This is a genomic window from Stenotrophomonas sp. IS26, assembly GCF_054188265.1.
This window is the reverse complement of record NZ_JBSZJV010000021.1, coordinates 1-54,024: the sequence shown is the minus strand read 5'-3', so window position 1 is coordinate 54,024 and position 54,024 is coordinate 1. Positions and strand designations below refer to the sequence as shown.

Sequence of the window (54,024 nt, the reverse complement as noted above, 5' to 3'; positions counted from 1 at the left end):
TGGCCCAGCATCGCCTGGCCGGGCGCTGGAACCGCTTCGCCAACGTGGTCGCGCGGCATGGCGAACGCTTCTACGGCTTCAGCGGCCTGCGCCGTTTCAAGTCGAAGTTCGCCCCGGTCTGGCGCGCACGTTATCTGGCCGCGCCAGGCGGTGTGCACCTGCCCGCCGCCCTGCTTGATGCGACACGGCTGATCTCACTGGACCCGCGCCGGCACGATTGAGTCTGTGCCGGCAGAGACCGCAGGCGCTCAGCGCGCCGGCAGACGCTGGACGATGGTATCGGCGAGACGGTCGTAATCGCCCTTGAAGTGATGGTCGCCGGGGAGCTTGATGACCTGCGCATTGCCACCGGCCGGAAGCGACGGGCACAGCGCGTCGCCATCGTCTTCGCCGAAGACGCACAACGTTTTGCCGGCAGGCAGCTTGGCCACCTCCGGCGCGATCGGCAGGCCATCGCCACCGCCGCCGAGCCAGTTGCTGACATGGAACTCATAGTCGGCGGTCTTGCCCACCGAGAGCAGCGCGATCATCGAGACCGATTCCCGGGTAGCCGGTGACAGCTGATTGATTGCCGCCGGCAGCACATCGGCGCCCTGCGAGAAACCGACCAGCACCACGTTGCGGCGCTGCCACTGGCGGCTGTAGTGCGTGGCGATGCGCTCCAGATCGCGGGCGAAGCCCTCAGGCGTGCGTGCGGTCCAGAAGTAGCGCAGCGAATCCACCCCGACCACCGGCACCCCGGCCTCGCTCAGCGACGCGGCCACCTCCTTGTCCAGCCCGGCCCAGCCGCCATCGCCGGAGACGAAGATGGCGAAGGTGTCGCCCGGCTTGCTCGACGGCACATCGACCACCGGCAGGCCCTTGAGGTCATCCGGCGGCGGCGCCAGGCTGACGCCCTTCTGCGCGCCGATCACCTTGGCCGCGGCCAGCAGGCCGGGCAACGCGTCGCCCCGCGCGGTGCGCTCGAACTGGCGCCCCATGCCGACCTTGCGCACGAATGCGGCCGACTCGCCGGCCGGGCAATGCACATCGCCGGCAGCGTTCAACCACGGGAAATTCAGTTCCGCCGGCTGCAGGCGGCCGTGGCTGCTGCCGGCGCCGCAGACCTTGCGCTCGCGCACGCCCGAGGGGCAGAAGCCGGTGGTAAGCAGTCCAGCGAATACCTGGATATCGGCCTCTGCGGCCACCGCGTACGCCAGCGCCGCGCCCTCGCCATCGCCGCCGATCAGCGGCAGGTGGTAGCCCGGCACGTGCAGATAGGCCTGGAACCAGCGCGAGAAATTCTCCACATCGCCGGCACCGAACTCGCAATCACCGCTCTTCTCGCGGGCCAGCACCTGGCGCAGATGCGCGACATCGACCTGGGCAACCAGCGCGCCTTCGGCACGCAGCGCATCGATACGCTGCTGGCTGTCGGGGTGGCCGGCAGTGCCGTCGAACCACACCACCACCCGCTGCGGGTGACCGTCCGGGAGGTACACCGGCACGTTCTCGAAACGACCGTGACTGAGCGGCGGCGGCGCGGCCAGCGCCTGTCCGGACATCCCCGCCAGCACCACACCCAGCATCATCCCCCAACCGGCTCGCCGCATCGTCGCGCATCCCATGACTAGTGTGCCAACGATACGCCCCTGCCCTGCCAAGGGCATGTACACAGCGTGGCCGGACGCTCAGCGCGCGTCGCGACGCGCCTGCCGCCACAGCTGCCAGGCCACCGCGACCAGCCACACCAGCACCACGGCGATCACCAGCTTCTGCCCGGCGCCGCGCGGCGGGCCGCGCCACAGCACGTGCAGCCACAGCAGCACGAAGCACAGCCAGGCCCACCACCAGACCGGCCCGGCCCAGCCGCGCCAGCGCGGATCGGCACGTAGATACCAGCTCTGCAGCAGCATCGCCACACTCACGCACAGGAATGCGGTATTGGCCGACAGCCCGTGCACCAGCGGTGCCAGCAGCGGCGCGCGCTCGGGCAGCCAGCTGTCGCCGATCGCCACGCCCATCAGGCCCAGCGCGGCTACCCAGAACAGCAGGGGGGCCGCTGCACTGCGTCGCGGCGAGCGACTGTTGGCATGCAGGGAGACGGCCAGCAGCATGATCGCCAGCGCCAGCAGGCAGTAAGCGGTGCGCAATGCCAGCCCCCACGGGCCATGCAGGTACAGGCTCAGGGTGGCCTGCACCCAGTCCAGGTCATCGCGTGCCCATTGCGTCCACAGCGCGGTAGCGATGAACAGCCCCAGCGCCATCAGCGTGGTCAGGGCGGCACGTCCGTGATGCTGCGCGGGCCAGCGGGAAGGGCATGGCAGGGGACGCGACATCTCCAGCTCCTGGGGTCAGTCGGTGGACTCGGGGTGACGCTCCTTCCAGGCGGCCAGCGCGGCGCGATAGCGCTGCAGCTCATCGCTGTACAGATCCAGCACGCACAGCGGGCAGCCGCTGCCGCAGCACTCGTTGGGGCCGGGCTCTTCCGGCGGCTGCGGACGCGGATCGGGATCTGGAACGGACACGGACATGGCCACACACGTAGGGAAAACAGCGCGCACAGTGTAGCGGGCGTGGTTCAGCGCTCAACCCGCCGGCGCAGATTGTCGCGCGCGGCCGCATCCAGCCGCTGATGGAAGAAGTCGCTCAGGAAGATCCGCGGTTGCGCCAGTACCTGCTTGAGAAAGCGCCGGCGGTTGAGCCGGAACAGGAAGCCCGGCACGTGCCCGGCGTACTCCTCGGCGATGCCCCGGTCGTACGCATCGAACACCGCCGCCGGCGCCCCCAGAATGGCCATGTCGCAATCCAGGAACAGCGCCGCCTCCGGGTCGACGTCGCCGGGCGCGAGCTTGCTGTGGCGGGCGGTCAGTTCGATCAGCTCGACCACCCGCGTCGCATCGATCCCGGCCTCCGGCAGCCACCGTGCGATGGCCTGGCGTGCCATGTCGGCCGAGCGCGCTTCGTTGTCGCCCCGGCCCGCGTCGTAGATGGCGTCGTGGTAGAGCGCGGCCAACTGCACCTCACGCGGCCGGACCCAGCCCGGACCGGCCTCGGCAACCGTGCGGCAGTGCTGCAGGACGGCCTGGACGTGCGACCAGTTGTGATACGCCCGCGGCGGCAGGGCGTAGGCGGTTTCCAGCGCGGCAAGCTGCCCGGCGGGCAGCGGAATCGGTTCGACGTGCATGCACGCATGATTGGCCGTCGCAGCGACGCTGGCAAGCCGGGCGGTGCTTTTTTGACCACCTTCACAGAACCGTTGCCGCGCAGTGGGTGCGTCCGGTTATCCACATGTTTGTCGACCGCTGATCCACATCCCCTGTGGATGGCGCGATCGGCCGATGAACGGCATGCCGGCGCCCGACGACCCGCCTAGACTGGCGTGGACGGACCCCAACGCCTCGCGAGGTGACGGCGATGACCGCATGCAGACTCTTCCTGATCGCGTGGATGGCCGTGGCCGCCACGCCGGTCTGGGCGGCCGACACGGCGCCGCCGGCCGCAGCTGAGCCAAGCGCCACCGCACTGCCCACGCCGGCGCAGATCCTTGAGGTGCCCGCCCCGCTGCTCGCCCTGCTGCACGAACGGGTCATCGATCCGGGCTACGCGCGCGAGCGCCGCCTGCAGCGGCTGGTCGAGATGATCTTCGACGAACACGGGCTGCACCTGGCCTACGACCCCGACGCGACCCATACGATCGGTGAAACGTGGCAGACGCGGCGCGCCAACTGCCTCTCGTTCACCCTGCTGTTCGTCACCCTTGCCAACCTCGCCGGCATCGATGCGCATGTCCAGGAAGTGGCGCAGGTGGTGAGCTGGTACCAGGCCTCCGGGGTGATCTACAGCGTGGGCCACGTCAACGCGGGCATCGTGCTGGACGGGCGCAGCGGCACGGTCGATCTGGACCACAGCGTGCTGTATGACCGCCTCGGCCCGCAGCGCATCAACCGGCAACGCACGCTGGCGCATTTCTACAACAACCGCGGGGCCGACCGCATGGCCGCCGGCGATACCGGGGGCGCGCGCGCCTACTTCCGCGCCGCGCTGGGCATGGCGCCGGACTTCGTGGCCGCCTGGAACAACCTGGGCGTTCTGGATGCGCGCATGGGCAGGCTGGACCAGGCCCGCAGGGACTATGGAACCGCCCTGCGCCTGCAACCGCGGCATGGCGCCAGCCTGAGCAATGCCAGCACGCTGTACCGGCGCACGGGCGACACCCGGCAGGCCGGCCTGCTGGCCAGCCGGCTGGCGCGCGTACAGCGCGACGATCCCTTCGCCCAGTACATGTTCGGCGCCCAGGCCGAGCAGCGCCGGGACTACGCCGCGGCGGTGCGTTTCTACCGCCGGGCCGTCCGCCTCTACGAGACCGCCCATCCCTTCCACTTCGCGCTGGCCCGGAGTTACTTCCTGGCCGGCGATGCGCGCCGGGCCTCGATCGAAATGCAGCGCGCACGGGATCTGGCCGGCGAAAACGGCGACGCCCTCAGATCCCGCTACCAGGCCAAGCTGGACAGCCTGCAGCGCTGGCGCCAGCGCGGCACCAACGCCAACTGAGCCGGCTCAGGCCTTCTTGAGGAAGCAGGTCTTCAGGACCAGGCCCTTGATCTTTTCCGAGTTGCCTTCGATGTGCTCGGCATCGTCCTCGACCAGGCGGATATTGCGGATCACGGTGCCCTGCTTGAGCGGGATCGAGGAGCCCTTCACCTTCAGGTCCTTGATCACGGTCACGGTGTCGCCGGCGGCCAGCACGTTGCCGTTGCTGTCGCGTACCACCAGGGCCTCGCCGCCACCGTCACCGGCCGCCCACTCGTGGCCGCAATCCGCGCAGATGAACAGCGCGCCATCGGCATAGGTGTTTTCCAGGGTGCACTGCGGGCAGGCGGGAATGGCGGACATCGACAGCTCTTCGGTTACGAAACGGCCGTTAGTGTAACCGCCCGTTACCGGCTGCCCTTGCGTCGGCGGTCCCGTTGCCGCAAAGTGCGCGCCCCCTGACCACCGGCCCGGCCCCCGCATGAAACTCGGCATCGACTTTGGCACCAGCAACTCCGCCGCCGCCGTGGTGATCGACGGCAAGGTCGTGCCGATCCAGTTCGGCCAGGCCGAACAGTTCCGCACCACGGTGTATTTCCCCGAGGTGATGCGCGACCCGAACGACTTCGAACTGACCCCGGCGCTGGAACACGATCTGGCCCGGCTGGTCGACGCGGCCGCGCGCGATGCCCGCGCCGCCGGCCAGGAGCGTACCCCCGATGCACTGCGCCGCGAGGCCCTGCGCGTGGTGCGCCGGCAGTGGATGGAAGAGCAGATGCGCGCCCCGCTCAGCTCCACCACCCTGCTGCAGAACGCGGTCTACGGCGATGACGCGCTGGAGGCCTACTTCGAAGAGAACGAAGGCAACCTGGTGCAGAGCCCCAAGTCGATGCTCGGCTACAACCTGCACCCGCGTGCGCGCCAGACCATCGCCGGCATCGCCACGCACATCCTCGAGCACATCCGCCTGACCGCCTCGCGCCAGCTGGACACGCCGATCCGCACCGCCACGCTGGGCCGCCCGGTCCAGTTCCGCAGCTCGATCGGCGAGGCCGGCAACGCGCAGGCGCTGGAGATCCTGCACGGTGCGGCGATCGCAGCCGGCTTCGACAGCATCGATTTCCTCGAAGAGCCGGCGGCCGCCGCGATGCATTACCACGCCGAGAGCCCGCAGGAGCATGACGCGGTGGTGGTGGATATCGGCGGTGGTACCACCGATGTCGCCCATGCGCGCGTGGGCGGCGGCCAGGCCCCGACCATCCACCGCGCCTGGGGTATCGCCCGTGGCGGTACCGATATCGATCTGGCGCTGAGTCTGGGCGGCTACATGCCGTTGTTCGGCCGCGGCATCACCCGCGTGCCGGCGCACCACTATGTAGAAGCGGCGATGGTGCAGGACATGACCCGCCAGCGTGATTTCCGCCAGCACACCTACCGTGATGTGGACGCGCCGTTCGGCCCGCGCCTGACCGCCCTGCAGGACACCGGCAATACCGCGCGCCTGTATCGTGAAGTCGAGCGCTGCAAGATCGCCCTCAGCAGCGTGGCCAGCCACGACAGCGCGCTGGACTTCATCGAGCGCGGCCTGCAGATGCAGATCGATGCCTCGCGGCTGGAGACCGCCGCCGGCGGGTATCTGGGCGAGCTGACCGCCCTGCTGGAGCAGGTGCGCAGCGACATCGGCCACGACCCGGCAGCGGTGTTCCTGACCGGCGGCATGTCGCGCGCCGGCTACCTGCAGCAGGCCGTGGCCAACGCGTTCCCGGGCTCGACCCTGGTTCGCGGAAATCCGTCCTTCGGTGTGGTGCACGGGCTGGCATTGGCCGCCGCCAACTGATCCACCGGCAGCGCCAGGCCTTGCCCCGCAAGGCCTGAAGAGGCGTGAACGGCCTTATTAACAAAACGTTACGCCGAAAGCGCTATCATCTTTCGGCTTCAAAGCGCAATGCGCTTGACGCAACAAGCACCATCTTCCGGGCCTCCCAGGCCACCGTCCTCTTCGATGCTGCCACCGTCCGGACCTGTCCGCGGTGCCGGGATCGCTCATCGCTGTGATCCGGCTCGTTCACAGCCTGCTGCACCCCGAGCCGCCAAGAGACACTCAGATTGGGCGAACGCCTGGCTGCACTTCTTACATCGTCCGAGCCCGACCCCATCGATTGCCGTCGTTGCGACGCGGTGTGCTGTCGGCTCACCGTCACCGTCATGCCTGACGACAACGTGCCCGGTTACCTGCTGGACACCGATGCGCGTGGCGGCACGGTGATGGCACGCAACGAAGAAGGCTGGTGCGCTGCGATCGACCCGTATCACCTGCGCTGCACGATCTACTCGCAGCGACCCGCGATCTGCCGTCAGTTCGACATGGGCGGCGATGATTGCCGCCTCGTGCGGCAGGACTACCGTCGACAACAGCAGGATCTGTCGACGTTTTCTTCCACGCTTCATCCATAGCAGGAGCATCCATGGCTCGTACGCCAAAGACCTCCCCCAAGGCAAGCAACACCGTTCGCGTCGACCGCAAGCAAGGGTCCAACTCCGCCGTCAGCAGCCAGAGCATCGCTGCGGATCTGGCTGCCTTCCGTAAAGGTGGCGGCAAGATCGAAGTGCTGGGCAATACCCTGGCGCTGAAGAAAGCCGGCTGACGTTGCTGCCGACCGCACCGGCATTGGCCGGTGCGGTGGCCGCACTCAGCGGCCCAGGCTGACCCGCACGCTCCCGGAATGGGAGTTGATCGAAATATCCCCATCGCCCGACCCCAGACGCGCATCCAGGCTGCTGCCCGGGCCATAACGCGGCTTTTCCACCTGCCCGGCGTCGGACTGGATGCCACCGCTGAACGTCTTGACGTTCAACTGCGCCGAGACAGTGGCCGGCAGCTTCAGCGCGACCGAACCGCTGACCGTCTGCATCGTCACCTTGCCGCCCGGCGCCATGCCGGTCGCGCTCACGTCCAGGCTGCCCGAGACGGTTTCCACCGCCAGCCGCTGGATCCGCCCGGCATTGACGTTGACCCGGCCGGAAACCGATTCGGCCGCCACTTCCCCTGACGCCCCACCGCCGGCCAGCAACTGGCCACTGACCGTGCGCGCATCCAGGCGTGCGGTCTGCAGCTGCGAGCGGATGCCACCACTGACCGTGTTCAACGTGGTCTCGCCACTGCGCCCGGCCGCGGTGATGCTGCCGCTGACACTGTTGGCCTGCAGGCGGCGCACGTCGATGTCGGCGACGTCGATGTCGGCGCTGATGGTGCCCAGCTGCACTTCCACCGAACGCGGCACGCGCAGCTCCAGGGTCGCCCCGCCGTTGCTGCGGCCACGCGGGTACTCCACTTCCCAGCGCACCCGGTTGCTGCTCTTGTCCTGCTTGAGGGTGAGCCCATCGGCCATCGAACCGGTCAGCGCCACGTCGCTGCGGTCCCAGCCGCGCACGGTCACTTTGCCGGCGATGTTGCTGATCTCCACGCGGCCGCCGGCCCCCAGTGGGTGGCGCTCATTGACGTTGGTGGCGGCCTGGGCAACCAGCGGCAGGCACAGGGCCAGGGCGGCGATCAGGGACAGAGGAATGCGCATGGGGTTCTCCTTCAAGTGGGCAGGCCGGCGGACAGCACCGCCTGCTGGGTGAGTTCCAGCCGCAGCGCGTAGGTACGCTGCAGTTGCCCGAGCAGATAGCGCGAGCGGGGATTTTCAGCGATGGCCGCGCGGATGTTGTCCGCGCTGGCGTCGAGTTCATGCAGGGCCGGGCGCCACTCATCGGTGAGATCGGCACTGGGCAGAGCTGCAATGGCCTGCTGGTATTCACCGGCCATCGCATCGGCCTGGCGTTGCAGCAGCGATGGTGCCGGCGTGTGCGGGACCGGCGTCGGCACCACCATCAGCAGCGCCAGCGCGGCGGCCAGGCCGAGCCCGATGCGCAGCGGCCAGCGTTGCCGCCGGCGGCGTGTCGGCAGCGTTGCCACCGCAACCGCCGGGGCCGGGGCCGGGGCCTGGGCCTGGGCCTGGCCTGGCAGCTGCGCGGCAATGCCCTGCCACACCCGTGCCGGCGGGACGCGCTCGGTTGGCAGGGCGCGCAGGCGTGCACTCAGCTCGTCGTGAGCGGACAGTTCGTCGTGATCGGAATCATGGGGGGTCATGCGGTTTCTCCTAGGCGTGCACGCAGCAGGCCGCGCGCACGGTGCAGCTGTGCTTTGGAACTGCCGACGGCCATCTGCAGCTGGTCGGCGATTTCCTGGTGTTTCCACCCTTCGATGTCATGCAGGACCAGGACCGCGCGGGCCCGTGGCGGCAGTGTTTCCAACGCGCGCTCCAGGTCCATCGAGGTGCCGGCGCAGCGGTCCTGGGCGGGCAGCATGGCCAGCGACTCCCAGCCCTCCTCACCGGCATCGCGCGCATCGCCGGTGGCGTTGGCGCGCAGTTCCATCAGCGCTGCATTCACGCCCAGGCGGTGCAGCCAGGTGCCCAGGCTGCTTTCGAAACGGAAGCCCGGCAGGGCGCGCCATGCCTGCAGGAAGGCCTCCTGCAGGGCATCCTCGGCGCGGGCCGCGTGGCCGCCGCACAGCCGCCACAGCACGGCGTATACACGCGGCGAATGCCGTCGGTAGATGCGTTCGTACGCGGTCACGTCGCCGGCCGCCGCGGCACGCACCAGGGCGTGGTCATCGGCGGCGTCGGCCTGGGTCGTGGCGCTGGAGGCGGGCATGGTCGTGTCGAGCATATCCGTTGGATGCGGGGGGCATGGAAAAGGTTTAAGCCCGTTCTGACTTTCTTTTCAGGTGCCTCCGCTTGGGGCTGCTGCGAGCGTGAGGGCCCCGTAGCAACCGGCAGGCCCCTCGGCAAATGTCGCCCGGCCGCCGCCTTAAGGCGACGACCTCCTCCTTGATTTTGCCCAGGGGCCTACCGGCCGCTACGGGACTCGCGTGTGGCACGCGTGCGGCAAGGCGGATTATTTCTGCGGTCTTTAAACCTTCCTGGCCGGCGCTGCATCCAATCCCATGTCACTACCGGCCCCCGCCAAGGAGTATTCCCATGTCTTCCAGTTGCCTGGCCCTGCTGCTCTCGCTGGCCACCGGCTGCACGCTGCCGTGGAGCCCGCTGCAGATCCAGGTCACGTTGAGGTCTGAAGCACCCGATGTCTGTGTGCAGTACGCGCAGAACGCGCCGCTGTGTGCCTCGGCGATGATCGCTGTGTTCGATGTGTACGGCAGGAAGCCGGAGTAAGCCGGCACCACGATGCGGTGAGGCGCATCGGCATTACCATGGCGGGATCGGCACTAACGCTGCAAAGGAATTCCTCCCCCATGAAAGACCATCTGCCCGCCTGGACCCACGAATGGCTGCACTACGGGGTCCCTGCCCTGCAGATTCTGGTGACCCTGCTGGTGGCCTGGCTGCTGCGGCTGGTTGCCCGGCGGCTCATCCGCCGCGTCGGTGAGCACTACACACTCCCGCCGGAAATGATCATGGGCGCGCGCCGGGTGTTCACCTTCGTGGTGTATTTCACCGTGCTGCTGATCGTGCTCAACATCGTGGGCGTCTCGGCAACGGTACTTTGGACCGCCTTCACCGGGTTCGCCGCGGTCGGCGCGGTGGCGTTCTTCGCGGCGTGGAGCGTGCTGTCCAACATCTTCTGCACGCTGCTGATCTTCACCACGCGGCCGTTCCGCCTGCACGATTACATCGAGCTGCTGGAGAACGGTGAGAAGCCTGGACTCAAGGGCCGCGTGATCGACATCAACCTGATCTACACCACATTGCAGGAAACCGGCAGCGGGCATGAAGGCACGGTGCTGCAGATGCCCAACAACATGTTCTTCCAACGCACCGTGCGCCGTTGGCGCGATCCTTCGCAGGCGCCGGGCGGGATTCAAGGGGACGGCTGAGTCCCGCCGCCGTCGGCCAGGCAATGCCCGGGCGCAGGATCGATACCTAGCGCAGCTGGCTGTCCTTGCTGCCGCGGCGGTTGTAGCCGCTGCCCTCCTGCTGGGCGGCGTCCTCTTCTTCCTGGCAGCGCACGCACAGGCGTACGCCGGGTACGGCCTTCCGCCGCGCCTCGGGAATGGGCGCGTCGCAATGCTCGCAGTGGGTCAAACCGGGGCCGTCGCGCAGCTGCGCGCGTGCCCGCTGGATGGCTTCATCGACGGTGGCGTCGATCTGATCCTGGACGGCACCGTCGCCAGCCCAACCTGTCGCCATGATGTGTCTCCCATGCCGGTGTCAGGCCACCAGCATAGACCCCGTCCACCGCGCCCAGCCAACGTAGGGCTGAACGCCCGCGGCGCCGGGTGAACGCTTCAGACGTGGCTTACCAGACCAGGTCGTCCGGCACCTGGAACTGGGCGTAGTACGCATCGTCCTCGGCGTTGCCGGTGCTCGGTTCGCTGCCGGGCTGGGCGTTGTCGAGCACGATCACACTGGCATCGCGCTCGCGGACCTTCTCGGCCGCAGCCCGCGGCAGCAGTTCGAAACCGTCGCGATGGCGCACGATCACCAGGCTGCCCGAGGCCAGCTGGCGGCGCAGCACGTTGTTGACCAGCAGGGTGCGGATCACGGTGCCGTCGTTGAAGCGGTACTCGCTCTCGCCTTCACGCTTGACCTTGTGCGCCTCGACGATCTGGCGGACCTGGGCCTGCAGCTCCTGGGCGTGGCCCTTGGCCTTGCGCTCGGCTTCCAGCGCACGATCGCGTTCCGCCTTTTCCGCACGCAGGCGCTCGGCCTCGCGCTGGCTGTCGCTGGGCGCGACGGGGGCCTTGCCGTGACGGGCTTTCACCTGTTCACGGGCGGCCTGGGAGACCTGGGATTTCTTGACCAGCCCAGCCTTGAGCAGCTGCTCCTGCAGGGGATTTGCCTTCGCCATACGCCTAGCATCTGTTGTTGCGGGATTCCGGGGGCCATCATACTGGTCTGCCCGCCCCGCCCCAACCGCCCGCATGACCGCCCTGAAGTACCTCGCCGGCTATCCCGACGCCCTGCAGCAGCAGGTGCGCGAGCTGATCGCGGGCGACCGGCTGGGGCCGTGGCTGGAGCGCCGCTATGCCGAACTGCATACCGTCCGCAACGACCGCCAGCTCTACGACTACACCCAGGGCCTGAAAGAGCGCTACCTGCGCCAGTCCGCGCCGCTGTCCAAGGTGATCTACGACAGCAGGCTGCAGGTCCTCAAGCACGCGCTGGGCACGCACACCACGGTCTCGCGGGTGCAGGGCAGCCGGCTCAAGGCCAGCCGAGAGATCCGCATCGCCACGGTGTTCCGCGAGGCGCCGGCCCCGTTCCTGAAGATGATCGTGGTGCATGAACTGGCCCACCTGAAGGAATCGGACCACAACAAGGCCTTCTACCAGCTGTGTACCCACATGGAAGCGGACTACCACCAGCTGGAGTTCGATCTGCGCCTGTACCTGACCCACCTGGAACGCACGCCGGCCTGAGCCGCAGCGACCCTCATCGCGCAGCGCCGGGCCCCAGCCAGTACACTCCCCGCCCGCTTCCCGTTTTATGTTGCCTGCCCCATGACCGACCCGATCCGACTCGACAAACGCCTGACCAGCCTGATCGGCTGCTCCCGTGGCGACGCCCAGCGCTACATCGAGGGCGGCTGGGTGACCGTCAACGGCCAGGTGGTCGAACAGCCGCAGACGATGGTCACCGACGAGGACATCGTGCTGCGCGAGAACGCAGAGGCAACCCGCACCGAGACCGTGAGCATGCTGCTGCACAAGCCGGCCGGCATGCGCTCGGACGAACTGTGCGCCCTGGTGACCCCGGAAAGCCGCAGTGAACTCGACGCCACCGGTGTGACCCTGCTGCAGCGGCATTTCCACGCCCTGCAGCTGGTGATGCCGCTGTCCGATGACGAGAGCGGCCTGGTGGTGGTCAGTCAGGACGGGCGCGTGATCTCGCACCTGAAGGATCGCGGCGCAACGCTGGAGCAGGAATACCTGGTGGAAGTCAGTGGCGAGCTGGCGCCCTACGGCATGAAGCGCCTCGCGCACGGCCTGAGCTTCCGCAGCTGGCCGTTGCCACCGTGCAAGGTGAGCTGGCAGAACGAAACCCGCCTGCGCTTTGCGATCAAGCCGGTGCATCCGGGCCAGCTGCGCGACATGTGCGCCCAGGTCGGGCTGGAGGTCATCAGCATCCGCCGCCTGCGCATCGGCCGCGTGGCGATGGGCAAGCTGGTCCCGGGCCAGTGGCGTTACCTGGCGCCGGACGAGCGTTTCTAAACCGCGCCAGCACTCGCCCTGCACGCCCCGGCCGCTTACGATCGGGGCATGACCGAGAAAAAACCGTTCTGGCGCCGGCTGCTGCGCTGGCTGGGGATCGTTGTCGCCCTGCTGATCCTGCTGGTCCTCAGCGGCCTGCTGCTGGCCGATCACCTCACCCCGCAGGCCGTGGGCGAGCGTTCGACGGTGCTGCCCACGCAGGCCGACCAGACCCCGATCGATCGCGAGCTGGTCCGCCTGCAGGCCGAGCACCCCGGCCAGACCGGTGTGGCCTTCCTGTCCGACGGGCTGGACGCATACGCCGCACGCGCGGTGATCACCCAGCACGCCGGGCGCAGCCTGGACCTGCAGTACTACATCTGGCACGACGACCTCATCGGCCATCTCATGGCCAACGAGTTGTACCGCGCCGCCGAGCGCGGCGTGCGGGTACGCATCCTGCTCGATGACATGAACGCGCAGGACAAGGACGCGCTGATGATGGCGCTCGATGCGCACCCCAACATCGAGATCCGCCTGTACAACCCGTTCCGCAACCGCAGCGGGCTCTGGCGCCTGGTCGAGATGGTGCAGCGCGTTTTCAGCGTCAACCACCGGATGCACAACAAGTCATGGATCGCCGATGGGCGCGTGGCGATCGTCGGTGGCCGCAACATCGGCGAGGAGTATTTCAGCGCACGCCCGGATGTGAACTTCCGCGACCTGGACCTGCTGGTGGCCGGCGAAGCGGTGCAGCAGGCCAATACGATCTTCGACGAGTACTGGAACAGCGATACCGCCGTACCGATCCGTGCGCTGGCGTTCTACACCGAACCGCAGCTGCGCCTGCTGATCCGCGAAAGCGAGCACGAAGCGCGCCTGGACAGTGCCAAGCCCTATCTGGAACGCGTGGCGCGCTCGCAGGCGGAGAAATCGTATTACCGCGATGCGCTGGATCTGCACTGGTCAAACCACGTGGCCATCGCCTCGGACCCGCCGATGAAGCACCGCCGCGACGATCAGGCCGGCTGGCTGGTGACGCGCCTGGTGCAGGAGCTGCAGAGCACGCAGCACAAAGCCTTGCTGATCTCGCCCTACTTCGTGCCCGGCGAGGAGGGCGCCGAGGGGCTGGGCGCGATGGTGGCGCGTGGCGCGCAGGTCGGGGTGATCACCAACTCCCTGGCCGCCAATGACGTGGCCGCCGTGCACAGCGGTTACATGCACTACCGGGCACCGTTGCTGCGCAGTGGCGTGCAGCTGTACGAGCTCAAATCGCGCGGCAACGTTGATGGCGGCGGCCTGTTCGGCAGCAGTGGCGCCAGCCTGCATACCAAGGCCTTCATGATCGACGACCAGCGCGGCTTCGTCGGCTCGTTCAATCTGGACCCACGCTCGGCGTATCTGAACACCGAGATGGGCGTGCTGTTCAACGATCCGGTCCTGGCCGCGCAGCTGCGCGGGGAATACCTGCGCCTGGCCAGCCCACGCCAGAGCTACTGGGTGGCCCTGGGACCGGACGGCGACGTGCGTTGGCTGGAGCGTGATGCGCAGCCGCCGCATTGGCTGTACACCGAACCCGATGCCGGGTTCTGGCTGCGGGCCAGCGCGCGCGCGATCAGCTGGCTGCCGCTGGAGTCGCAGCTCTAGCTCAGCCGGCCTGGGCCACGTCCAGCTCGGCCTCTTCGCCCTCCAGCGTTTCCACGGCCCGCCCGTGCACGCGCCGCCAGATCCAGTGCAGTGCATGCGGCGGCGTGTCGTCCAGTTGCTCCAGCAACGCCAGCGCCTGGACCTGACCGATCTGGCCATGGCGGCACAGCAGGCTGGCCGCCGCCGCCGCACGCGCAAAGCGCAGGCTGGCCGCCAATCCACTGCCACTCTGGCGGATCAAGGCATCGTGCACGGCCTTGGGCAGCTCCCATGCCGCGGCGATGCGGCTGGCCACCGGCAGGGTCCAACTGTCGAGAAGATCGGCCGCCAGCGCGCGCGGCGGGGCGGCGAGCGCCTGTTGCGTGCAGGCATCGAGCAGATGGCGCATCACCAGCGCTGCGCCCAGGCCCTGGGTCAGGCCCAGCCACTGCGCGGCGAAGCCATCTTCATGGGTCACGGTGCGTGCGTGGTCGGCGGCAGCGCGCGAGGCCAGCAGCGCATGCTCCCAGATCACCGCGCTGAACTGCGGAAAGGCATCGCACTGCAGCTGCATCACCGGCTGCACCAGCACCGCGCTGATGATCTGGCGGATGCCATCGGTACCGACCAGGGTGACCGCACGTTGCAGGGTCTCCACCGGGCGTGCCTGCACCCGGTAGACCGGGCTGTTGGCGATGCGCAGCAGATTGCCGGTCAACACCGGGTCCTGGCTGATGATCGCGGCCATTGCGCGCGCCGAGGCGTCGCTGTCGTTGACGGTCTGGATCAGCTGCGGCAGCAGTTGCGGACGGCGGGGCAGGTGTTTGGCCGACCAGTCCCGCGCCAGCAGCGACGCGGTGACGGCATCACGCAGTTCAACGGTGCGCGGGGCCGCCGCGTCGGCGGCATCGCCACTGCGCGGCACCAGTGCCAGCGTATGCAGCCCGGCCTGCAGCACCCCCACCGGATCGGTACCCGGCGCTACCGGGGCGACCGGCAACGCCGCGGCCCGCCCGTGCGTGGCGGCGCCACGCGCCATCGACCGGGCCACCACGGCACGCCGGTGACCGAGCACAGCGGCCATGCCAAGCAGCGCCAGCACAGCGGCGCCGACAACCATCGCGCCGTTCATGCCCATGGCCCTGGACGCGCCGGGTCCCGCACTTGCCTTGTTGCGACTGCGCCCACGTGATCCTTCCTGCGATGACCGGCCATCCACACCGTTGCCACGGCATCGGCCTGCGCTTCAGCAACTTTAATGGCCGTGGTGCGCAAGACCCCTGACAACACCGTCCGTCGGAATGCACTAGAATGGCGCCGCGCGACCCGTCCGAGACCCGACGACGTCGCTTTTTTTGTTTTACAACCCACCTTTTGCTGGCGCGTTCGCCGCTGTTCGCCACCGTTCGCACCATCGGAGCCACCATGTTATTTGAAACCCTCGAAACCACCGGTCACGAACAAGTGGTGTTCTGCCACAGCCGCGACGCCGGTCTGAGGGCGATCATCGCCATCCACAACACCACCCTCGGCCCGGCCCTGGGCGGTGTGCGCATGCGTCCCTACGCCAGCACCGACGAGGCCTTGGCCGATGCGCTGCGCCTGAGCCGCACCATGACCTACAAGAACGCCCTGGCCGGCCTCAACGTGGGTGGTGGCAAGGCGGTGATCATCGGTGACCCCAAGCGCGACAAGACTGAAGTGCTGTTCCGCGCTTTTGGCCGTTATGTCGATTCGCTGGGTGGCCGCTACATCACCGCCGAGGACGTCGGCACCGATGTCAACGACATGGAAAATATCTACCTGGAGAGCGAGTACGTCACCGGCGTACACCAGGTGCACGGCGGCTCCGGCGACCCGGCACCGTTCACCGCGTACGGCGCGCTGCAGGCGCTGATGGCATCGATGCAGCACAAGCTGGGCCATGAGGAAGTGGGCAAGGCCAGCATCGCGGTGCAGGGCCTGGGCCATATCGGCATGGAACTGGTGAAGCTGCTGCGCGATCGTGGCGCCAAGCTGTACGTCAGCGACCTGGACAGCACGCGCGTGGACCGCGCTGTCACCGAATACGGTGCGGAGGCGGTCAAGCCGGAAGACATCTACGACGTCAACGCCGACATCTTCGCGCCCTGCGCGCTGGAAGGCGCGATCAATCCGGATACCCTGCCGCGCCTGAAGTGCAAGATCGTCTGTGGTACCGCCAACAACCAGCTCTCCAGCCTGGAGGTCGGCGACGAGCTGCACGCGCGCGGCATCCTCTACGCACCGGATTACGCGGTCAACGCCGGGGGCGTCATGAACGTCTCGCTGGAGATCGACGGCTACAACCGTGAGCGCGCGATGCGCCTGATCCGCAGCATCTACCACAACCTCGGCCGCATCTTCGCGCTGTCGCAGAGCGAGGGCATCGCCCCGCAGCGCGCCGCCGACCAGATCGCCGAATCGCGCATCCTGTCGATCGGCAAGCTGAAGATGCCGCTGGGCCGGAGCACGCCGCGCCGGGGCAGCCTGCGCGGCAACTGAGCCGTTGCGCTGACAAACCAAGAGGGCGCGATCATCGATCGCGCCCTCTTTTTTTTCGTGCGTCGCGGCCAGGCCCGCGTTTAGAACCCAGCCGAATAGCGCACCTGCACCTGACGCAGATCGCCGCGCGGCCCAAAGCGCTGGTCGTACCCGAACGCCAGTCGGCTGTTGCGGCTCAACCACGACTCCAGCGAGAGCCCGAACAACCCGCCCGAGCGGGCCGGCTGCAACCCTGCTACCGGCGCCCAGGCCTCGACGCCGACGAAGCTGGCGTCCAAGGCCAGGCCGTCGCTGGACAAATGCTGCTGCCATTCGGCATAGCCGCGCAGCGACCAGCCGCCCCAGCGCCGCTCGGCGCGCAGGCCGGCCAACGCCTGACTGCGCGTACTCACGGCATCGCGCGCGCGCAGCCCAAAGCCCATGCCGCCTGTTTCACTGAAACCATCGCTGTCCACCCGGGCGTACTCGGCGCCCAGGTAAGGCGTCAGCGAGGCAGTGGCACTGCCGAAACGGTAGCCCGACTCCACGCTGGCCGCGCTGAAGCTGCCGCCATAGCGCGTATTGACGCCGTACTGCCCGGCACCGAGCAGCAACTGGCGATCGATCTCACGGGTGAACTGGCCGGCGCCGATCTGGCCCATCGCATACGCGCGGCCCGTGCCCCAGCCGGCATACACCTGCGCCTGCGACTGACGGTCGCGACCACGGTCACTGCCCCACGCGCGGCTGCCGTAGCTGCGCGTTTCACCGAATGCGAAACCGAGCATGCCGTGGCTGCCCAATGCCATGTCCTGGCCCATCATCCAGCCGCGGGTCGCCACGCCGTTGCCGGCGAAACTGCCCTGGCCCGCCTCGCCCAGCGTGCTCTGCCAGGCACCGCGCAGGCGTGGCGCGGCCTGCACATCACCGACCCGTGCCGACAGCGCACGACGGTTCATGTCGATGCTGTCGAAGGTCGCTGCCGTGGCCAGGGCGTGGGCCTTGCCGGAGAGGCTGTCCAGGCTGGCCTGCAAGGCGCTGGCGCCATCCACCTGCTGCAGCTTCCCGGCCCCGTCGGCAAACCCATCCAGTGCCGCGCCGCTGCGATCCAGCACTTCAAACGCGGATTCGACCCGCGCTGCCGAGGCCAGCGCCGTGCCGCCCAGGCCGGCCTGGAGGCTGGCGCTGGTCACGCTGATGCGGTCGATGACCATGGTGACGTCGTTGTTGGCGTGCAGCAGGCTGGCCTGGAGCAGGCTGCCGGGTGTCAGCCCATTGGTGACGCTGGCGAAGGTGCCGGTCACCCCACCATCGGCATGCAGCAGTGGCTGCGTGCGTCCGTCACGGGGCACGTAACCGGCGATGATGCTGTCCACACGGACCGTGCCGGCCAGCGTGGCGGTGCCGTTCACCATGAGCGGGTTGGCCCCCAGTGCGACGACCAGTTGCGCGCCGGCACGCTGGATGTAGTTGCCTTCGATGACAGCATCGATATTGTCGCTGCGCAGCATCACGCTGGCGCCGTTGTCCACGTTGCCGCCCACCCGCGTGGTGCCGTTCATGAACTGCAGCGCCGCGGCGTTGGGATCACCTGCCTGCGGCACGATGAGCACGTTGGAACGCAGCGACGCACCGCCGCGCAACGCAAGGGTGCCGCGCTCGATGAACGTGTCACCGGTGTAGGTATTGGCGCCGGCCAGGGTCAACGCACCCGTACCCTGCTTGGTCAGTCCGCCACTGCCGCTGATGTCGTTGCTCCATACCGAATTCAGCCCCGGCGTGCTGACATTGACCGTCGTATCGCCCCAGTCCAGCCTGGCCGGTCCGTTGATCGCCTTGGCGATGTTGAGCAGGCCATAGCCGAAGGTGCTGTCCACGCCACCCGCGCCGAGATCGGTCGCCGTGCCGAGCAGGGTCTGACGCACCAGGTCGTTGGTGAAGTACGGGTACTTCTGCCACACCAGCGCGGCCGCGCCGGAGACCAGCGGCGCTGCATAGGACGTGCCCGAGCCGTAGTAGTACGTGGGCGTGCCGCCGGTGTTGGCCGGATCGACGTACGCCGCGGTGCCCGGGGCCGCAAGGCAATAGCGTGCTGCCACGCCGCACGCGTTGGCGTAGGAGGCCAGCTTGCTCGGGTCGGCGGTATCGACCGCGGTCACGCTGAGCCACCCGCGCTCCAGATCCGCTGCCGGCAGGCTGCCGCCGGTGCCCGGCTGGCTGGGCAGGGCCGCCATGCTGGAGGGATTGGCCTTGCTCTCGTTGCCGGTCGCGAACACCACCAGGCCGCCATTGCCGATGATGAAAGGACGGTACTCCTGGGCAATCGGCGCGGTGGCGGCCGGATTGGTCCAGTACAGGCCGCCCCACGAGTTGTTCATGATCTTGACACCGGCATTGATCAGATCCTGGTGCACGGGCGCCAGGCCCAGCGCACCGCTGACCTGGTTGCCGCTGCCGGACCCATCATCGACCGGGCTTTTGTCGGCGATGATCCGTGCCGACACGATCTGCGCATCCGTCGCCACACCGCCTGGCCAGCTTCCCACCCGGCGACCGGCAGCCAACTGGGACACCACGGTGCCATGCCCGACCACATCATCCACGTTGGGGTTGTTCACCCGCGGATCGACGTAGGTGTAACTGGCCACGACGCGCCCGTTGAGCGCCGGATGGCTGCGGTTGACGCCTGAATCGACTACGCCGATGCGCACGCCGGCGCCGGTCCAGCCGGCCGCCTGCGCGGGGCCGGCCTGGATGATGCTCAGGTGCGCATCGAAGGCCGGCTGTGCCGGCGGTGCCGTGGTCGGCGGTGGCGTCGGGGGCGTGGTGGGGGGCGGCGACGGCGGGGTGGTCGGGGGAGGCGACGGCTCCAGATCCCCGCGGACATTGCTGCCCCCGCCTCCGCAGGCACTGAGTGCCAACGCCAACGCCGCGGCCAGGGCCGACCTGCCGATCACAACCTGCTTCATCCCTGCTCCCCTTGTGAATGGACCTTCCCCACCTGCCTGCCCCCGGGCAGACACCGGCAGTCAATGCCGACCCTCTATACTGGACCGACCCCCACGCAGTCTGCCGGGAAATGCGTCGGCTTCCAACGCCCGCGTTCCCATTCCGCTCTTCGCTCACGCACCAAAGAGATTGCACATGTCCAACATCGTCATCGCCGCCGCCAAGCGCACCGCCATCGGCTCCTTCCTGGGCCAGTTCAACGGCGTGCCGTCCCCGACCCTGGGGTCCACCGTGATCGCCGCGGCCCTGGAGCAGTCCGGAGTACCGGCTGCGGACGTTTCCGAAGTGATCATGGGCTGCGTGCTGCCGGCCAACCTCGGCCAGGCGCCGGCCCGCCAGGCCGCGATCGCCGCCGGGATTCCGGTCTCCACCGGCGCCACCACCCTCAACAAGGTGTGCGGCTCGGGCATGAAGGCCATCATGCTGGGGCATGACCTGATCAAGGCCGGCTCGGCCAGCATCGTGGTCGCCGGCGGCATGGAGTCGATGTCCAACGCCCCGCACATGATCCCCAACTCGCGCACCGGCAACCGCTTCGGCAACTTCCAGGTGATCGACCACATGGCCCACGACGGCCTGGTCAATGCCTATGACGGCAAAGCCATGGGCGAGTTCGCCGAGTGCACGGTGGAGAAGTACCAGGTCAGCCGCGAGGACCAGGATGCCTTCGCCATCGAATCGGTGCGCCGTGCGCAGGCCGCCCAGGCCAACGGCGCTTTCGACGGTGAGATCGTCCCGGTGAAGGTCAGCACGCGCAAGGGTGAGGTGGAATACGCACAGGACGAGCAGCCGAGCCGCTCGGACATCGCCAAGATCCCGACCCTGCGCCCGGCGTTCAAGAAGGACGGCACCGTCACCGCCGCCAGTTCGTCGAGCATCTCCGACGGCGCTGCCGCCGTGGTGCTGCTGTCCGAAGAGGATGCCGCCGCCCGCGGCCTGCAGCCGCTGGCCCGCATCGTCGGCCATGCGACCCACTCCCAGGCGCCGGAATGGTTCACCACCGCCCCCATCGGTGCGATCCAGAAGCTGCTGGAAAAGACCGGCTGGACGCTGGACCAGGTGGACCTGTTCGAGATCAACGAAGCCTTCGCCGTGGTCGCGATGGCGCCGATCCGCGAACTGGGCATTCCGCACGACAAGGTCAATGTCAATGGCGGCGCCTGCGCATTGGGTCATCCCATCGGTGCGTCCGGTGCACGGCTGGTGGTCACGCTGGTGAACGCATTGCGCAAGCGTGACGCCAAGCGCGGAATTGCTACCCTGTGCATTGGCGGCGGCGAAGCCACGGCCATCGCTATCGAATTGATTTGATTTGATTTAACGCGCATTTCTCAAAACTGAATGCGCGATCGCTTGACAGCCAATCGTGGCTTGTCATCATGTTGCCGGGCGCGCAATAGCGCGTTGCCTAATCTAACGACGAGGATTCACAACAATGAGCATCAACAAGCTGCTGATCGCGATGGCCCTGGGCCTGGCTCTGACCGCCTGCTCGAAGCAGGAGCAGGCTGCTGACGCCGCCGCTTCGGCCAACGAAGCTGCCGCTGACGCCCAGGCCGCTGCTGACCAGGCCGCTGCTGCTGGCGCCCCGGCTGCTGACGCTGCCCAGGCTGCTGCTGACACCGCCACCACCGCTGCTGACGCTTCGGCTGATGCCGCTGCCCAGGCTGCCGGCGCTGCCACCGACGCTGCTGCCGACCAGGCTGCTGACGCTGCCAAGGCTGCCGAAGGCACCGCCGAGAAGGCCAAGGACGCTGCTGAAGAAGCCAAGAAGTAATAACTTCTTTCTTCAAGCACGTCTGAAGAAGCCGCTGGTTCGCCAGCGGCTTTTTCTTTGGGCGCGGGTTGTGCAGATCCTGCCACGCACCGGTTCTTCACAGACGCATGAATAGGCTGGCCTCCCATCCATCGCCGTTCTGGAGCGCCACATGAAGATCCGTCCGCTGACCACCTCCCTGCTGGCTGCTTCCCTGCTGCTCGGCCTGGCCGCGTGCAAGGGCCCGGAGGCCGAACAGGCCCGCCGTGATGCCGCCCAGGCTGCCGACAGCACCAATGCCGCCGCGCGCGAAGCCGTGGACAAGGCCGCTGCCGCCACCCGCACTGCCGCCGACGATGCCGCTGCCGCCTCCGAGCGCGCCGCCGCCGACACCCAGCAGGCGCTCGACCGCGCAGCCGCAGCGACCTCCGAGGCCGCTGGCGAAGCCAAGGTTGCCGCCAAGGATGCGGCCGCCCATGCCAGCGATTCAACCGCCGACGCCGCGCAGAAAGTCGCCGACAAGGCACGCGACGTTGCCGACGACGCCAAGAAGAACGCCAACGAAGCCAAGCGCTGAATCGGCTCCCTCACGCCGTCTTCGGGTGTGACCAACGCCCCCTCTCCGGAGGGGGCGTTTTCATTGGGGCGCGTTCACGGCAGAGCGCGGCTCAGCACGGCCGCGAAATCCACGTCGGCCGGCAACGTCCCGAAGGCCATCCCATGCTCGGCACCCAGCCGCGAGCGGACGAAGGCCGATGCGTTCGGGCTCTGCGCGCCCAGCAGGACCGCGGCCTGCAAGACCAGCGCCAGGCGTTCGGTGATACGGCGGGCCTGAGCTTCCTGTGGCGTTGCCGCGCGCTGCATGCGTAACGCCCGCAGTGCCGCGTCATAGATCGCATCCACACCGGCCACCGCATCCAGCTCGGCGTCCAGCGCCTGCAGCACCTGTGGTTCGCGCGACAGCGCACGCAGCACATCCAGGCACTGGATGTTGCCGCTGCCTTCCCAGATCGAATTCAACGGCGCTTGACGATACAGCCGCGGCAGCATCGACTCCTCCACATAGCCGGCACCGCCGAGGCACTCCTGCGCTTCATTGACGAACACGGCCGCGCGCTTGCACACCCAGTACTTGCCCACCGCCGTCGTGATGCGCGCGAATGCCGCCTGCTGCGGGTCCGTCCCGGCCTGATCCACCGCCCGCGCCACGCGCAGGGCAAACACCGTGGCCGCTTCGGATTCGATCGCCAGATCCGCCAGTACGTTGGCCATCAGCGGGTGCTCGCTCAGCTGCTTGCCGAAGCTGCTGCGATGCCGGGTGTGATGCAGCGCCTGCGCCAGGGCCATGCGCATCTCGGCGGCGGCACCGAGCATGCAGTCCAGCCGCGTCATCATGACCATGCCGATGATGGTCGCCACCCCGCGCCCTTCCTCGCCCACCCGCTGCGCCCAGGCCCCGCACAGCTCCACCTCGCTGGAGGCGTTGGACCAGTCGCCAAGCTTGTCTTTCAAGCGCATCAGACGGAACGCGTTGCGGTGGCCATCGGCCAGGCGCCGCGGCATGAGGAAACAGCTCAGGCCGCCCGGCGCCTGCGCCAGCACCAGGAAGCCATCGGACATCGGCGCGGAGAAGAACCACTTATGGCCCACCAACGCATAGCTGCCATCGGCCTGGGGCTCGGCCCGCGTGGTGTTGCTGCGTACGTCCGAGCCGCCCTGTTTCTCGGTCATGCCCATACCCAGGGTGATCCCGGCCTTGTCGGCAATCGGTACGTCACGCGGGTCGTAGTGAGGCGCTGCCGCCTTGTCCGCCCAGGCGGCGAGCGACGGATCCTGGCGCAACACGGCGACCGCAGCGTGGGTCATCGTCAGCGGACAACTGGTACCCGCCTCGGCCTGGTGATGCAGATAGCTCAACGCCGCGCGTGCCACGTGCGCACCGGGGCGACCATCGTGCCAGGACAGCCCGGCCACGCCATGCGTTTTCGCCGCCGTCATCAGCTGGTGGTATGCCGGATGGAACTCGACGGTATCGATGCGATGGCCCTGTGCATCGTGGGTGCGCAGACGCGGGCGATCGCGATTGGCATCGAAGCCGATCCGATAGAGCTCATCGCCGGCGAGACCGCCATAGCGCGCCAACTGGCCCGCGAACGCGGCGCCGCCTTCGCGCTGTACTGCCTCGGCCAGCGCGACATCGTCGGCCCACAGATTGCGCCCTCCGAACGGTGGCGGCTGGTTGCTCACCTGATGCGTTTCGAACGCGGGCAATGCAGACGTCATCACGGCGACCTCCTTGCAGACAGATGCACCGATTCTGCCGCATCCCCCTGCAGGCCGCCGTTCATGCGGATTCTCACCTCCTGCACGAGCGCGGCGGCACAGTGCAGACATGAACACCGATGCCGACAACGAAGACCTGGTGGTGCTCCGGCCCGAGGGGCTGTACTGCCCGGCCGGTGATTTCCACATCGACCCGTGGCGGCCGGTGCCGCGTGCGGTGATCACGCACGGCCATGGCGATCACGCGCGCAACGGCATGGGCCATTACCACTGCACCACGCAGACCCTGCCGATCCTGCGCTGGCGCCTGGGCGATGTGGACTGCACCGCGCACGCGTACGGCGAGCGCTTCCCCTTGGGCGACACCGAGGTCTCGCTGCATTCGGCCGGGCATGTGCTGGGCTCGGCCCAGGTGCGGATCGCGCACGCGGGACGGGTATGGGTGGCCTCGGGCGACTACAAGCGCCAGCCCGATCCGAGCTGCGACCCGTTCGAGGTGGTGCCCTGCGACACCTTCATCACCGAAGCGACCTTCGGCCTGCCGGTCTACCGCTGGCCGGACACCGCGCAGGTCGCCGCCGACATCGTGGCCTGGCGGCGCGAATGCGAAGCACGTGGCGAGGCGGCCGTACTGCTCTGCTACGCGCTCGGCAAGGCGCAGCGGATCCTGGCCGAACTGCTGCCACTGGATGACCAGCCTGCGTTGCTGCATGGCGCGATCGCCACCGGCGTGGCGGTCTACCGCGAGGCCGGCATTGCGATGCTGGCCACCGAACCGGTCAGCGAGCAGGCGCGCGGTGCCGAGTTCGCCGGCAAGCTGATTCTTGCCCCGCCCTCGGCCGCCGGAAGCGCGTGGATGCGCCGCTTCAAGCGTGCGCAGCTGGGCTTCGCCTCCGGCTGGATGCGGGTGCGTGGCAACCGCCGCCGGCGCAACTACGATCGCGGCTTTGTGGTCTCCGATCACGCCGACTGGCCCGACCTGCTGCGCACCATCGCCGAAACCGGCGCGCGACGCGTGATCGCCACCCACGGCAATACCGATGCGCTGATCCGGTTCCTGCGCGAGCGGGGTGTCGCCGCCGAAGCGTTCGCCACCGGCTACGGGGACGAAGAATGAAACGCTTCGCCGCGCTTTACAGCGAACTCGACCGCAGCACCGCGACCGGCGACAAGCGCGCCGCGCTGGTGCGCTACTTCCAGCAGGCGCCACCGCACGACGCGGCATGGGCCCTGTTCCTGCTGGCCGGCGGCAAGGTCACCAGTGCGCGGCAGAAGATCGCCGGCAACGCCGAACTGCGCGCGTGGGTCGCCGAGATGTCCGACACACCGGCGTGGCTGGTGGACGACAGCTATGACCAGGTCGGCGATCTGGCCGAGACCCTCACCCTGCTGATGGACGACCCGGTGCAGGCCGGGGCGGATATCGCGCTCGCCGACTGGATCGAGCAGAAGCTGCTGCCGGTCGCCAATCAACCCGAGCCGGTGCGCCACGCCGCGGTCACGCAGGCCTGGCAACACCTTGCCTTCGACGAGCGGCTGGTGTTCAACAAGCTGCTGACCGGCGCGCTGCGCGTGGGGGTATCGCAGCGGCTGGTGCAGCAGGCACTGGCCGAATGGTCGGGCCTTGATATCGCGCGCATCGCCCAGCGCATGCTCGGCAGCTGGGTGCCCACACCCGGGCTGCTGGCGGCGCTGCTGTCACCGGAAGAGCGGCCGGAAGATCGCCAGCAGCCCTACCCGTTCTTCCTGGCCTCACCGCTGGAGGCGGAGGTCGACACGCTCGGGCCGATCGAGGACTGGCTGCTGGAATGGAAATGGGATGGCATCCGCCTGCAGGTGCTGCGCCGCCAGGGCGAGGTCGCGCTGTGGTCGCGCGGCGAAGAACGTCTGGATGGGCGCTTCCCGGAGATTGAAGCGGCGGCGATGGCGCTGCCCGATGGCTGCGTGATCGATGGCGAACTGCTGGCCTGGGCCGACGGCGATGATCTACCGCTGCCCTTCACCGCGCTGCAGACGCGCATCCAGCGCCTCAAACCTGGCCCCAAGACGCTGCGCGATACGCCGGTGCGCGTGCTGGCCTACGATCTGCTCGAACTGGACGGTGACGACCTGCGCGCCTTGCCGCTCTCGCAACGGCGTGCGCGCTTGGCCGAGGTGCTCGCCACGCTGGCGGACCCGCGCCTGATGCTGTCGCCGGCGGTCCGCGTGGCGGATTGGAGCGCGGCGGCCGCGCAGCGCGATCTGGCCCGCGAGCGTGGCGTGGAAGGGCTGATGCTCAAACGCGGCGACTCGGTCTACCAGGCCGGGCGCCGACGCGGCGACTGGTGGAAATGGAAGATCGCCCCGCTGACCATCGATGCGGTGATGATCTACGCGCAGTCCGGCCACGGCCGGCGCAGCACGCTCTACACCGATTACACCTTCGGGGTGTGGGACGGCGAAACGCTGGTGCCGGTGGCCAAGGCGTACTCGGGCCTGGACGACAAGGAAATCCTGGCGCTGGACCGCTGGATCCGCGCGAACACGATCGAGCGCTTCGGGCCGGTACGCAGCGTGCGTGGCGAGCAGGTGTTCGAGCTCGGCTTCGAAGCGGTGAACCGCAGCAAGCGGCACAAGTCCGGCATCGCCGTACGCTTCCCGCGCATCCTGCGCTGGCGGCATGACAAACCCGCCAGCGAGGCCGACACCCTGGCCCAGCTGCAGGCACTGGCGCGGTGACCCGACGCGAGGCCATGGCCCGGCTGACGGCGTGGTTCGCCAGCCGGGGCTGGGCGCCACTGCCCTTCCAGAAAGCGATGTGGCGGCATTACCTGGCCGGCGCGTCCGGCCTGCTGCACACACCGACCGGCAGCGGCAAGACGCTGGCCATGTTCGGTGGCCCGTTGCTGCAGGCCCTCAACAACCCGCCCCCCCGAACCACCCGCGGCCGCGCGAAGACCCCCGTACCCGTCCTGCAGGTGCTGTGGATCACCCCGCTGCGCGCACTGGCCGCCGACACCGCGCGCGCGCTGCGTGAGCCACTGGATGCCCTCGGGTTGGACTGGCAGGTGGGCCTGCGTACCGGCGATGCCAGCGCGCGCGACAAGCGCCTGGCGCGTGAAGGGCGGCTGGATGTGCTGGTGACCACGCCCGAATCATTGGCGCTGCTGCTGAGCTATCCCGACACGATGGCGCGCCTGCAGCACCTGCGCTGCGTGGTGGTGGACGAGTGGCACGAACTGCTCGGCAACAAGCGCGGCGTGCTGCTGCAGTTGAATCTGCGCCGCCTGCGCGATGCCCTGCCCGCGCTGCAGGTGTGGGGACTGTCAGCGACGCTGGGCAATCTGGACGAAGCGCGCGAGGTGCTGTTGCCCGATGTGCCCGATGCCCCGCTGGTGGCCGGCGCGCGGCCGCGCCCGGTCAGTGTGGAGACGCTGCTGCCCGCGCAGGGCGAGCGCTTCCCGTGGGCAGGCCACCTGGGTCTGTCGCAGTTGCAGCGCGTGCTCGAAAAACTGCTGACGGTGCGTACCAGCCTGCTGTTCACCAACACCCGTGCGCACGCCGAGCTCTGGCATCAGGCGCTGTCGGCGGTGTGGCCGGAAGACCCGGCCACACTCGCCCTGCATCACGGCTCGCTCGACCCGGCGTTGCGCCGCGCGGCCGAAGAAGGCCTGCGCGAGGGCCGGCTGCGCTGCGTGGTCGCCACTTCCAGCCTGGATCTGGGTGTGGATTTCCCCAGTGTCGACCAGGTGCTGCAGATCGGCAGCCCCAAGGGTATCGCACGGTTGCTGCAGCGCGCGGGGCGCGCCAGGCATCGCCCCGGCGAATCCGGGCACATCGTGTGCGTCCCCTCGCACGCGCTGGAGCTGGTGGAATACGCGGCTGCGCGGCGCGCGCTGGCCCACGGCCACATCGAAGCGCGCCGGCCGCTGCGCTTGTCGCTGGATGTGTTGGCGCAGCATGCGGTGAGCTTCGCACTCGGCGGCGGCTTCGATCCGGACGTGCTGTTCGAGCAGGTGCGGCGCACGCACGCGTTCGCCGGTCTGGATCGCGCGCACTGGGAGGGCGTGCTGGAGTTCATCGTGCAGGGCGGCCGCGCGCTGTCGCAGTATCCGGATTTCCACAAGGTCGTGCGCGATGACGATGGCATTTACCGCGTGCACGACCGTCGCGTCGCGCTGCGGCACCGGTTGTCGATCGGCACCATCACCAGCGATGGCAGTGTCATGGTGCAGTTCCTGCGCGGCGGCCGGCTGGGTGCGGTGGAAGAACAGTTCCTCAGCCGGCTGCGGCCCGGTGATCGCTTCCAGTTCGCCGGCCGCCTGCTGGAACTGGTGCGGCTGGAGAACCTGACCGCCTACGTGCGCGTGGCACGCGGCGGCGATGGGGTGGTGCCGCGTTGGCAGGGCGGCCGGTTGCCGCTGTCGGACGCGCTAGGGCATGAAATGGAAACAGTGCTGGCCCACCCGCCCGAGAGCCCGGAGATGCAGTGGCTGGCGCCGCTGTTGGCGCTGCAGATGCGCCTGTCGGCCCTGCCTGGGCCTGAGCTGCTGCTGGTGGAGCATGTCCGCCGGCGCGAAGGCCAGTTCGTGTTCGTATATCCCTTCGCCGGCCGTCAGGTCAATGAAGGGCTGGCCGCGTTGATGGCGATGCGCTGGACGCGCCTGCAGACCAATACGTTCGGCTATGCGGCCAACGATTACGGTTTCGTACTCGCCCCGGCACGTGCGGTTGAGATCGATGCGGCACGCGTGCGCGCGTTGCTGGAACCACAGGGACTGCTTGCGGATCTGCGCGAGAGCCTCAATCTGGGCGAGCTTGCCCGACGCCAGTTCCGCGACATCGCGCGCGTCTCCGGCATGCTGGTACCCGCGCTGCCGGGGCGGACACCGCGCAGCCTGCGTCAGCTGCAGGCCTCCAGCGGATTGCTGTTCGACGTCCTGCGCCAACATGATCCGGATCACATCCTGCTGACGCTGGCCGAACACGAAGTGCTGCACGATCAACTCGATATTGAGCGTCTGGCCCGCGCCCTCACCCTCTGCCAGGCGCGGACGCTGAGCCTGCAGCATCCGGCCAGCCTGGGCCCACTGTCCTTCCCCCTCTGGGCCGAGCGGCTGCGCGGCCAACTCAGCAACGAAGACTGGAAGACCCGCGTCCTGCGCGCTGCACAGCAACTGGAGAAGCGCCATGGCACCTGAACTGCCGATCACCCTCGCCGGCGAAGCCGTCCACCTGCTCGGCGCGCGTGCGCTGCATTGGCCGGCGCGCAACGCGCTGTTGATCGCTGACCTGCATCTGGGCAAAGCGGACCTGTTCCGGCGGTCGGGCATCGGCCTGCCCAGCGGCGGTACGTCCGATGACCTGCAGCGGCTGGGCGCGATGGTGCAGCACCACGACGTGCGCCATCTGTGGATTCTCGGGGATGTGCTGCATGGCGCGGCGCATCGCGCGGCGTGGTACCGGCAGTGGCAGGGATGGCGCGAGCAGCATCCTCACCTGTGGATCGGCGCGCTGGAAGGCAATCACGACCGGGTGTTGCCCAAGGCCGACCTGGGCATCGAACTGCTCGGCGAGCGTGTGCAGGAGGGGCCCTTCCTGCTGCGCCATGCACCGCAGCGCCAGCCGGGCCTGCATGTGCTGTGCGGCCATCTGCACCCGCTGGCGCGCCTGCCCGGCATGCAGCGGCGGTGGCCGTCGTTCTGGATGCGCGAGGGAATGACGATCCTGCCGGCGTTTTCCGGATTCACCGCCGGCATCGCACCGGTGCTCGGTGCCGGCGAGCAGCTGGTGGCCTGTGTCGAAGACCAGGCCATCGCGTTGCCGGCGCGCTGATTCGGGCAGCGCGCGACGTCAGTGGCCCCAGCTACCTTGCCTGGATCAGGCAGCCGAGGCCAACAGGTCCGGCATCAACCGGATATCCGGTGCATTCGGATTGGGCCGTACGGGTTGCCGCTGGATCGCGGTCAGCATGTCATGGGCGGCGGCACGGATGCGCGGATGGTGCTCCGGCGCGGCGTGCGTAATGAGGCTGGTCACATGGAACTCGAACACGTCTTCCATCACGTCCGGCTGATCCTCATGCAGCATCTGCAGTAGTCCGCGCAGTTTGCGGATTTCACTTTCCAGAGTTTCGGCCGAGAACAGCATTTCAATCTCCTTGGGTTGCGATCGGTCCACCGGACCGTAGGTCGCAAACGCAGCATCACCGTACCACCCCGTCGTCGCGGGCCTCCAAGCGATCAGGAATCGGACGCGCATGGGCGGTGTCAGCAGGGCGCGCATGGACAAGCGCGAGCGCTGCGTTTGCCAGGGTGTTGTCCCATGCCAGCGGTGAGTCCACCGTCAATGAATGTTATTCACGCCTTCACATCGGCGTGCGCGCACCAATACACAGGGGTATCAGCGGATGCCATCCGTCGCTCGCGCGGCATGCATCGCCTGCACGAACGCGGGCGACAACGGCAGTCTGCCCAGCCAGCCACGTTGGGTTCCGCTGAGCACGCGGAGCATATGCCCGCGCCCACCCGGCACGCGGCCCATGGGTTGGAACAGCACATCGCGTGCGCGCGCCAGTCCATCGCGTTCGGACTGGAACAAGGGCGTCAGCCATCGACTCCAGTACTGGTAGGTCACCACGTGGGCGCGCCGCTGCACCTGGTAGGCGCGCAGCGCGACCTCGGCATCGGCGTGCGCGCGCAGTGCGTCGCGCAACGCCAGCGCGTCCATCAGCGCCATGTTCACGCCCTGCCCCAGCTGTGGACTCATCGCGTGCGCCGCATCGCCGACCAGCACCAGCCGCCCGCGATGCCAGCGCGAGAGCACGGCGTCGCGGTACCCGGCGCGGGCCAGTTGACCCGGTTCGGTCACGCCGGCGAGGCGCTCGTGCGCCTGCGGCCACAGCGTGGCGATCTCGTCGAGCCAGCGGGCCATGCCGTCACGCTCCCACTGTGCGAAGCGGTCACGCGGCAGGCTCCAGAAGAAACTCAGCTGCGGCGCATCGTTGCCCGGCCGGGTCCCAACCGGCAGCAGCCCGATCATCTTGCGCGCGGCCACATAGCGTTGCCGCAGTTCATCCACGTGCGGCCAGTCGCCGCGCGGCAGCAGGCACCACAGCGCGCCCCACGGGTATTCGCGGTCCAGCGTGGTGCCCTGCACCTGCGCGCGCAGCGAGGAGGCGGCACCATCGGCAGCAATCACCAGATCGTACGGCCCGTGCCAGCACCCGTCCGCATCACGCACGCGCCCCTGCGCGGTGGCCACCTCGACGATGGCGGTACCGGCCTGCAGGTTGCCCGGCTGTTCCCACGCAGCTGCCAGCAGCGAGAACAACGCGCCGCGCTGCATGCCCACGCCGTGCAGTGCGGCATCCAGATGGACGTACCGCATATCCATCACCGCGCGTCCGCACGGCGTCTCGCCGTACAGGCGGCGCACGGCAGCGCCGTGACGGAGCACCGCGGGCAGCAGCCCCATCTGCCAGAGCACGTCCAGACCGCTGGGCTGGAGCAGGAAGCCTGCACCGACGGGTCCCGGGGTTGCGGCACGCTCGAACACGTGCACATCGTGATGATCGCGTGAAAGCAGGATCGACAACGCCTGCCCGGCGGTGCCGTAGCCGACGATGGCGATGGTGCGAGGTGGAGACATGCGCGTACTCACTGATGAAAAAAAAACCCCGCCGAAGCGGGGTTTTCAATGCGCAGCTGAAAGAATCACTCAGCCGGCACGATGTTCGAGGCTTGGGCGCCCTTCGGGCCCTGGGTCACGTCATAGGTGACCTTCTGGCCTTCCTGCAGACTGCGGAAGCCCTTGGAGTTGATCGCGGAGAAGTGCGCGAAGACGTCGGCGCTGCCGTCCTCCGGCGAGATAAAGCCAAATCCCTTGGCGTCGTTGAACCACTTGACGGTACCGTTCGGCATGGTAATGCGAGACCTTCTTCTATGAATGGGTGGTGTACGCTCAACCAGCGCACTGGCGGAGTATGCAAACCTTGTACGGTAATGACAATCACCCCCGTGCCAATTCACCGATCAATTCGGGCAGACCGGAGGAGGCAGCCTCCACATTGGCCAGCACTTCAGCCATCGTGATTTCATCGCCATCGCCACAGCCGGCGGCCCAGTTGGCCACAATGGCCAGGCAGGCATAGTCCAGGCCGAGCTCGCGGGCCAGGCTCGCTTCGGGCATGCCGGTCATGCCGACCAGATCGCAGCCATCGCGGCGCATGCGCGCGATTTCCGCATTGGTTTCCAGCCGCGGGCCCTGGGTGGCGCCGTAGCAGCCACCGTCCTGCAGGCGCACGCCGGTCACTTTCGCCGCGGCCAGCACCTTGCTGCGCAGCATCGGGGTGTACGGATGGCCGAAGTCCACGTGCAGCACCTCGGTACCCGGCTCTTCGCACAGGGTGGAGATGCGGCCCCAGGTGTAATCGATCAACTGGTCCGGGCAAGCCAGCACGCGCGGGCCGAACTGTTCGGTGATGCCGCCAACCGTATTGAGCGCGAGCACGCGCTGCGCACCGATCTGCTGGAGCGCGGCGAGGTTGGCGCGGTAGTTGATCTTGTGCGGCGGCAGCGAGTGGCCTTCACCGTGGCGCGCCAGGAAGGCCACGCGCTGGCCCAGCAGCGTGCCGACGCGGATCGGACCGGACGGCGTGCCGTACCGGGTCTCGACCTGGTGGCTGCTCACGTCATCGAGCTGGGCCAGCGTGTAGACGCCGGTGCCGCCGATGACGGCAAGAGAAATGTGTTCCATCATTCCTTCATCGCGTAGATGGCCGGCACGCAGCGCAGCGTCTCGTTGACGTCCATGCCGAACCCGAACACATAGCGGTCCGGCAGGTCGATGCCGGCGTAGTCGGCCTTGACGTCCGGCAGCGCGCGGTCGTGCAGCTTGACCGTCAGCGCGGCGATGCGCACATCGGTGGCACCCTGCTCCAGGCACCAGGTGCGTACGCCCTGCAGCGTGTAGCCCTCATCGAGGATGTCATCGACCAACAGCACGCGGCGCCCGAACAGCGCGGTGGCCGGCTTGTGCTTCCAGACCAGATCGCCGCCGGTGGTTTCACCGCGGTAGCGGGTGGCGTGCAGGTAATCGAACTGCACGTCCTGGCCGCGTGCGCCCAGTTCCAGCGCAAGCTGGCCGGCGAACGGCAGTGCGCCGTGCATGATCGACAGGAACAGCGGGACCTCGCCCTTGTAATCGCGCGCGATGGCGTCGGCGATGCCAGCGATGGCCTTGTCGATGGTGGGACGGTCGACCAGCAGGTCGGCCTGGGCCAGGGCCTGGGAAATGGAGAGGTTGGGCATCAGACGGTTCTTCCAAGGGTGTCAAGCAAACGGGATTGGGTGGTGCCATGGCGGGAATCGGCCAACAGGCCGTCCCAGCCCAGCGCGCCGCGACCGATCAGGCCGAGCAGCGCAGCGGTGTTGAGGGTGCGGCCTTCGACCGCGCGCAGTGATTCTTCCACCAGTTCGGGGTGGCAGACCAGCACCACGTCGCAGCCGGCATCCAGATGCGCGTCCACGCGCGCCTTCACGCCACCGGCGGAGAACGAGGCGGCCATGCCGATATCATCGGAGAAGACCACGCCACGGAAGCCCATCTCCTCGCGCAGGATCTGCTGGATCCAGCGCGGCGAGTAGCCGGCCGGTTCCGGCGCGACCTGCGGGTAGACCACGTGGGCCATCATCACCGCATCGGCGCCGGCAGTGATGCCGGCCGCGAACGGGATCAGGTCCAACGCACGCAGTTCATCGAGCGAACGCGGGTCGCTGGCATCGTGGAAATGGGTGTCTTCCAGCACGGTGCCGTGCCCGGGGAAATGCTTGAGCGTAGCCGCCATGCCGACGCTGTGCATGCCGCGCACATAGGCGGCGGTGAATGCAGCCACGACCTGCGGGTCCGCGCTGAACGCGCGATCGCCGATGGCCAGGTTGCCACGGCCCAGATCGACCACCGGGGCGAAGCTGAGATTCACGCCGCTGGCGCGCACTTCGCTGGCCATCAGCCAGGCATGCTGTTCGGCCAATGCCAGCGCAGCCTCTGGATCGGTGGCGTACAGGGCATCGAAACCCTGCAGCGGCGGCAGCGCGCTGTAACCGTCACGGAAGCGCTGCACGCGCCCGCCTTCCTGGTCCACGCAGATCAGCTGCGGGCGCGGCGCAGCGGCGCGGATGGCCGCCGACAACTCGGCCACCTGCTCGCGCGAGGCGAAATTGCGCTTGAACAGGATCACGCCGGCCACGGCGTCGTGCTGCAGCCACTCGCGTTCCTGGGCGGTGAGTTCGGTCCCGGCAACGCCGATCACGAGCATGGGGGGTCTCCAATACGGGGCGCCACCATGGCGCACTGCCGCATTGTCGCAGAACCCGCGCGCAGCGTCAGACCTCGCAGCCGTCCGGGCCGCAGCCAGCGCCCTGCCCGGCAGCCCCTGCCGGTGGGGTTTCCGCCGCGATCTGGCGCAGCGCCTGGGCGAAAGCCTCCGGCGGCTGGGCCCCCTGGATGGCGTACGTATCGTCGATCACAAAGGTGGGCACCGACTGAATGCCAAACCGCTGCGCCTGCGCCAGTTGGGCCTGGATCTCCGCCAGCCCTTCGTCGCCGGCCAGCAGTGTGGTGATCCGTTCGGCGCTGAGGCCACCGGCAGCGCCGGCATCGATCAGGGTCTGCGGCTCGGCCAGGTTGCGGCCCTGCGCAAAATGCGCGCGGAACAGCGCCTCGCCGACCGCCGCCTGGACACCTTCACGCCCGGCCAGCCACATCAGGCGGTGCGCCGGCAGCGTGGTGACCCGGACCTGGCCCTGGTCGAAATCCATCGGCAGGCCTTCGGCGCGCGCCGCGGTCTGGGTCTGGGTCAGGATCTGCTCGGTGCGCTCGGCACTGCCGAACTTGGCCGCATATGCCTCGCGCAGCGGTACCGGGGTTGTGCCGGCGTCGGGATCCAGCAGGAAGGGGTGCCAGTGCACCTCCACCTCGGGGGCGTCATCACCCAACAGCGCCAGGCCCTGCTGGAACCGGTGCTTGCCGATCCAACACCAGGGGCACACCACATCCGACCAGATATCGATTTTCATCTCGCCAGATTGTGGGTGCTGCGGGGCGTTTACAAGGTCTGGCGGTCAGCCGCGTTCCGCGCTGGACCAGCGTGAAAACGGATGCGCGGCCAGCGCCAGATTGTAATAACGGACCTCGTCGGTGACTTCAGCGCCGGCCCAGTCGGGCAGCGTGATCGCCTGATCGGCATGCTCGAGCTCGACTTCGGCCACCACCAGCCCGGCGTTCTCGCCGAGGAACTCGTCCACTTCCCAGAGCAGCCCCTGGTGCTCGACCAGATGCCGACGCTTGTCGATCAGCCCGCCGACACACAGCGCCAGCAGCGCGCGTGCATCGTCCACCGGGATCGGGTAATCGAACTCCTGCCGGGTGTGCCCGATCTCGCGTGACTTCATGTTGAGGAAGGCCTGCTCGCCCTGGATCCGCACGCGCACCGAAGCTTTCTGTGCGCCGCTGTCCAGTGCGGCGGTGTCGTTGAGATAGCCCTGCGCCATCGGGATCACCGCGTGCGCGGCCGTGCGCCAGCCCTCGCCGGTGACGCGGTATTTACGTTCGATTTCAATGCCCATGCGCACAGTATGCGGCGATCACGATCATGCGGCCACGGCCTGCTCCTATACTGGCCGGCTGCCCTGCAAGGACGCCCGATGAAGCCGCTCTTCCCTACCCTGTTGCTGACGCTGCTGCCACTGCCCGGGGTCGCCGCGACGCCGCCCACGCCTGCGCAGATCGACGCAGCGATCATGGCCATGATCGAGGCCGAGAAGAAGCCGGCGGCCTCCGCGCAGGATCTGCTGCTGCAATCGATGTTCACCCCGCGCGGGTTCGAGCATGGCCCGTGCTTTGCCAGCACGACGGTCACCGGCGCCTACGAGTGCCTGATCGGCATGGAGATCGGGCTCAAGAACCGCTACCGGATGCTGCGCTTCGTTCCGCAGGGCATGGGCTGGGCGATGCAGCGGGCCGATGTCGATGCGCCGGTCCCCCCGCGCGAGCGGGTCCGCGAACTGCTCATCGAACAGCTCGATCATCGTGCCGCGTCCATCGACGATGCCGCCGCCCGCGACGCATTGCGTGCCTTCCAGCAGCGCCTGCAGATTCTTGCGGTCGACGACTGCGAACTGCGCAGCACGCAGTCGCCCGAGATCCGCTGCGATGTCACCGCGGGGGACGACACCGAGCGCGGCACCGACCCGCAGACCTATGTGTTCGATGCACAAGGCCAGTGGCAGAACGCCGCGCCGGATGACCGCCGCTGAGGTCGGACGCCGTCAGCGCTTTTCGAACACCGCGATGCTTTCCACGTGCGCGGTATGCGGGAACATGTCCATCGCGCCGGCCGAGACCAGAGTGAAGCCCTGCTCGTTGACCAGGTAGCCGGCGTCGCGCGCCAGCGAGCCGGGATGGCAGCTCACGTAGACGATCCGCTTGAACTGCCTGAGCGGCAGCTGCTGCAGCACTTCGATGGCGCCCGAGCGCGGCGGATCCAGCAGCAGCTTGTCGAAGCCCTGGCGCATCCACGGGGTCTGGCGCTGGTCCTGGGTCAGGTCCGCTGCGTAGAACTCGGCATTGTCCAGCCCGTTGCGCACGGCGTTCTCTTTCGCACGCGCCACCAGGCCGGCATCGCCTTCCACACCGACCACGTTGCGCACGGTGCGCGCCAGCGGCAGGGTGAAGTTGCCCAGCCCGCAGAACAGATCCAGCACGCGCTCGTCCGGGCCGGCATCGAGCAGCGCCAGTGCGTGGGCGATCATCTGCACGTTGAGCTTGGCGTTGACCTGGATGAAATCCAGCGGGCGGAACGCCAGTTCGACATCCCACGGTGCCAGCTTGAACGACAGCGGCACCTCGGCCGGCCACAGCGGGTGCACCGACTCCACGCCGCCGGGCTGCAGCGAGATCGCAAAACCATGTTCCTGCCCGAAAGCGGTCCATGCGGCGCGGTCAGCGTCGCTGAGCGGCTGCATATGGCGGATGGTCAGGACGATCGCGTCATCCCCGGCGATGAATTCGATCTGGGGGATATCGCGTTTGCCATCGAGCGTCTCGATGAACTCGGACAGCACGCCGACCTTCATGCCAATTTCCGGGATGACGGTCAGGCACTGGCTCAGGTCCGCGACGAAGCGCGGATCCAGCTCGCGGAAACCGACCAGGGTCTTGTCCTTCTTCTCCACGCGGCGCACCGAGAAGCGGCCCTTGCGGCGGTAACCCCAGCTGTCGCCGACCAGGGGCGGCAGCACAGTGCCCGGCGTGACGTGGCCGATCCGGGTCAGGTTGTCGATCAGCACGCGCTGCTTGGCCACGATCTGCTGCGACTCTTCCAGGTGCTGCAGCACACAGCCGGCGCAGACGCCGAAATGCGGGCAGCGCGGGGTCACCCGCTGCGGCGAGGCCTGTACGACCTCGATGGTCCGGGCTTCATCGAAATGGCGATTGCGCGCGGTCGGCTCGGCGGTCACCACCTCACCCGGCAGCGCGCCGGTGATGAAGGTGACCTTGCCACCCTCGCCGTCGCGGCGGGCAACGCCACGGCCGTCATGGCTGAGGTCGAGGATGTCGGTCTGGAAGGGGGTTCGGTCGAGGCGGGAGCGGGTTCGGGCCACGTGGCAACAGGCTGCGGGCAAAAAGGGTGCGTATTGTCGCAGATACCAACTGCAAGCTGAGCCGGTATGCAGCCGGGAGGCTTGCGGCGGGCCACTTCACGTTTAAGATGGGCGCAGCTGACATGGAGGCAGCCCAAATGCAGATGACCCCGAGGGATCCCATGCCCCGATTCCTGCTCGTCGAGGATGACACCATCAGCCGCGGCTTCTTCAAGGCCGCGCTGGAAACCCTGCCGGCCCAGGTCGATACCGCCGATTCACTGGCCACGGCCATGGACCGCGCCCGCGGCAGCCAACACGATCTGTGGCTGATCGATGTGAACCTGCCCGACGGCAATGGCACCCAACTGCTGCAGGAGCTGCGCCGCTCGCGTCCGGATACCCCGGCACTGGCGCATACCGCCGACGGCGACACCTCGATCCACTCACGCCTGCGCGATGCCGGTTTCAGCGAGACCCTGGTCAAGCCACTGAGCCGCGAGCACCTGCTCAAAGCCGTCCGCCGCGCCCTGGTGCATACCGCGGGCAGCCTGTCGGCGCCGCTCGGCCCGGAAGCGGACGACGCCGACGGCCTGCGCCAGGATTGGGACGAAACCACCGCCCTGGCCGCGCTGAATGGACAGCGCCACCACCTCATCGCCCTGCGCGAACTGTTCCTGGCCGAGTTGCCCGGCGTGCGCGATGCAGTGGCCCAGGCCCTGCGCGAGGACGACGTGCAGGCCCTGCGTGGGCAGCTGCACCGGTTGCAGGCCAGCTGTGGGTTCGTCGGCGCCGCACGCCTGGCGCGGGCAGTCCGGCAGTTGCACCAGGCGCCGGACTCGACCGGTGCGCAGAGCCGCTTCCGCGTGGCAGTGGACGCCCTGTTGCAGTGAACACGGGCGGCAGCCGGGGCACCGGCGCCGCTTGAGTCACCCCGTAACGGTGCCGCGGCCCGCCAGCGCTTACGTGCGCCGCCGGGCCAGGTCCTCCAGCATTTCCCAGGATTTCAGCCCCCGCCCGCCCAGATGGTGCATCAGCACCGCGCGCATCGGTCGGCGCAGGCTGCCCAGATCCTCGGGCCCCGGCATGTCATCGGCGGCCAGCGCCAGCAGCGCGCTGCCGGTGGCGGTGCCCCGGCGTTGATCCACGCCACGGTCGCTGAGCAGGCGGCGCGGCCCCTCCTGGGGATCCAGCTCATAGCGTGCCGCCGGGTCGACCGGCTCCTCATCGCTGCCATGCAACAGATCGAAACCGAAGCCCAAGGCCTCCAGCAGGTCGCGCTCGAAACGTCGCAGGGTCCAGGCCAGCGGCTCGCCATCGCGCAGCCGCGCGCGCACCTGCGCGTAGTGATCGTAGAGCTCCGGCAGCGGATCCTGGCGGGGCGCCAGCCGCATCATCAGTTCGTTGATATAGAAGCCGGCCAGCATCGCCTCACCGGTGAGCCGGGGCGCAGCGTCCAGGGCTTCTGCACCGCGCAGCTGGGCCAGTTCGCCCCGCTGCACGGCCGTGAGCCGGATCCATTGCAGCGGCTGCAGGGCCGCGCGCAACGCTTGGCTGCGCGGGCTGGACACGCCCCGCGCCAGCACCCCGATGCGGCCGTACTGCTGGGTCAGTACCTCGACCAGCAGACTGGTCTCCCGCCAGGCCCGGGCGTGCAATACGAAGGCCGGCTCATCCTCGATGCGCATCACTCAACCGCCCGGGGCCGTGGCCGGCTTATTCGTAGCCGAACGCCTTGAGCGCGGCTTCGTCGTCGGACCAGCCCTCGCGCACGCGCACCCAGGTCTCCAGGAAGACCTTGGCGCCGAACAGGCGCTCCATCTGCAGGCGCGACTTGGCGCCGATTTCCTTCAGGCGGGTGCCGGCCTTGCCGATCACGATCGCCTTCTGGCCTTCGCGTTCGACCCAGATCACCGCGCCGATGCGCAGCAGGTTGCCGTCTTCGACAAAGCGCTCGATCTCGACCGTGGTCGCGTACGGCAGTTCTTCACCCAGCTGGCGCATCAGCTGCTCGCGGACCAGTTCACCGGCGAGGAAGCGCTGGCTGCGGTCGGTGATCTCGTCTTCGCCGAACATCGGCGGGGCTTCCGGCAACAGCTTCATCAGGTCGCGGACCAGCGATTCCAGGCCGTTGCGCTTCTGCGCCGAGATCGGGTGCACCGCCGCGAACGTGCGGCCTTCGGTGACCTGCTGCAGGAACGGCAGCAGCGCGCCCTTGTCTTTCAGGCGATCGATCTTGTTGACCACCAGCACCACCGGGATGCCCGAGTCGCTGAGCACATTGAAGGCCAGGGTGTCTTCGTCATCCCAGCGGCCGGCCTCGATGACCAGCATGCCGGCGTCCACGCCCTCCAGCGAGCCGCGCGCGGCGCGGTTCATCACCCGGTTCATGGCGCGCTTCTGCGCACGGTGCAGGCCGGGGGTATCGACCAGCACGATCTGGCCTTCCGGGTAGCTGGCAATGCCCAGCAACCGGTGCCGTGTGGTCTGAGGGCGGTTGGAGACGATGCTGACCTTGGCGCCCACCAGGGCGTTGGTCAGGGTGGATTTGCCGACGTTGGGGCGACCGATGACGGCCACGCTGCCGGAACGATGGGGGGTTGCTTCGTTCACTTGGAATCCAGTTGCTCAAGGGCGGCGGCAGCCGCTTGTTGTTCGGCCAGCCGTCGCGAGGCACCTTCGCCTTCGGTGCTGACAGCGGGGTCGGTTACGCCGCAGCGTACCCGGAAGGTCTTGGCGTGATCGTCACCTGATTCTGACACCAGCTCGTACAGCGGCAGCGCCTTCTGCCGGGCCTGCAGCCATTCCTGCAGCCGCGTCTTGGGGTCCTTCTCGGGCTTGCCGGTGGCCGGCAGGGCCTGCATCGAGGCGTTGAACCAGGGCAGCACCACGGTCTGGCAGACGGCGAAGCCGGCATCGAGGTAGATCGCTGCGACCACGGCTTCCAGCGCATCGGCCAGGATGGAGTCGCGGCGGTGGCCGCCGGTCTTCATCTCGCCGGGCCCCAGGATCAGGCGCTCGCCCAGCTGCAGCTCGCGCGCGATCACCGCCAGCGCGCCTTCGCGCACCAGCTCGGCCCGGGCACGGGTCAGCGCGCCCTCGTCGGCTTTGGGCCAGCGTTCGTAGAGCGCCTGGGCCACCATCATGTTGACGATGCTGTCGCCGAGGAACTCCAGCCGCTCATTGTTGGGCGTACCGGCGCTGCGATGCGTCAGCGCCTGCTGGAGCAGGCCCGGATCGTTGAAGGCGTGACCGATCAGGTCACCGCGTTGGAAGGTCTTAGTCGGCACCGCTACGGGTCAATTCCTGGTTTGAATCAAATTTGCCCACCACGTCCAGATTGCCGATCATTTCACGGCGCACTTCGTAGTAGACCTTCATGTTCCAGCCGCCATCGATGCGATCGAACTTCACGTCGGCGGGTTTCACGTTCTCGGAGTAATTGATGTACAGGCGCTTGAAGAACATCTCCTGGATGCGGCGCGGCTCCATGTTGCCCACGCCCGGCTCCTTGGCCAGGCTCTTCATCGCCGAACGCACGGCGTAGTACTCCTGGTACATCGGGAACAGCTTCATCCCGATGTACAGGAAGAAGGCGACCACGATCAGCACCACCAGGAACGAGGTCAAGGTGATGCCGCGCTGCGATGTCATGTTCTTCATTGCGTTCTCCCCAGATACGCGTGTGCCATGAATCAATGGATGGCCGTGCCGATCCGCGACGGTTCGAAGCCGTCCTTGCAGAACCAGCCCGAGCAGTTCAGCCAGATCAGGAACGCCTTGCCACGGAGATTCTCCTCCGGCAGCAGGCCCCAGAAACGGCCGTCGTCACTGTTGTCGCGATTGTCGCCCATGACCAGGTACTTGCCGGCCGGGACGGTCCACTGCCCTTCGCCTCGGGCGTAGTCGGTCTCCAGCACGGTATGCGTGCGGCCCGGCAGGTGCTCGACCAGCAGCGAGCTGCCCTCGCCCTGGCCGTTGTGGCCTGCGTACAGACCCTTGTTGTCGTATTTGACCGGCTCGCCGTTGAGGATCAGGCCGTTGCCCTGGAACTCGATCTCGTCGCCCGGCACGCCGATCACGCGCTTGATGAAGTTCTCACCCTTGGCCGGATCGTTGTCCGAGTGGCCCGGGAAATGGAACACCACCACGTCGCCGCGCTTGGGCTCGCCGAACGGGATCACCTTGGCGTTGTTCAGTGGCAGGCGCAGGCCGTAGGAGAACTTGTTGACCAGGATGAAATCGCCGATCAGCAGGTTGGGCATCATCGAGCTGGACGGAATCTTGTACGGCTCGGCGATGAAGCTGCGCACCACCAGCACGATCGCCAGCACCGGGAAGAACGCCCGCGCGTAGTCGACCATCACCGGCTCGGTGTCCAGCAGGCCGGCGCGCTGGGCGCGGCGCTTGGCGAAGTACAGCTTTTCGGCCAGCAGGATCAGGCCCGAGGCCAACGTCAGTACGACCAGGAGGAGCTCAAACAATTTCATGCAGTGTCCTTGGGAACGATTGCAGCGGTGTGGTGTGCCCCTGCGCGTCCGGCGACACCGATCCGGTGCCGCCTGCCGCTGCCGGGAAAGCCATCCGGCCTTACTTGTCCATCTGCAGCACGGCCAGGAAGGCTTCCTGCGGGATTTCCACGCGGCCGACCTGCTTCATGCGCTTCTTGCCTTCCTTCTGTTTCTCGAGCAGCTTCTTCTTGCGCGAAACGTCGCCACCATAGCACTTGGCCAGCACGTTCTTGCGCATCGCCTTGACCGTGGTGCGCGAGATGATCTGCGAGCCGACGGCGGCCTGGATGGCCACGTCGAACTGCTGGCGCGGGATCAGTTCCTTCATCTTCTCGCACAGCTCGCGGCCACGGCGGTCGGCATGGCTGCGGTGCACGATCAGCGACAGCGCATCGACCTTGTCGCCATTGATCAGCACGTCCACACGGACGAACGGACCGGCATCGAAACGCACGAAGTGATAGTCCAGCGAGGCATAGCCACGGCTGACCGACTTCAGCTTGTCGAAGAAGTCCAGCACCACCTCGGCCATCGGCAGCTCGTAGCTGATCTGCACCTGGCTGCCCAGGTAGTTGATGCCGATCTGGCTGCCGCGCTTTTCTTCGCACAGCTTGATGATGTTGCCGATGTACTCCTCGGGGGTGAGCACGTTGGCGCGGATGATCGGCTCGCGGATCTCATCGACCATGTTCACCGGCGGCAGCTTGGCCGGGTTGTCCATGTTGATGATGGTGCCGTCGGTCTTGAGCACTTCATAGACCACGGTCGGCGCGGTGCTGATCAGGTCCAGGTTGTACTCGCGCTCCAGGCGCTCCTGCACGATTTCCATGTGCAGCATGCCCAGGAACCCGCAGCGGAAGCCGAAGCCCATCGCCTCGGAGCTTTCCGGCTCGAAGCGCAGCGCGGCATCGTTCAGGCGCAGCTTGTCCAGCGCTTCGCGCAGGTCCGGGTAATCCTCGGCATCGACCGGGAACAGGCCGGCGAACACGCGAGGCTGCATTTCCTGGAAGCCCGGCAGCGGCTTGGCGGCCGGATCGGCGGCCAGGGTCAGGGTGTCGCCGACCGGGGCACCGTGCACGTCCTTGATGCTGGCCGTCACCCAGCCCACCTCACCGGCGTTCAGTGTCGGCAGCACCTTGCGCTTGGGGGTGAACACGCCGACGTTGTCGACCTGGTGATTGCGGCCGGTGGACATCACCTGCAGCTTGTCGCCGGCCTTGATCTGGCCCTGCATCACGCGCACCAGCGAGACCACGCCGAGGTAATTATCGAACCACGAGTCGATGATCAGCGCCTGCAGCTTGTCGGTATCGCGCGGCACCGGCGGCGGGATGCGATGCACGATCGCCTCCAGCACGTCGCCCACGTTCAGTCCGGTCTTGGCACTGACCGCCACCGCGTCGGTGGCATCGATGCCGATCACGGCCTCGATCTCGGCCTTGGCACGGTCGATGTCGGCGGTGGGCAGGTCGATCTTGTTGATCACCGGCACCACTTCCAGCCCCTGCTCGACCGCCGTGTAGCAGTTGGCGACGGACTGCGCTTCCACGCCCTGGGCGGCATCGACCACCAGCAGCGCGCCTTCGCAGGCGGCCAGCGAGCGGCTGACTTCATAGGAGAAGTCGACATGCCCGGGGGTGTCGATGAAGTTCAGGTGGTAGGTGTGGCCGTCTTTGGCGACATACGGCAGCGAGACCGACTGGGCCTTGATGGTGATGCCACGCTCGCGCTCGATCGGGTTCGAGTCGAGCACCTGCGCCTCCATCTCACGGGCCTGGAGGCCACCGCAAAGCTGGATGATGCGATCGGCCAGCGTGGACTTGCCGTGGTCGACGTGGGCGATGATGGAGAAGTTGCGGATGAACCGCATCGAATCAGAAGACATAGGTGGCGGCGGCGCGTCGCGTCGTCAGGATGACTGCGGATTATCGCATGGCCGGCCCGATCCCGCGTGGGCCCGGCAGCGATTGTCGCCAACGGCCCCCCAGAAACGACCGGGCCCGCCGAAGCGGGCCCGGAAACGCAGGCGGGGCGGGGCTTACTGCCCGGCCTTGACCGCCACGAAGGCGCTGTTGCCGTTGGCGCGGATCAGCAACATGACCACGTCACCCTTGCTGTATCCGGCCAGCGCCTTGTTCAGCGCGGCCACGCTGCCGACCGGGGTACGGCCGACCTGCAGCACCACCAGGCCCGGCGACAGGCCGGCGTCACGCGCGGACTGGCCGTTGACCCGGGTGATGCGCACGCCCTCGCCCGCCGACAGGCCCAGCTGCTGGCGCTGCGGGGCGGTCAAGTCGGCCACCTCCAGCCCCAGCAGGGCATTGGCGCCGGCCTCGGGTTTGGCCGCTTCCGCGGTCGGACGGGCGGCGCCACGCTCGGCGTCTTCGGCCAGCTCGGTCAGGGTGGCGGTGATCTCCCGCTCCTTGCCATCGCGCAGCACGCTCAGGCGGACCTTGCTGCCCGGCGGCAGCGCGCCGATGGCCGGCGGCAGATCGCTGAAGGTATTGATCGGGCTGCCATTGACCGAGCGGATCACATCGCCCGGCTCGATACCGGCCTTGAGCGCCGCGCTGCCCGCGACCACCTCGTTGACCAGCGCGCCACGGCTGTCCGGCAGGCCCAGCCCCTGGGCCTTGAGGCCATCGATCGGGCCGACCGCCGCGCCGAGCTGGCCACGGCTGACCCGGCCGTTCTTCTTGATCTGCTCCACCGCACCCATCGCCAGGTCGATCGGGATCGCGAAGCTGATCCCCATATAGCCACCGGAAGCGGAGAAGATCTGCGAGTTGATGCCGACCACTTCACCGCGGGTGTTGAGCAGCGGGCCACCGGAGTTGCCCTGGTTGATCGCCACGTCGGTCTGGATGAAGGGCACATAGCGCTGGTCCGGGCCGCCGGTGCTGCGGCCGACCGCGCTGACGACGCCGGCGGTGACGGAGTGGTCCAGCCCGAACGGCGAACCGATCGCGACCACCCATTGACCCGGCTTGAGGGTGTTGGAGTCGCCCACGCGCACGGTCGGCAGATTCTTTCCGTCGATCTTGAGCAGCGCCACGTCGTACTGCTGGTCGCTGCCGACCACCTTGGCAGTGAACTCACGGCGATCGCCAAGCTTGACCTTCACTTCGCTGGCATCAGCGACCACATGGTGATTGGTCAGCACGTAGCCGTCGGCGGAGATGATGAAACCCGAACCCATGCCGCGGCCGCGGATGCTCGGGGTGCCGTCATCGGGACCGTCGGCACCCTGCCCCGGCATCTGGAAATCCGGGCCGAAGAAGCGACGGAAGAATTCCGGCATGTCCTGGTCGGACGGCCCGGCCATGCGTGCCTGGCGGTTGCTGCGCACGATGGTGGTCTCGACATTGACCACGCCCGGCCCGACCTGTTCGACCAGATTGGTGAAGTCCGGCAGGCCACTGACCAGCTGCGGCGCCGGCGCGCGGGGTGCAGCGGCGGCCGCCGGCGCGGCAGCGGTGGCCGGCGATGGCGACGGCGACTGCGCGCAGGCCACCAGTGGGAGCGTCATGGCGATCAGCGCCAGGGCATGGGTACGGATACGGGCGGTCATCAGACACGAACCTCCGGGTCAGGGAACAAAGGGGGAACGCTCCGGCGCACAGGCCGGAGCGGAGCGTCAGCGCGACGATGCTCAGTCGCGGTGCCGGCGCGCAGGTTCGGCCGACTCGGCCGACTCCTGCAGGCGCGGCTCGAACGGATAGAACGCGGCCTGCGGCGCCTGTGTGGAGAAGCTCGCATTGAGCGCGCCGCCGGCGGCCGGGGCCAGGCTGGAGCGCGGCCAAGGCTTGGCCTGCAGCGTGCCGACCTCACCGAACGGGAACTGCCGCGCGGCGGCCGCCGGCATGGCCGGGGCCAATGGCGCCTGGCTGGCGATCGCCCGCTGCGGCTCGGCACTGCGCTCGGCGGCGCTGCGCGCGGCCTGCTGGGTACGCGTGGCACTGGCGCTGGCGCGGCGTGCCGTCGCCACGTCCTGGCGGCGGCTGGCGGCAGCCACCGCAGCAGCGGGCACCGCCGCCACGGCGAGCGCCTGTTCGGCGGCAGAGGCTTCGGTCACCGGTGCGGCAGGCAGCTCGGCCTGGCTGGCGATGATGGTGGTCGGCGCGTCCAGCGGGGCCGGGGCCGGCAGCTGCTCGCGGGTCATGAACATCGCCACGGCCGCGACGGAGGCGGCCAACGCCGCCCCCCCGCCCCAGCGTCGCCAACCGCCACGCCGTTCCTGACGGTCATGGCTGCGCTCGACATTGGCCTGCATCGCGGGTGCCGGCTCAGCGGCCACAGAAATGCGCACCCGCTCGGCGAAATCGACCGGCGCCGGTGCGCAGGCCTGCCCGCGCAGCACATCGCCGAGCATCTGCCAGCGTTCGTTGCAGCTGGACAAGGCCTCATCGTGTTCCAGCCGGCGCAGCATGAAACGTGCTTCATCGGCTGACAGCTCGCCATCGATCAACGAGGACAGCTGCTGCCGGTAATGGGCGTCGAATTTATCGGGGGACGCGCCCCGGGAAGCATCATTGGACATATCGTGGCTCATGCGCGGCTCTTCTCGCGGGTGGCGCTGCCCACATCGAGCAGCGGCCGAAGTTCAGTGTCGATCGCCTCGCGGGCACGGAAGATCCGCGACCGCACGGTGCCGATCGGGCACCCCATCTTCTGCGCGATTTCGTCGTAACTCAGGCCGTCCACCTCGCGCATGGTGATGGCCGACCGCAGCTCTTCAGGCAGCGCCGACACCGCCTTCATCACCGTCTGTTCCAGCTCCTGGCGCATCAACTCGCGTTCGGGCGTGTCGGTGTCGCGCAGGCGGGTGCCGCTGTCGTACTGCTCGGCGTCCCCGATCTCGATGTCATCGGTGGGCGGGCGGCGGTTGTGGGCGGCGAGATGGTTCTTGGCAGTGTTCACGGCGATCCTGTGCAGCCAGGTATAGAACTGGGCGTCGCCCCGGAAACTGCCGATCGCGCGATACGCGCGGACGAAAGTGTCCTGGGCCACGTCCTGACATTCACTCCAGTCCGCGATGTAGCGCCCGATCAGCGCGATGACCCGATGCTGATACTTGCGTACCAGGACATCGAACGCCCCGCTCTCGCCACGCTGCACACGTCGGACCAGCTCCAGGTCCAGCTCCTGTGGTGTTTCAACCTCGGCCATGGGGGGCCGCACTCCTGTCAGCCCAACCGACGTCGGGCAATGAGACTGCCAATCCCGGGAAAAGTTCAGCGCTCGATCACACCGCGCCGCACCAGCTTTTAACCACCGTTCCGTTAAGGTTTCCGATCCAGGCAATGAATCGGCGGTATCTCTCCCCCAGCTATAGGGATTTGACGGGGAGGAAACAACCTCTGGATCATAGCCCCCTTCTCCATACACAACCGGATGGAACGTTCCCATGCTCTCAGGCTTCGATGGGCTCCGCTTCTCGCATTGGCACCCGCAGATCCGTGACGATGGCGTCGTCGTGCTCAGCCTCGACCGCCACGACAGCAGCGTCAATGCCATGTCGCAGGACGTGCTGCTCGAACTGGGCGACCTGATCGAGCGGATCGGGATGGACCCGCCCAAGGCGGTGGTGATCCAGTCGATCAAGGCGGCCGGCTTCATCGCCGGGGCGGACCTGAAGGAATTCCAGGAATTCGACCGCCGCGGCACCGTCAATGACGCGATCCGCCGTGGCCAGAGCACCTACCAGAAGCTGGCCGAACTGCCCTGCCCGACCGTCGCGGCGATCCACGGTCATTGCCTGGGCGGCGGCACCGAGCTGGCCCTGGCCTGCCGTTACCGCGTGGCCTCCAACGATGCCTCCACCCGCATCGGCCTGCCGGAAACCCAGCTGGGCATCTTCCCGGGCTGGGGCGGCAGCTCGCGCCTGCCGCAGCTGGTCGGCGCACCGGCAGCGATGGACATGATGCTGACCGGCCGCAATCTATCGGCCTCGGCCGCGCGCAACATCGGCCTGGTCGACAAGGTCGTCGCGCCGGCCGTGCTGCTCGATACCGCCGTATCGCTCGCGCTGAAGGGCACCACCCGGCCGTTCAAGCAGCGCGCGACCGCGTGGATCACCAACACCTGGCTGGCGCGCAAGCTGCTCGCCCCGCAGATGGCCAAGCAGGTCGCCCGCAAGGCGCGCAAGGAGCATTACCCCGCTCCCTACGCACTGATCAACACCTGGGCACGCACCGGTGGCAGCCCGATCCAGACCCGTCTGGATGCCGAACGCCGCGCCGTGGTGAAGCTGGCCGGCACCCCGACCGCCCGCAACCTGATCCGTATCTTCTTCCTGACCGAACGCCTGAAGGCACTGGGCGGCAAGGACCACGGCATCCAGCACGTGCACGTGGTAGGCGCCGGCGTGATGGGCGGCGACATCGCGGCATGGTCGGCCTACAAGGGCTTCAACGTGACCCTGCAGGATCGCGAGCAGCGCTTCATCGACCCGGCCATGGAACGCGCGCAGGCGCTGTTCGCCAAGCGGGTGAAGGACGACAGCAAGCGCCCGGCCGTGGCCGCGCGCCTGAAAGCCGATCTCGCGGGCGAGGGCGTGGCCCAGGCCGATCTGGTGATCGAAGCCATCATCGAAAACCCGGAAGCCAAGCGCGAGCTGTACCAGTCGCTGGAGCCGAGGATGAAGGCCGATGCGCTGCTGACCACCAACACCTCCTCGATCCCGCTGGACGAACTGCGCGACCACATCCAGCGCCCGGCGCAGTTTGCCGGCCTGCATTACTTCAACCCGGTCGCGCAGATGCCGCTGGTGGAAATCATCCATCACGACGGCATGGCGCCGGAGACCGAGCGCCGCCTGGCCTCGTTCTGCAAGGCGCTGGGCAAGTTCCCGGTGCCGGTGGCCGGCACCCCTGGCTTCCTGGTCAACCGCGTGCTGTTCCCGTACATGCTTGAAGCTGCCACCGCGTATGCCGAAGGCGTGCCGGGCCCGGTGCTGGACAAGGCCGCGGTGAAGTTCGGCATGCCGATGGGCCCGATCGAACTGCTCGACACCGTTGGCCTGGATGTGGCCGCCGGCGTGGGCAAGGAACTGGCGCCCTTCCTTGGCCTGCAGGTACCGGCCGCCCTGGCGACCGTGGAACAGGGCAAGCGTGGCAAGAAGGACGGCCAGGGCCTGTACAAGTGGGAGAACGGACGCGCCCAGAAGCCGGACGTCCCCGCCAACTACGAGGTCCCGGCCGATCTGGAAGACCGCCTGATCCTGCCACTGCTCAACGAAGCGGTGGCCTGCCTGCACGACGGCGTCGTCGCCGACGCCGACCTGCTCGATGCCGGCGTGATCTTCGGCACCGGCTTCGCCCCGTTCCGCGGCGGCCCGATCCAGTACATCCGCGCCACCGGCGCCGATGCCCTGGTCGAACGCCTCAAGGTCCTGCAGCAGCGCTATGGCGATCGCTTCGCCCCGCGCCCGGGCTGGGAGTCGCCGGTACTGCGCGAACCGGTGATCTGAGGATCGCGAAAACGCCAGCGCACGCTGGCGTTTTTTGTGTGTGCTCGCGCGTGAAACCAGAACACCCTGTTACCGATACAGGCCTCCCACCTCCACACCCCGCATGCGATCCTCCCGCTCTGTCCCCGCCAGCGAGACCGCCCGCATGACGACCATCATCGCCCCCCGCATCCATGACATCGGTGGCCTGCAGGTGCGCCGCGCCGTGCCGACTCTGCAGGCGCGCAGCGTCGGGCCATTTGTCTTCGTCGACCAGATGGGCCCGGCCGTGCTTTCCCCCGGCACCGGCATCGACGTGCGCCCGCACCCACATATCGGCCTGGCCACCGTCACGTTCCTCTGGTCCGGCGCCATCGGCCACCGCGACACGCTCGGTTCGGACCAGGTCATCCGCCCCGGCGACGTCAACTGGATGACAGCCGGCCGTGGCATCGCCCACTCCGAACGCACGCCTGCCATCGAGCGCGAACACGACCATCCGCTGCACGGCATGCAGACCTGGCTGGCGCTGCCGAAGAGTGCCGAAGAGACCGATCCCGCGTTCTATCACCATGCCGCCGCCACCCTGCCCCAGCAGCGCCGCAACGGTGCCTGGCTGCGCGTCATCGCCGGCCGCGCGTACGGCGAGGAATCCCCGGTCAAGGTGTTCGCCGATACCCTCAACGTGGCCATCGATCTCGACGCCGATGCGGAAATCGACCTGGATACTGGCCACGCCGAACGTTCGCTCTACATCCTCGACGGCCAGGCCCAGCTCGACGGCGTGGACATTCCCGCCCAGCACCTGATCATTCCCGAGCCCGGTGCACGCGGCCGCCTGCGCGCCAAGACCCCGATCAAGGCAATGCTGATGGGGGGCGAACCGCTTGACGGGCCACGCCACCTCTGGTGGAACTTCGTCTCCAGCTCCAGCGAACGGATCGAGCAGGCCAAGCACGATTGGGAATCGGGCCGCTTCGGCACGATTCCGGGGGACGAAAAAGAGTTCATTCCGCTGCCCGCGTACTGAGCCGCCCCCCGGCGGGCAACCGTTCGTCGGATGTTGACGCGGCCGTCACCCCGATGAACCCCGATTCAGCTACGTTGCGCCTGCCCACCCCGGGCAAAACGTGGAGCACGTCGATGAGCATGGGCAAACGTCTGGCCGCCGAGTTCCTGGGCACGTTCTGGTTGGTATTGGGCGGGTGTGGCAGCGCGGTGCTGGCGGCCAAGTTCGGTGGTGATGGCAATCCGCTGGGGATCGGTTTTGTGGGCGTGGCATTGGCCTTCGGCCTGACCGTGCTGACCGGCGCGTACGCGTTCGGGCATGTCTCCGGCGCGCACTTCAATCCGGCGGTCAGTGTCGGCCTGTGGGCCGGCGGCCGTTTCCCCGCCCGTGACCTGCTTCCCTACATCGTGGCGCAGGTGCTGGGTGGCGCGCTGGCCGGTTTCATTCTGCTGCAGATCGCCTCCGGTGCGCCGGGTTTCCAGATCGATGGCAGCCAGGCAGGCGCGTTCGCGAGCAATGGCTACGGCGCCCTTTCACCGGGCGGCTACAGCGTCGCCGCCGCCTTCCTGTGTGAAGTGGTCCTCACCGCGTTCTTCCTGATCGTGATCATGGGCGCGACCCACGGCAATGCGCCGGCCGGCTTCGCCCCGATCGCGATTGGCCTGGCGCTGACGTTGATCCATCTGATCAGCATTCCGGTCACCAATACCTCGGTCAATCCGGCGCGCTCTACCGCCGTGGCGCTGTTCGCCGGCAGCGGCGCGCTCAGCCAGCTGTGGCTGTTCTGGCTGGCACCGCTGCTGGGTGGCCTGGTCGGCGGCATTGTCTACAAATGGATGGGGGCCGCGCCCCGCTGACGGGTGTGGCCGGGCGGCCCCCCGACCGCCCGGCGTCGGCGCAGAAAGGTTCACCTGAAACCGTTATTTGTACACTGAGTCACATTCCGTTAAGGTCCCGATCACTCGTCCGACACTGACGGCAGCGAGTGATCCGGTACGCGCGCGGGGAATGCGCCACCACGGCCTGGGTTGTCGACGGCCACCGGAATGCCTGTCAGCGACGGACGCGATCATCGACCTTGGGGGAACCATGAACGTCCTGCGCGCTGTCGTCTGTGTGTGTCTGCTGGTCACTGCCGGCGCCGTTGCGGCGCAATCGACCAGCGAATGTCCGACCCTGCCCGCCAGCAGCGGCCTGCAATGGCAGGCGCTCGCCCAGCGCGACTTCATCCTGTGCAAGGCCACCGCCGCCGATGGGCGCGAAGTGCTCAGCCTGACGCTGAGCGCGCGCAATCCCGAGCTGCCGTTGAACCGCGCGCTGCGCCAGGAAAAAGGCAGCTTCGCCGGTGAAACGCTGTACTGGTACCAGCCCGACCTGGGCGGCCAGAAACCGCCGGGCTATGAGACGCGCCGGATCACGGTGGTGAGATTCGACAAGAACCGTTTCGCGCAGATTGCGCTGTACGCCGGCGACAACAGCGAACTGGGTTCGCTGCAATCGCTGGCGCAGGGGATGAACCTGACGCCCTCGGCTGTGGCCGCCGGGCGCTGAGGAAGAGGCCGGGACGGTGCACCGCACTCATCCCGTCATCCAAGGGAGCGCCGGCCACTGGCCGGCGCCTCCCGCACCGTCAGGTGTCATGCGCTTGCCGGCCAGCGGCCGGCGCCCACGTGCCTCAGAAGCGGCCTTCCTGGAAATCCACGAAGGCCTGCATCAGCTCCTGCTTGGTGTTCATCACGAACGGCCCATGCCGCATGACCGGCTCGCGCAGCGGGCGGCCGGCCACCAGGATCAGGCGCGCACCGGTGTCGCCCGCGCGCAGGGTCAGCTGCTCACCGCCGCCGAGCACCGCCATTTCCTGTCTGGCCACCGGGCGCGCATCGTCGCCCTCGCCGATCTCCAGCCCGCCTTCAAACACGTAGGCAAACGCGTTGTGGCCCTCCGGCAGCGTGTAGCGCCAGTCCGCACGCGCGTCCAGGGTGATGTCCAGGTACACCGGATCGGTGGCCGGCTGCACGATCGGCCCCACGGTGTCACCCACCTGGCCGGCGATCACCTTGACCTGCACGCCGTCGGCCGGCGCGGTGACCGGAATATGGTCCGGTGCGAACTCCTGGTACTTCGGGTCCGTCATCTTGTCGCGCGCTGGCAGGTTCACCCACAGCTGGAAGCCGCGCATCTGGCCCGATTCCTGTTCGGGCATTTCCGAGTGGATCAAGCCGCGGCCCGCCGTCATCCATTGCACGCTACCCGGCGTGAGCAACCCCTCGTTGCCGTGGTTGTCCTTGTGCCGCATGCGGCCGTCGAGCATGTAGGTGACGGTTTCAAACCCGCGGTGCGGATGACTGGGGAAGCCGGCGATGTAGTCCTCGGCGCGGTCCGTGCCGAATTCATCCAGCAGCAGGAACGGGTCCAGGTCGGGCAGCGACGGCCCACCGATCACCCGCGTCAGGCGCACGCCGGCGCCATCGGAGGTGGCCATGCCACGGATGGTGCGCAGCACGCGCACCGGGGTTGGGCTGCTCATGGTGACTCCAGGGTCGGTGATCGATCAACAAGATGGCCTCGCCGGCCCCGCCGGCCAACCGTCATGCCCGCAACCGATTGTTCCAAGCGTGATGTTCCGATGACGTGCACGGGCACGCGCCCCCCCACCCTACGACCAAAGTACTAGCGGCAAGCCCCCGCCATTGCATTGACCGCGTCGGTGCCAAGGCGGACTCTTACGACGATCTCCAGGGAGACGCAATCTCATGAAAGGTTTTTCGAAACTGGGTTGGGCAGTCATCGCACTGCTTGGCGCATTCTGTCTAGGCACCGTCGCACTGCGCCGCGGTGAACCCATCAATGCGCTGTGGATCGTCGTCGCTGCGGTCTCCATCTATCTCATCGCGTATCGCTTCTACAGCCTGTTCATCGCCGACAAGGTGATGCAGCTCGATCCGACCCGGGCCACGCCCGCGGTGATCAACAACGACGGCCTGGATTACGTCCCGACCAACAAACACGTGCTGTTCGGCCACCACTTCGCCGCCATCGCCGGTGCAGGCCCGCTGGTCGGCCCGGTGCTGGCCGCGCAGATGGGCTACCTGCCCGGCCTGCTCTGGCTGGTGGTGGGCGTGGTCGTGGCTGGCGCGGTGCAGGACTTCATGATCCTGTTCCTCTCCAGCCGCCGCAACGGCCGCTCGCTGGGTGACCTGGTGCGTGAGGAAATGGGGCCGGTACCCGGCACCATCGCCTTGTTCGGTGCCTTCCTGATCATGATCATCATCCTGGCGGTGCTGGCGATGGTGGTGGTCAAGGCGCTGGCCGAAAGCCCGTGGGGCATGTTCACGGTCATCGCGACCATGCCGATCGCGATCCTGATGGGCGTGTACATGCGCTACATCCGCCCGGGCAAGATCGGCGAGATCTCCGTGGTCGGGCTGATCCTGCTGCTGGCCGCGATCTGGTTCGGTGGCAAGGTCGCGGCCGATCCGGTCTGGGGCCCGGCCTTCACCTTCACCGGCATCCAGATCACCTGGATGCTGATCGGCTACGGCTTCGTGGC

General features: G+C 67.9%; 57 protein-coding genes (1 of these 57 only partly in view). 25 read left to right on the top strand and 32 right to left on the bottom strand.

The features are described 5' to 3' along the window. A protein-coding gene (mprF, locus tag ACW6W5_RS15450; RefSeq protein WP_152154452.1) for a bifunctional lysylphosphatidylglycerol flippase/synthetase MprF crosses the window boundary here: on the top strand, positions 1–221 show its 3' portion. It extends 2,344 nt beyond the left edge of the window; the window shows 221 of its 2,565 coding nt (coding positions 2,345–2,565); the start codon falls outside the window, past its left edge; its stop codon occupies positions 219–221. Positions 222–248: 27 nt separating this feature from the next. Here the strand turns inward: mprF and ACW6W5_RS15445 are convergent, their stop codons facing one another. From ACW6W5_RS15445 to ACW6W5_RS15430, 4 genes are all read right to left on the bottom strand, one after another. Next, positions 249–1,592: a virulence factor family protein gene (locus ACW6W5_RS15445; protein WP_152154454.1), complete on the bottom strand. Its 1,344-nt coding sequence runs from the start codon at positions 1,590–1,592 to the stop codon at positions 249–251. Between the two features lie 78 nt (positions 1,593–1,670). Next, on the bottom strand, positions 1,671–2,318 hold the full coding sequence (locus ACW6W5_RS15440; protein WP_193222878.1) for a DUF998 domain-containing protein: 648 nt from the start codon (positions 2,316–2,318) through the stop codon (positions 1,671–1,673). A 15-nt stretch (positions 2,319–2,333) separates the two neighbouring features. Then, entirely contained in the window at positions 2,334–2,513 is a 180-nt protein-coding gene (locus ACW6W5_RS15435) for an oxidoreductase-like domain-containing protein (protein ID WP_121038654.1), read from the bottom strand. A 47-nt stretch (positions 2,514–2,560) separates the two neighbouring features. After that, positions 2,561–3,166, bottom strand: coding sequence for an HD domain-containing protein (locus ACW6W5_RS15430; protein WP_152154456.1), 606 nt, complete (start codon positions 3,164–3,166; stop codon positions 2,561–2,563). 230 nt (positions 3,167–3,396) lie between these two features. Here ACW6W5_RS15430 and ACW6W5_RS15425 point away from each other — a divergent pair, with 230 nt between their 5' ends. Continuing rightward, positions 3,397–4,533, top strand: coding sequence for a tetratricopeptide repeat protein (locus ACW6W5_RS15425; protein ID WP_152154458.1), 1,137 nt, complete (start codon positions 3,397–3,399; stop codon positions 4,531–4,533). A 6-nt stretch (positions 4,534–4,539) separates the two neighbouring features. On the opposite strand, the gene ACW6W5_RS15420 is transcribed toward ACW6W5_RS15425, so the two are convergent. Next, positions 4,540–4,875 (bottom strand): zinc ribbon domain-containing protein YjdM, encoded by a 336-nt coding sequence (locus ACW6W5_RS15420; protein ID WP_019183411.1) that lies wholly within the window; start codon positions 4,873–4,875, stop codon positions 4,540–4,542. A 118-nt stretch (positions 4,876–4,993) separates the two neighbouring features. Between ACW6W5_RS15420 and ACW6W5_RS15415 the strand changes: the two genes are divergently transcribed. From ACW6W5_RS15415 to ACW6W5_RS15405, 3 genes are all read left to right on the top strand, one after another. Continuing rightward, a complete protein-coding gene (locus ACW6W5_RS15415) occupies positions 4,994–6,349 on the top strand; it encodes an Hsp70 family protein (RefSeq protein WP_121038664.1) in 1,356 nt (451 codons plus the stop codon). A 317-nt stretch (positions 6,350–6,666) separates the two neighbouring features. After that, a complete protein-coding gene (locus ACW6W5_RS15410) occupies positions 6,667–6,966 on the top strand; it encodes a YkgJ family cysteine cluster protein (protein ID WP_080114834.1) in 300 nt (99 codons plus the stop codon). Between the two features lie 11 nt (positions 6,967–6,977). After that, positions 6,978–7,157, top strand: coding sequence for a hypothetical protein (locus ACW6W5_RS15405; RefSeq protein WP_019183415.1), 180 nt, complete (start codon positions 6,978–6,980; stop codon positions 7,155–7,157). 45 nt (positions 7,158–7,202) lie between these two features. On the opposite strand, the gene ACW6W5_RS15400 is transcribed toward ACW6W5_RS15405, so the two are convergent. The 3 genes from ACW6W5_RS15400 to ACW6W5_RS15390 are packed head-to-tail and all read right to left on the bottom strand — an operon-like array spanning position 7,203 to position 9,225. Then, positions 7,203–8,084 (bottom strand): DUF4097 family beta strand repeat-containing protein, encoded by an 882-nt coding sequence (locus tag ACW6W5_RS15400; protein WP_121038667.1) that lies wholly within the window; start codon positions 8,082–8,084, stop codon positions 7,203–7,205. A gap of 11 nt (positions 8,085–8,095) precedes the next feature. Further along, positions 8,096–8,644, bottom strand: coding sequence for a hypothetical protein (locus tag ACW6W5_RS15395; RefSeq protein WP_152154460.1), 549 nt, complete (start codon positions 8,642–8,644; stop codon positions 8,096–8,098). Then, positions 8,641–9,225 carry an RNA polymerase sigma factor gene (locus tag ACW6W5_RS15390; protein ID WP_121038673.1) on the bottom strand — a complete coding sequence of 195 codons (585 nt, stop codon included), beginning with the start codon at positions 9,223–9,225 and terminating at the stop codon, positions 8,641–8,643. Before ACW6W5_RS15390 ends, ACW6W5_RS15395 begins: the two co-directional genes overlap by 4 nt. Before the next feature lie 311 nt (positions 9,226–9,536). Here ACW6W5_RS15390 and ACW6W5_RS15385 point away from each other — a divergent pair, with 311 nt between their 5' ends. Both ACW6W5_RS15385 and ACW6W5_RS15380 read left to right on the top strand, forming a co-directional pair. Continuing rightward, on the top strand, positions 9,537–9,728 hold the full coding sequence (locus ACW6W5_RS15385; protein ID WP_121038676.1) for a hypothetical protein: 192 nt from the start codon (positions 9,537–9,539) through the stop codon (positions 9,726–9,728). Between the two features lie 80 nt (positions 9,729–9,808). Continuing rightward, positions 9,809–10,390: a mechanosensitive ion channel family protein gene (locus tag ACW6W5_RS15380; protein ID WP_121038679.1), complete on the top strand. Its 582-nt coding sequence runs from the start codon at positions 9,809–9,811 to the stop codon at positions 10,388–10,390. 46 nt (positions 10,391–10,436) lie between these two features. Here the strand turns inward: ACW6W5_RS15380 and ACW6W5_RS15375 are convergent, their stop codons facing one another. After that, entirely contained in the window at positions 10,437–10,703 is a 267-nt protein-coding gene (locus ACW6W5_RS15375; protein WP_121038682.1) for a DksA/TraR family C4-type zinc finger protein, read from the bottom strand. 109 nt (positions 10,704–10,812) lie between these two features. Continuing rightward, positions 10,813–11,364, bottom strand: coding sequence for a DUF2058 domain-containing protein (locus ACW6W5_RS15370; RefSeq protein ID WP_152154461.1), 552 nt, complete (start codon positions 11,362–11,364; stop codon positions 10,813–10,815). A gap of 73 nt (positions 11,365–11,437) precedes the next feature. On the opposite strand from ACW6W5_RS15370, the gene ACW6W5_RS15365 reads away from it, so the two are divergent. From ACW6W5_RS15365 to ACW6W5_RS15355, 3 genes are all read left to right on the top strand, one after another. Then, entirely contained in the window at positions 11,438–11,935 is a 498-nt protein-coding gene (locus ACW6W5_RS15365; protein WP_121038688.1) for a M48 family metallopeptidase, read from the top strand. An 81-nt stretch (positions 11,936–12,016) separates the two neighbouring features. Beyond that, positions 12,017–12,727 carry an rRNA pseudouridine synthase gene (locus ACW6W5_RS15360; protein ID WP_121038691.1) on the top strand — a complete coding sequence of 237 codons (711 nt, stop codon included), beginning with the start codon at positions 12,017–12,019 and terminating at the stop codon, positions 12,725–12,727. Positions 12,728–12,775: 48 nt separating this feature from the next. Then, a complete protein-coding gene (locus ACW6W5_RS15355; protein WP_152154463.1) occupies positions 12,776–14,353 on the top strand; it encodes a phospholipase D family protein in 1,578 nt (525 codons plus the stop codon). Position 14,354: 1 nt separating this feature from the next. Here ACW6W5_RS15355 and ACW6W5_RS15350 read toward each other — a convergent pair whose 3' ends face one another. Beyond that, positions 14,355–15,416, bottom strand: a complete 1,062-nt coding sequence (locus tag ACW6W5_RS15350; protein ID WP_152154469.1) for an HDOD domain-containing protein — start codon at positions 15,414–15,416, stop codon at positions 14,355–14,357. 341 nt (positions 15,417–15,757) lie between these two features. Between ACW6W5_RS15350 and ACW6W5_RS15345 the strand changes: the two genes are divergently transcribed. Beyond that, positions 15,758–16,855, top strand: a complete 1,098-nt coding sequence (locus ACW6W5_RS15345; RefSeq protein ID WP_121041184.1) for a Glu/Leu/Phe/Val dehydrogenase dimerization domain-containing protein — start codon at positions 15,758–15,760, stop codon at positions 16,853–16,855. 80 nt (positions 16,856–16,935) lie between these two features. On the opposite strand, the gene ACW6W5_RS15340 is transcribed toward ACW6W5_RS15345, so the two are convergent. Next, positions 16,936–19,803 carry a S8 family serine peptidase gene (locus ACW6W5_RS15340; protein WP_458233656.1) on the bottom strand — a complete coding sequence of 956 codons (2,868 nt, stop codon included), beginning with the start codon at positions 19,801–19,803 and terminating at the stop codon, positions 16,936–16,938. 175 nt (positions 19,804–19,978) lie between these two features. Here ACW6W5_RS15340 and ACW6W5_RS15335 point away from each other — a divergent pair, with 175 nt between their 5' ends. The 3 genes from ACW6W5_RS15335 to ACW6W5_RS15325 all read left to right on the top strand — a co-directional run bounded on the left by ACW6W5_RS15335 (position 19,979) and on the right by ACW6W5_RS15325 (position 22,176). Beyond that, complete coding sequence (locus ACW6W5_RS15335; RefSeq protein WP_121038700.1) at positions 19,979–21,154, top strand: thiolase family protein; 1,176 nt, start codon at positions 19,979–19,981, stop codon at positions 21,152–21,154. A 124-nt stretch (positions 21,155–21,278) separates the two neighbouring features. Then, positions 21,279–21,620, top strand: coding sequence for a hypothetical protein (locus ACW6W5_RS15330; RefSeq protein WP_088434503.1), 342 nt, complete (start codon positions 21,279–21,281; stop codon positions 21,618–21,620). Positions 21,621–21,771: 151 nt separating this feature from the next. Continuing rightward, positions 21,772–22,176, top strand: coding sequence for a hypothetical protein (locus tag ACW6W5_RS15325; RefSeq protein WP_152154110.1), 405 nt, complete (start codon positions 21,772–21,774; stop codon positions 22,174–22,176). Positions 22,177–22,250: 74 nt separating this feature from the next. Here ACW6W5_RS15325 and ACW6W5_RS15320 read toward each other — a convergent pair whose 3' ends face one another. Then, entirely contained in the window at positions 22,251–23,882 is a 1,632-nt protein-coding gene (locus ACW6W5_RS15320) for an isovaleryl-CoA dehydrogenase (protein ID WP_152154108.1), read from the bottom strand. Positions 23,883–23,991: 109 nt separating this feature from the next. Here ACW6W5_RS15320 and ACW6W5_RS15315 point away from each other — a divergent pair, with 109 nt between their 5' ends. Genes ACW6W5_RS15315 through pdeM form a run of 4 tightly spaced genes read left to right on the top strand, consistent with a single transcriptional unit; the run spans position 23,992 to position 29,696 of the window. Beyond that, positions 23,992–24,999 (top strand): ligase-associated DNA damage response exonuclease, encoded by a 1,008-nt coding sequence (locus tag ACW6W5_RS15315; RefSeq protein ID WP_121038709.1) that lies wholly within the window; start codon positions 23,992–23,994, stop codon positions 24,997–24,999. Then, positions 24,996–26,600: an ATP-dependent DNA ligase gene (locus tag ACW6W5_RS15310; protein ID WP_121038712.1), complete on the top strand. Its 1,605-nt coding sequence runs from the start codon at positions 24,996–24,998 to the stop codon at positions 26,598–26,600. Before ACW6W5_RS15315 ends, ACW6W5_RS15310 begins: the two co-directional genes overlap by 4 nt. Positions 26,601–26,614: 14 nt before the next feature. Next, positions 26,615–29,062 carry a ligase-associated DNA damage response DEXH box helicase gene (locus ACW6W5_RS15305; RefSeq protein WP_152154112.1) on the top strand — a complete coding sequence of 816 codons (2,448 nt, stop codon included), beginning with the start codon at positions 26,615–26,617 and terminating at the stop codon, positions 29,060–29,062. Further along, entirely contained in the window at positions 29,052–29,696 is a 645-nt protein-coding gene (gene pdeM / locus ACW6W5_RS15300) for a ligase-associated DNA damage response endonuclease PdeM (RefSeq protein WP_121038718.1), read from the top strand. The genes ACW6W5_RS15305 and pdeM overlap by 11 nt, the downstream gene beginning before the upstream one ends. Positions 29,697–29,741: 45 nt before the next feature. Here the strand turns inward: pdeM and ACW6W5_RS15295 are convergent, their stop codons facing one another. The 8 genes from ACW6W5_RS15295 to ACW6W5_RS15260 all read right to left on the bottom strand — a co-directional run bounded on the left by ACW6W5_RS15295 (position 29,742) and on the right by ACW6W5_RS15260 (position 35,488). Beyond that, entirely contained in the window at positions 29,742–30,146 is a 405-nt protein-coding gene (locus ACW6W5_RS15295; RefSeq protein WP_226956701.1) for a hypothetical protein, read from the bottom strand. 117 nt (positions 30,147–30,263) lie between these two features. Then, the gene (locus ACW6W5_RS15290; protein ID WP_152154106.1) at positions 30,264–31,511 is read right to left on the bottom strand and encodes an FAD-dependent oxidoreductase; all 1,248 of its coding nucleotides are present in this window, start codon (positions 31,509–31,511) and stop codon (positions 30,264–30,266) included. A 65-nt stretch (positions 31,512–31,576) separates the two neighbouring features. Beyond that, on the bottom strand, positions 31,577–31,783 hold the full coding sequence (gene cspE / locus ACW6W5_RS15285) for a transcription antiterminator/RNA stability regulator CspE (RefSeq protein WP_019183439.1): 207 nt from the start codon (positions 31,781–31,783) through the stop codon (positions 31,577–31,579). A gap of 88 nt (positions 31,784–31,871) precedes the next feature. Beyond that, positions 31,872–32,618, bottom strand: a complete 747-nt coding sequence (locus ACW6W5_RS15280; RefSeq protein WP_152154104.1) for an S-methyl-5'-thioinosine phosphorylase — start codon at positions 32,616–32,618, stop codon at positions 31,872–31,874. Beyond that, the gene (locus ACW6W5_RS15275; RefSeq protein ID WP_152154102.1) at positions 32,618–33,172 is read right to left on the bottom strand and encodes a hypoxanthine-guanine phosphoribosyltransferase; all 555 of its coding nucleotides are present in this window, start codon (positions 33,170–33,172) and stop codon (positions 32,618–32,620) included. The genes ACW6W5_RS15280 and ACW6W5_RS15275 overlap by 1 nt, the downstream gene beginning before the upstream one ends. Continuing rightward, positions 33,172–34,179, bottom strand: coding sequence for a beta-N-acetylhexosaminidase (gene nagZ / locus ACW6W5_RS15270; protein ID WP_152154100.1), 1,008 nt, complete (start codon positions 34,177–34,179; stop codon positions 33,172–33,174). The genes ACW6W5_RS15275 and nagZ overlap by 1 nt, the downstream gene beginning before the upstream one ends. 67 nt (positions 34,180–34,246) lie before the next feature. Beyond that, on the bottom strand, positions 34,247–34,939 hold the full coding sequence (locus ACW6W5_RS15265; protein ID WP_152154098.1) for a DsbA family oxidoreductase: 693 nt from the start codon (positions 34,937–34,939) through the stop codon (positions 34,247–34,249). Between the two features lie 45 nt (positions 34,940–34,984). Then, positions 34,985–35,488 carry a CYTH domain-containing protein gene (locus ACW6W5_RS15260; protein ID WP_152154096.1) on the bottom strand — a complete coding sequence of 168 codons (504 nt, stop codon included), beginning with the start codon at positions 35,486–35,488 and terminating at the stop codon, positions 34,985–34,987. Between the two features lie 78 nt (positions 35,489–35,566). Here ACW6W5_RS15260 and ACW6W5_RS15255 point away from each other — a divergent pair, with 78 nt between their 5' ends. Beyond that, positions 35,567–36,178 carry a hypothetical protein gene (locus ACW6W5_RS15255; RefSeq protein WP_152154094.1) on the top strand — a complete coding sequence of 204 codons (612 nt, stop codon included), beginning with the start codon at positions 35,567–35,569 and terminating at the stop codon, positions 36,176–36,178. A gap of 12 nt (positions 36,179–36,190) precedes the next feature. Here the strand turns inward: ACW6W5_RS15255 and rlmD are convergent, their stop codons facing one another. Beyond that, positions 36,191–37,525 carry a 23S rRNA (uracil(1939)-C(5))-methyltransferase RlmD gene (rlmD, locus tag ACW6W5_RS15250; protein WP_152154092.1) on the bottom strand — a complete coding sequence of 445 codons (1,335 nt, stop codon included), beginning with the start codon at positions 37,523–37,525 and terminating at the stop codon, positions 36,191–36,193. Between the two features lie 137 nt (positions 37,526–37,662). On the opposite strand from rlmD, the gene ACW6W5_RS15245 reads away from it, so the two are divergent. Then, positions 37,663–38,397: an Hpt domain-containing response regulator gene (locus tag ACW6W5_RS15245; RefSeq protein ID WP_152154090.1), complete on the top strand. Its 735-nt coding sequence runs from the start codon at positions 37,663–37,665 to the stop codon at positions 38,395–38,397. Positions 38,398–38,466: 69 nt separating this feature from the next. Here ACW6W5_RS15245 and recO read toward each other — a convergent pair whose 3' ends face one another. From recO to rpoE, 9 genes are all read right to left on the bottom strand, one after another. After that, positions 38,467–39,192 carry a DNA repair protein RecO gene (gene recO / locus ACW6W5_RS15240; protein WP_152154088.1) on the bottom strand — a complete coding sequence of 242 codons (726 nt, stop codon included), beginning with the start codon at positions 39,190–39,192 and terminating at the stop codon, positions 38,467–38,469. A 28-nt stretch (positions 39,193–39,220) separates the two neighbouring features. Further along, entirely contained in the window at positions 39,221–40,117 is an 897-nt protein-coding gene (gene era, locus ACW6W5_RS15235; RefSeq protein ID WP_121038751.1) for a GTPase Era, read from the bottom strand. After that, the gene (gene rnc, locus ACW6W5_RS15230; protein WP_121038754.1) at positions 40,114–40,794 is read right to left on the bottom strand and encodes a ribonuclease III; all 681 of its coding nucleotides are present in this window, start codon (positions 40,792–40,794) and stop codon (positions 40,114–40,116) included. Before rnc ends, era begins: the two co-directional genes overlap by 4 nt. Then, positions 40,784–41,167, bottom strand: a complete 384-nt coding sequence (locus ACW6W5_RS15225) for a DUF4845 domain-containing protein (RefSeq protein ID WP_088434521.1) — start codon at positions 41,165–41,167, stop codon at positions 40,784–40,786. Before ACW6W5_RS15225 ends, rnc begins: the two co-directional genes overlap by 11 nt. A gap of 32 nt (positions 41,168–41,199) precedes the next feature. Beyond that, on the bottom strand, positions 41,200–41,994 hold the full coding sequence (gene lepB, locus ACW6W5_RS15220) for a signal peptidase I (protein ID WP_121038757.1): 795 nt from the start codon (positions 41,992–41,994) through the stop codon (positions 41,200–41,202). A 100-nt stretch (positions 41,995–42,094) separates the two neighbouring features. Continuing rightward, a complete protein-coding gene (lepA, locus tag ACW6W5_RS15215; protein WP_183073750.1) occupies positions 42,095–43,885 on the bottom strand; it encodes a translation elongation factor 4 in 1,791 nt (596 codons plus the stop codon). A gap of 168 nt (positions 43,886–44,053) precedes the next feature. Next, on the bottom strand, positions 44,054–45,586 hold the full coding sequence (locus ACW6W5_RS15210) for a DegQ family serine endoprotease (RefSeq protein WP_152154086.1): 1,533 nt from the start codon (positions 45,584–45,586) through the stop codon (positions 44,054–44,056). 81 nt (positions 45,587–45,667) lie between these two features. Beyond that, the gene (locus ACW6W5_RS15205) at positions 45,668–46,567 is read right to left on the bottom strand and encodes a sigma-E factor negative regulatory protein (RefSeq protein WP_121038766.1); all 900 of its coding nucleotides are present in this window, start codon (positions 46,565–46,567) and stop codon (positions 45,668–45,670) included. Further along, complete coding sequence (rpoE, locus tag ACW6W5_RS15200) at positions 46,564–47,184, bottom strand: RNA polymerase sigma factor RpoE (protein ID WP_121038769.1); 621 nt, start codon at positions 47,182–47,184, stop codon at positions 46,564–46,566. Before rpoE ends, ACW6W5_RS15205 begins: the two co-directional genes overlap by 4 nt. A 238-nt stretch (positions 47,185–47,422) precedes the next feature. On the opposite strand from rpoE, the gene ACW6W5_RS15195 reads away from it, so the two are divergent. The 4 genes from ACW6W5_RS15195 (at position 47,423) to ACW6W5_RS15180 (ending at position 52,025) form a co-directional block, all read left to right on the top strand. Then, positions 47,423–49,486, top strand: coding sequence for a 3-hydroxyacyl-CoA dehydrogenase NAD-binding domain-containing protein (locus ACW6W5_RS15195; protein WP_152154084.1), 2,064 nt, complete (start codon positions 47,423–47,425; stop codon positions 49,484–49,486). 145 nt (positions 49,487–49,631) lie between these two features. Further along, positions 49,632–50,495 (top strand): pirin family protein, encoded by an 864-nt coding sequence (locus ACW6W5_RS15190; RefSeq protein ID WP_152154083.1) that lies wholly within the window; start codon positions 49,632–49,634, stop codon positions 50,493–50,495. A 113-nt stretch (positions 50,496–50,608) separates the two neighbouring features. Then, positions 50,609–51,331: an aquaporin Z gene (gene aqpZ, locus ACW6W5_RS15185; RefSeq protein WP_152154081.1), complete on the top strand. Its 723-nt coding sequence runs from the start codon at positions 50,609–50,611 to the stop codon at positions 51,329–51,331. Positions 51,332–51,563: 232 nt separating this feature from the next. Beyond that, the gene (locus tag ACW6W5_RS15180) at positions 51,564–52,025 is read left to right on the top strand and encodes a hypothetical protein (RefSeq protein WP_152154079.1); all 462 of its coding nucleotides are present in this window, start codon (positions 51,564–51,566) and stop codon (positions 52,023–52,025) included. Positions 52,026–52,149: 124 nt separating this feature from the next. On the opposite strand, the gene ACW6W5_RS15175 is transcribed toward ACW6W5_RS15180, so the two are convergent. After that, on the bottom strand, positions 52,150–53,001 hold the full coding sequence (locus ACW6W5_RS15175) for a pirin family protein (protein ID WP_121038784.1): 852 nt from the start codon (positions 52,999–53,001) through the stop codon (positions 52,150–52,152). A gap of 226 nt (positions 53,002–53,227) precedes the next feature. Here ACW6W5_RS15175 and ACW6W5_RS15170 point away from each other — a divergent pair. Further along, the coding region (locus tag ACW6W5_RS15170; protein WP_458233655.1) for a carbon starvation CstA family protein at positions 53,228–54,024 on the top strand (797 nt) is incomplete at its 3' end.

What these genes read in the sequence shown, in the direction of transcription:
- ACW6W5_RS15445 (WP_152154454.1), bottom strand. Translation starts at nt 1,592, where the DNA reads ATGCGGCGAGCCGGTTGGGGGATGATGCTGGGTGTGGTGCTGGCGGGG.
- ACW6W5_RS15440 (WP_193222878.1), bottom strand. Translation starts at nt 2,318, where the DNA reads ATGTCGCGTCCCCTGCCATGCCCTTCCCGCTGGCCCGCGCAGCATCAC.
- ACW6W5_RS15435 (WP_121038654.1), bottom strand. Translation starts at nt 2,513, where the DNA reads ATGTCCGTGTCCGTTCCAGATCCCGATCCGCGTCCGCAGCCGCCGGAA.
- ACW6W5_RS15430 (WP_152154456.1), bottom strand. Translation starts at nt 3,166, where the DNA reads ATGCACGTCGAACCGATTCCGCTGCCCGCCGGGCAGCTTGCCGCGCTG.
- ACW6W5_RS15425 (WP_152154458.1), top strand. Translation starts at nt 3,397, where the DNA reads ATGACCGCATGCAGACTCTTCCTGATCGCGTGGATGGCCGTGGCCGCC.
- ACW6W5_RS15420 (WP_019183411.1), bottom strand. Translation starts at nt 4,875, where the DNA reads ATGTCCGCCATTCCCGCCTGCCCGCAGTGCACCCTGGAAAACACCTAT.
- ACW6W5_RS15415 (WP_121038664.1), top strand. Translation starts at nt 4,994, where the DNA reads ATGAAACTCGGCATCGACTTTGGCACCAGCAACTCCGCCGCCGCCGTG.
- ACW6W5_RS15405 (WP_019183415.1), top strand. Translation starts at nt 6,978, where the DNA reads ATGGCTCGTACGCCAAAGACCTCCCCCAAGGCAAGCAACACCGTTCGC.
- ACW6W5_RS15400 (WP_121038667.1), bottom strand. Translation starts at nt 8,084, where the DNA reads ATGCGCATTCCTCTGTCCCTGATCGCCGCCCTGGCCCTGTGCCTGCCG.
- ACW6W5_RS15395 (WP_152154460.1), bottom strand. Translation starts at nt 8,644, where the DNA reads ATGACCCCCCATGATTCCGATCACGACGAACTGTCCGCTCACGACGAG.
- ACW6W5_RS15390 (WP_121038673.1), bottom strand. Translation starts at nt 9,225, where the DNA reads ATGCTCGACACGACCATGCCCGCCTCCAGCGCCACGACCCAGGCCGAC.
- ACW6W5_RS15385 (WP_121038676.1), top strand. Translation starts at nt 9,537, where the DNA reads ATGTCTTCCAGTTGCCTGGCCCTGCTGCTCTCGCTGGCCACCGGCTGC.
- ACW6W5_RS15380 (WP_121038679.1), top strand. Translation starts at nt 9,809, where the DNA reads ATGAAAGACCATCTGCCCGCCTGGACCCACGAATGGCTGCACTACGGG.
- ACW6W5_RS15375 (WP_121038682.1), bottom strand. Translation starts at nt 10,703, where the DNA reads ATGGCGACAGGTTGGGCTGGCGACGGTGCCGTCCAGGATCAGATCGAC.
- ACW6W5_RS15370 (WP_152154461.1), bottom strand. Translation starts at nt 11,364, where the DNA reads ATGGCGAAGGCAAATCCCCTGCAGGAGCAGCTGCTCAAGGCTGGGCTG.
- ACW6W5_RS15365 (WP_121038688.1), top strand. Translation starts at nt 11,438, where the DNA reads ATGACCGCCCTGAAGTACCTCGCCGGCTATCCCGACGCCCTGCAGCAG.
- ACW6W5_RS15360 (WP_121038691.1), top strand. Translation starts at nt 12,017, where the DNA reads ATGACCGACCCGATCCGACTCGACAAACGCCTGACCAGCCTGATCGGC.
- ACW6W5_RS15355 (WP_152154463.1), top strand. Translation starts at nt 12,776, where the DNA reads ATGACCGAGAAAAAACCGTTCTGGCGCCGGCTGCTGCGCTGGCTGGGG.
- ACW6W5_RS15350 (WP_152154469.1), bottom strand. Translation starts at nt 15,416, where the DNA reads ATGGCCGCTGTGCTCGGTCACCGGCGTGCCGTGGTGGCCCGGTCGATG.
- ACW6W5_RS15345 (WP_121041184.1), top strand. Translation starts at nt 15,758, where the DNA reads ATGTTATTTGAAACCCTCGAAACCACCGGTCACGAACAAGTGGTGTTC.
- ACW6W5_RS15340 (WP_458233656.1), bottom strand. Translation starts at nt 19,803, where the DNA reads ATGAAGCAGGTTGTGATCGGCAGGTCGGCCCTGGCCGCGGCGTTGGCG.
- ACW6W5_RS15335 (WP_121038700.1), top strand. Translation starts at nt 19,979, where the DNA reads ATGTCCAACATCGTCATCGCCGCCGCCAAGCGCACCGCCATCGGCTCC.
- ACW6W5_RS15330 (WP_088434503.1), top strand. Translation starts at nt 21,279, where the DNA reads ATGAGCATCAACAAGCTGCTGATCGCGATGGCCCTGGGCCTGGCTCTG.
- ACW6W5_RS15325 (WP_152154110.1), top strand. Translation starts at nt 21,772, where the DNA reads ATGAAGATCCGTCCGCTGACCACCTCCCTGCTGGCTGCTTCCCTGCTG.
- ACW6W5_RS15320 (WP_152154108.1), bottom strand. Translation starts at nt 23,882, where the DNA reads ATGACGTCTGCATTGCCCGCGTTCGAAACGCATCAGGTGAGCAACCAG.
- ACW6W5_RS15315 (WP_121038709.1), top strand. Translation starts at nt 23,992, where the DNA reads ATGAACACCGATGCCGACAACGAAGACCTGGTGGTGCTCCGGCCCGAG.
- ACW6W5_RS15310 (WP_121038712.1), top strand. Translation starts at nt 24,996, where the DNA reads ATGAAACGCTTCGCCGCGCTTTACAGCGAACTCGACCGCAGCACCGCG.
- ACW6W5_RS15305 (WP_152154112.1), top strand. Translation starts at nt 26,615, where the DNA reads ATGGCCCGGCTGACGGCGTGGTTCGCCAGCCGGGGCTGGGCGCCACTG.
- pdeM (WP_121038718.1), top strand. Translation starts at nt 29,052, where the DNA reads ATGGCACCTGAACTGCCGATCACCCTCGCCGGCGAAGCCGTCCACCTG.
- ACW6W5_RS15295 (WP_226956701.1), bottom strand. Translation starts at nt 30,146, where the DNA reads ATGCGCGCCCTGCTGACACCGCCCATGCGCGTCCGATTCCTGATCGCT.
- ACW6W5_RS15290 (WP_152154106.1), bottom strand. Translation starts at nt 31,511, where the DNA reads ATGTCTCCACCTCGCACCATCGCCATCGTCGGCTACGGCACCGCCGGG.
- cspE (WP_019183439.1), bottom strand. Translation starts at nt 31,783, where the DNA reads ATGCCGAACGGTACCGTCAAGTGGTTCAACGACGCCAAGGGATTTGGC.
- ACW6W5_RS15280 (WP_152154104.1), bottom strand. Translation starts at nt 32,618, where the DNA reads ATGGAACACATTTCTCTTGCCGTCATCGGCGGCACCGGCGTCTACACG.
- ACW6W5_RS15275 (WP_152154102.1), bottom strand. Translation starts at nt 33,172, where the DNA reads ATGCCCAACCTCTCCATTTCCCAGGCCCTGGCCCAGGCCGACCTGCTG.
- nagZ (WP_152154100.1), bottom strand. Translation starts at nt 34,179, where the DNA reads ATGCTCGTGATCGGCGTTGCCGGGACCGAACTCACCGCCCAGGAACGC.
- ACW6W5_RS15265 (WP_152154098.1), bottom strand. Translation starts at nt 34,939, where the DNA reads ATGAAAATCGATATCTGGTCGGATGTGGTGTGCCCCTGGTGTTGGATC.
- ACW6W5_RS15260 (WP_152154096.1), bottom strand. Translation starts at nt 35,488, where the DNA reads ATGGGCATTGAAATCGAACGTAAATACCGCGTCACCGGCGAGGGCTGG.
- ACW6W5_RS15255 (WP_152154094.1), top strand. Translation starts at nt 35,567, where the DNA reads ATGAAGCCGCTCTTCCCTACCCTGTTGCTGACGCTGCTGCCACTGCCC.
- ACW6W5_RS15245 (WP_152154090.1), top strand. Translation starts at nt 37,663, where the DNA reads ATGCAGATGACCCCGAGGGATCCCATGCCCCGATTCCTGCTCGTCGAG.
- recO (WP_152154088.1), bottom strand. Translation starts at nt 39,192, where the DNA reads ATGCGCATCGAGGATGAGCCGGCCTTCGTATTGCACGCCCGGGCCTGG.
- ACW6W5_RS15225 (WP_088434521.1), bottom strand. Translation starts at nt 41,167, where the DNA reads ATGAAGAACATGACATCGCAGCGCGGCATCACCTTGACCTCGTTCCTG.
- lepB (WP_121038757.1), bottom strand. Translation starts at nt 41,994, where the DNA reads ATGAAATTGTTTGAGCTCCTCCTGGTCGTACTGACGTTGGCCTCGGGC.
- lepA (WP_183073750.1), bottom strand. Translation starts at nt 43,885, where the DNA reads ATGCGGTTCATCCGCAACTTCTCCATCATCGCCCACGTCGACCACGGC.
- ACW6W5_RS15210 (WP_152154086.1), bottom strand. Translation starts at nt 45,586, where the DNA reads ATGACCGCCCGTATCCGTACCCATGCCCTGGCGCTGATCGCCATGACG.
- ACW6W5_RS15205 (WP_121038766.1), bottom strand. Translation starts at nt 46,567, where the DNA reads ATGAGCCACGATATGTCCAATGATGCTTCCCGGGGCGCGTCCCCCGAT.
- rpoE (WP_121038769.1), bottom strand. Translation starts at nt 47,184, where the DNA reads ATGGCCGAGGTTGAAACACCACAGGAGCTGGACCTGGAGCTGGTCCGA.
- ACW6W5_RS15195 (WP_152154084.1), top strand. Translation starts at nt 47,423, where the DNA reads ATGCTCTCAGGCTTCGATGGGCTCCGCTTCTCGCATTGGCACCCGCAG.
- ACW6W5_RS15190 (WP_152154083.1), top strand. Translation starts at nt 49,632, where the DNA reads ATGACGACCATCATCGCCCCCCGCATCCATGACATCGGTGGCCTGCAG.
- aqpZ (WP_152154081.1), top strand. Translation starts at nt 50,609, where the DNA reads ATGAGCATGGGCAAACGTCTGGCCGCCGAGTTCCTGGGCACGTTCTGG.
- ACW6W5_RS15180 (WP_152154079.1), top strand. Translation starts at nt 51,564, where the DNA reads ATGAACGTCCTGCGCGCTGTCGTCTGTGTGTGTCTGCTGGTCACTGCC.
- ACW6W5_RS15175 (WP_121038784.1), bottom strand. Translation starts at nt 53,001, where the DNA reads ATGAGCAGCCCAACCCCGGTGCGCGTGCTGCGCACCATCCGTGGCATG.